At 71.2% G+C, this 57,671-nt stretch carries 43 protein-coding genes (2 of these 43 cut by a window edge); 18 read left to right on the top strand and 25 right to left on the bottom strand.

The genetic code is table 11. The annotated features are described in order from the left end of the window. From ACFY7C_RS07680 to ACFY7C_RS07690, 3 genes are all read left to right on the top strand, one after another. A protein-coding gene (locus ACFY7C_RS07680; RefSeq protein WP_389645233.1) for a DUF4349 domain-containing protein crosses the window boundary here: on the top strand, positions 1-147 show its 3' portion. The gene continues 912 nt to the left of window position 1, outside the view; 147 of the gene's 1,059 nt are visible here — the last part of the coding sequence; the start codon falls outside the window, past its left edge; its stop codon occupies positions 145-147. Positions 148-386: 239 nt separating this feature from the next. Beyond that, entirely contained in the window at positions 387-1,760 is a 1,374-nt protein-coding gene (locus tag ACFY7C_RS07685) for an FAD-dependent oxidoreductase (protein ID WP_389645236.1), read from the top strand. A 66-nt stretch (positions 1,761-1,826) separates the two neighbouring features. Then, complete coding sequence (locus tag ACFY7C_RS07690) at positions 1,827-2,270, top strand: hypothetical protein (RefSeq protein ID WP_389645239.1); 444 nt, start codon at positions 1,827-1,829, stop codon at positions 2,268-2,270. A gap of 57 nt (positions 2,271-2,327) precedes the next feature. Here ACFY7C_RS07690 and hemE read toward each other — a convergent pair whose 3' ends face one another. After that, complete coding sequence (hemE, locus tag ACFY7C_RS07695) at positions 2,328-3,404, bottom strand: uroporphyrinogen decarboxylase (protein WP_389645243.1); 1,077 nt, start codon at positions 3,402-3,404, stop codon at positions 2,328-2,330. Between the two features lie 91 nt (positions 3,405-3,495). Between hemE and ACFY7C_RS07700 the strand changes: the two genes are divergently transcribed. From ACFY7C_RS07700 to ACFY7C_RS07710, 3 genes are all read left to right on the top strand, one after another. After that, complete coding sequence (locus ACFY7C_RS07700; RefSeq protein WP_389645246.1) at positions 3,496-4,224, top strand: DUF3000 domain-containing protein; 729 nt, start codon at positions 3,496-3,498, stop codon at positions 4,222-4,224. A 260-nt stretch (positions 4,225-4,484) separates the two neighbouring features. Beyond that, positions 4,485-5,150 (top strand): response regulator transcription factor, encoded by a 666-nt coding sequence (locus tag ACFY7C_RS07705; protein ID WP_015037008.1) that lies wholly within the window; start codon positions 4,485-4,487, stop codon positions 5,148-5,150. A 167-nt stretch (positions 5,151-5,317) separates the two neighbouring features. Beyond that, positions 5,318-6,601 (top strand): ribonuclease D, encoded by a 1,284-nt coding sequence (locus ACFY7C_RS07710; protein ID WP_389645249.1) that lies wholly within the window; start codon positions 5,318-5,320, stop codon positions 6,599-6,601. Between the two features lie 27 nt (positions 6,602-6,628). Here the strand turns inward: ACFY7C_RS07710 and ACFY7C_RS07715 are convergent, their stop codons facing one another. Then, complete coding sequence (locus ACFY7C_RS07715; protein ID WP_389645252.1) at positions 6,629-7,810, bottom strand: alpha/beta fold hydrolase; 1,182 nt, start codon at positions 7,808-7,810, stop codon at positions 6,629-6,631. Positions 7,811-8,141: 331 nt separating this feature from the next. Here ACFY7C_RS07715 and ACFY7C_RS07720 point away from each other — a divergent pair, with 331 nt between their 5' ends. Further along, positions 8,142-9,368: a thiolase family protein gene (locus tag ACFY7C_RS07720; RefSeq protein WP_389645255.1), complete on the top strand. Its 1,227-nt coding sequence runs from the start codon at positions 8,142-8,144 to the stop codon at positions 9,366-9,368. After that, positions 9,365-11,503 carry a 3-hydroxyacyl-CoA dehydrogenase NAD-binding domain-containing protein gene (locus ACFY7C_RS07725; RefSeq protein WP_389645257.1) on the top strand — a complete coding sequence of 713 codons (2,139 nt, stop codon included), beginning with the start codon at positions 9,365-9,367 and terminating at the stop codon, positions 11,501-11,503. Before ACFY7C_RS07720 ends, ACFY7C_RS07725 begins: the two co-directional genes overlap by 4 nt. A 93-nt stretch (positions 11,504-11,596) precedes the next feature. Here ACFY7C_RS07725 and ACFY7C_RS07730 read toward each other — a convergent pair whose 3' ends face one another. The 6 genes from ACFY7C_RS07730 to ACFY7C_RS07755 form a co-directional block, all read right to left on the bottom strand. Continuing rightward, entirely contained in the window at positions 11,597-13,567 is a 1,971-nt protein-coding gene (locus tag ACFY7C_RS07730; protein WP_389645260.1) for a hypothetical protein, read from the bottom strand. After that, complete coding sequence (locus ACFY7C_RS07735; protein WP_389645263.1) at positions 13,564-15,660, bottom strand: glycosyltransferase family 4 protein; 2,097 nt, start codon at positions 15,658-15,660, stop codon at positions 13,564-13,566. The genes ACFY7C_RS07730 and ACFY7C_RS07735 overlap by 4 nt, the downstream gene beginning before the upstream one ends. Then, entirely contained in the window at positions 15,657-17,420 is a 1,764-nt protein-coding gene (locus ACFY7C_RS07740) for a stealth conserved region 3 domain-containing protein (RefSeq protein WP_389645266.1), read from the bottom strand. The genes ACFY7C_RS07735 and ACFY7C_RS07740 overlap by 4 nt, the downstream gene beginning before the upstream one ends. Next, the gene (locus ACFY7C_RS07745; protein WP_389645269.1) at positions 17,417-19,033 is read right to left on the bottom strand and encodes a sugar phosphotransferase; all 1,617 of its coding nucleotides are present in this window, start codon (positions 19,031-19,033) and stop codon (positions 17,417-17,419) included. The genes ACFY7C_RS07740 and ACFY7C_RS07745 overlap by 4 nt, the downstream gene beginning before the upstream one ends. A 15-nt stretch (positions 19,034-19,048) precedes the next feature. Next, positions 19,049-20,506, bottom strand: a complete 1,458-nt coding sequence (locus ACFY7C_RS07750) for a stealth family protein (RefSeq protein WP_389646066.1) — start codon at positions 20,504-20,506, stop codon at positions 19,049-19,051. A 358-nt stretch (positions 20,507-20,864) separates the two neighbouring features. Next, entirely contained in the window at positions 20,865-22,592 is a 1,728-nt protein-coding gene (locus ACFY7C_RS07755; RefSeq protein WP_389645272.1) for a hypothetical protein, read from the bottom strand. 284 nt (positions 22,593-22,876) lie between these two features. On the opposite strand from ACFY7C_RS07755, the gene ACFY7C_RS07760 reads away from it, so the two are divergent. The 3 genes from ACFY7C_RS07760 to ACFY7C_RS07770 all read left to right on the top strand — a co-directional run bounded on the left by ACFY7C_RS07760 (position 22,877) and on the right by ACFY7C_RS07770 (position 25,746). After that, the gene (locus ACFY7C_RS07760; protein ID WP_389645274.1) at positions 22,877-23,938 is read left to right on the top strand and encodes an LCP family protein; all 1,062 of its coding nucleotides are present in this window, start codon (positions 22,877-22,879) and stop codon (positions 23,936-23,938) included. 50 nt (positions 23,939-23,988) lie between these two features. Then, on the top strand, positions 23,989-24,360 hold the full coding sequence (locus ACFY7C_RS07765) for an NTP pyrophosphohydrolase (protein ID WP_389645277.1): 372 nt from the start codon (positions 23,989-23,991) through the stop codon (positions 24,358-24,360). Positions 24,361-24,426: 66 nt separating this feature from the next. Beyond that, positions 24,427-25,746 carry a phospholipase D-like domain-containing protein gene (locus ACFY7C_RS07770; protein WP_389645280.1) on the top strand — a complete coding sequence of 440 codons (1,320 nt, stop codon included), beginning with the start codon at positions 24,427-24,429 and terminating at the stop codon, positions 25,744-25,746. Here the strand turns inward: ACFY7C_RS07770 and ACFY7C_RS07775 are convergent, their stop codons facing one another. The 9 genes from ACFY7C_RS07775 to ngcE all read right to left on the bottom strand — a co-directional run bounded on the left by ACFY7C_RS07775 (position 25,747) and on the right by ngcE (position 37,789). Beyond that, on the bottom strand, positions 25,747-27,225 hold the full coding sequence (locus tag ACFY7C_RS07775; protein WP_389645283.1) for an amino acid permease: 1,479 nt from the start codon (positions 27,223-27,225) through the stop codon (positions 25,747-25,749). It abuts the gene before it with no gap. A gap of 156 nt (positions 27,226-27,381) precedes the next feature. Continuing rightward, complete coding sequence (dxs, locus tag ACFY7C_RS07780; protein ID WP_389645286.1) at positions 27,382-29,301, bottom strand: 1-deoxy-D-xylulose-5-phosphate synthase; 1,920 nt, start codon at positions 29,299-29,301, stop codon at positions 27,382-27,384. A 197-nt stretch (positions 29,302-29,498) separates the two neighbouring features. Then, on the bottom strand, positions 29,499-30,797 hold the full coding sequence (locus tag ACFY7C_RS07785; protein WP_389645289.1) for a sugar ABC transporter permease: 1,299 nt from the start codon (positions 30,795-30,797) through the stop codon (positions 29,499-29,501). Next, positions 30,794-31,627, bottom strand: a complete 834-nt coding sequence (locus ACFY7C_RS07790) for an ATP-binding cassette domain-containing protein (protein WP_389645292.1) — start codon at positions 31,625-31,627, stop codon at positions 30,794-30,796. The genes ACFY7C_RS07785 and ACFY7C_RS07790 overlap by 4 nt, the downstream gene beginning before the upstream one ends. A 149-nt stretch (positions 31,628-31,776) precedes the next feature. Beyond that, the gene (locus tag ACFY7C_RS07795) at positions 31,777-32,874 is read right to left on the bottom strand and encodes a substrate-binding domain-containing protein (protein WP_389645295.1); all 1,098 of its coding nucleotides are present in this window, start codon (positions 32,872-32,874) and stop codon (positions 31,777-31,779) included. 122 nt (positions 32,875-32,996) lie between these two features. Further along, a complete protein-coding gene (locus ACFY7C_RS07800) occupies positions 32,997-34,217 on the bottom strand; it encodes an ROK family protein (RefSeq protein WP_389645299.1) in 1,221 nt (406 codons plus the stop codon). A 167-nt stretch (positions 34,218-34,384) separates the two neighbouring features. Further along, positions 34,385-35,335, bottom strand: a complete 951-nt coding sequence (locus tag ACFY7C_RS07805; protein WP_389645302.1) for a carbohydrate ABC transporter permease — start codon at positions 35,333-35,335, stop codon at positions 34,385-34,387. Positions 35,336-35,351: 16 nt separating this feature from the next. Further along, positions 35,352-36,281: a carbohydrate ABC transporter permease gene (locus tag ACFY7C_RS07810; RefSeq protein ID WP_389645305.1), complete on the bottom strand. Its 930-nt coding sequence runs from the start codon at positions 36,279-36,281 to the stop codon at positions 35,352-35,354. Between the two features lie 68 nt (positions 36,282-36,349). Next, positions 36,350-37,789 carry an N-acetylglucosamine/diacetylchitobiose ABC transporter substrate-binding protein gene (gene ngcE / locus ACFY7C_RS07815; RefSeq protein ID WP_389645308.1) on the bottom strand — a complete coding sequence of 480 codons (1,440 nt, stop codon included), beginning with the start codon at positions 37,787-37,789 and terminating at the stop codon, positions 36,350-36,352. Between the two features lie 383 nt (positions 37,790-38,172). Between ngcE and ACFY7C_RS07820 the strand changes: the two genes are divergently transcribed. Beyond that, positions 38,173-42,015: a GH92 family glycosyl hydrolase gene (locus tag ACFY7C_RS07820; protein WP_389645311.1), complete on the top strand. Its 3,843-nt coding sequence runs from the start codon at positions 38,173-38,175 to the stop codon at positions 42,013-42,015. On the opposite strand, the gene ACFY7C_RS07825 is transcribed toward ACFY7C_RS07820, so the two are convergent. The 3 genes from ACFY7C_RS07825 to ACFY7C_RS07835 form a co-directional block, all read right to left on the bottom strand. Then, entirely contained in the window at positions 42,012-42,311 is a 300-nt protein-coding gene (locus ACFY7C_RS07825; RefSeq protein ID WP_389645314.1) for a hypothetical protein, read from the bottom strand. The two genes, ACFY7C_RS07820 and ACFY7C_RS07825, sit on opposite strands and share 4 nt — an antisense overlap. A gap of 101 nt (positions 42,312-42,412) precedes the next feature. Continuing rightward, a complete protein-coding gene (gene acnA, locus ACFY7C_RS07830; protein WP_389645317.1) occupies positions 42,413-45,145 on the bottom strand; it encodes an aconitate hydratase AcnA in 2,733 nt (910 codons plus the stop codon). 218 nt (positions 45,146-45,363) lie between these two features. Continuing rightward, the gene (locus ACFY7C_RS07835) at positions 45,364-46,245 is read right to left on the bottom strand and encodes an alpha/beta fold hydrolase (RefSeq protein ID WP_389645320.1); all 882 of its coding nucleotides are present in this window, start codon (positions 46,243-46,245) and stop codon (positions 45,364-45,366) included. Between the two features lie 72 nt (positions 46,246-46,317). Here ACFY7C_RS07835 and ACFY7C_RS07840 point away from each other — a divergent pair, with 72 nt between their 5' ends. Genes ACFY7C_RS07840 through ACFY7C_RS07850 form a run of 3 tightly spaced genes read left to right on the top strand, consistent with a single transcriptional unit; the run spans position 46,318 to position 48,929 of the window. Further along, positions 46,318-46,923, top strand: coding sequence for a sigma-70 family RNA polymerase sigma factor (locus ACFY7C_RS07840; protein ID WP_389645323.1), 606 nt, complete (start codon positions 46,318-46,320; stop codon positions 46,921-46,923). 57 nt (positions 46,924-46,980) lie between these two features. After that, a complete protein-coding gene (locus ACFY7C_RS07845; RefSeq protein ID WP_389645326.1) occupies positions 46,981-47,349 on the top strand; it encodes a VOC family protein in 369 nt (122 codons plus the stop codon). Between the two features lie 50 nt (positions 47,350-47,399). Further along, a complete protein-coding gene (locus tag ACFY7C_RS07850; protein ID WP_389645329.1) occupies positions 47,400-48,929 on the top strand; it encodes a helix-turn-helix domain-containing protein in 1,530 nt (509 codons plus the stop codon). Positions 48,930-49,004: 75 nt separating this feature from the next. Here ACFY7C_RS07850 and ACFY7C_RS07855 read toward each other — a convergent pair whose 3' ends face one another. The 4 genes from ACFY7C_RS07855 to ACFY7C_RS07870 form a co-directional block, all read right to left on the bottom strand. Beyond that, positions 49,005-49,820 carry a hypothetical protein gene (locus ACFY7C_RS07855; RefSeq protein ID WP_389645332.1) on the bottom strand — a complete coding sequence of 272 codons (816 nt, stop codon included), beginning with the start codon at positions 49,818-49,820 and terminating at the stop codon, positions 49,005-49,007. 90 nt (positions 49,821-49,910) lie between these two features. Continuing rightward, on the bottom strand, positions 49,911-51,461 hold the full coding sequence (locus ACFY7C_RS07860) for an MFS transporter (protein ID WP_389645335.1): 1,551 nt from the start codon (positions 51,459-51,461) through the stop codon (positions 49,911-49,913). A gap of 114 nt (positions 51,462-51,575) precedes the next feature. Further along, positions 51,576-51,974, bottom strand: a complete 399-nt coding sequence (locus ACFY7C_RS07865; RefSeq protein ID WP_389645338.1) for a RidA family protein — start codon at positions 51,972-51,974, stop codon at positions 51,576-51,578. Continuing rightward, a complete protein-coding gene (locus ACFY7C_RS07870) occupies positions 51,971-53,443 on the bottom strand; it encodes an acyl-CoA dehydrogenase family protein (protein ID WP_389645341.1) in 1,473 nt (490 codons plus the stop codon). Before ACFY7C_RS07870 ends, ACFY7C_RS07865 begins: the two co-directional genes overlap by 4 nt. Before the next feature lie 142 nt (positions 53,444-53,585). On the opposite strand from ACFY7C_RS07870, the gene ACFY7C_RS07875 reads away from it, so the two are divergent. The 3 genes from ACFY7C_RS07875 to ACFY7C_RS07885 are packed head-to-tail and all read left to right on the top strand — an operon-like array spanning position 53,586 to position 56,525. Next, positions 53,586-55,274, top strand: coding sequence for an AMP-binding protein (locus ACFY7C_RS07875; RefSeq protein ID WP_389645344.1), 1,689 nt, complete (start codon positions 53,586-53,588; stop codon positions 55,272-55,274). 4 nt (positions 55,275-55,278) lie between these two features. Next, positions 55,279-56,118: a PaaX family transcriptional regulator C-terminal domain-containing protein gene (locus tag ACFY7C_RS07880; protein WP_389645347.1), complete on the top strand. Its 840-nt coding sequence runs from the start codon at positions 55,279-55,281 to the stop codon at positions 56,116-56,118. Further along, the gene (locus ACFY7C_RS07885; RefSeq protein ID WP_389645350.1) at positions 56,115-56,525 is read left to right on the top strand and encodes a hypothetical protein; all 411 of its coding nucleotides are present in this window, start codon (positions 56,115-56,117) and stop codon (positions 56,523-56,525) included. Before ACFY7C_RS07880 ends, ACFY7C_RS07885 begins: the two co-directional genes overlap by 4 nt. A gap of 31 nt (positions 56,526-56,556) precedes the next feature. Here ACFY7C_RS07885 and ACFY7C_RS07890 read toward each other — a convergent pair whose 3' ends face one another. Beyond that, positions 56,557-57,671 carry the 3' end of an FAD-dependent monooxygenase gene (locus tag ACFY7C_RS07890; RefSeq protein ID WP_389645352.1) on the bottom strand. It continues 1,309 nt past the right edge of the window, so 1,115 of the gene's 2,424 nt are visible here — the last part of the coding sequence; its start codon lies off the right edge, out of view; the stop codon is at positions 56,557-56,559.

Here is a 57,671-nt window from a genome sequence, read left to right on the forward strand (position 1 = left end):
CCGGAGCGGGGGCCGGGCGGACCGGACCGAGTGCAGGTGCAGGGGCCGGATCCGGCGTCCGGGGCCGTCCCGGCCGTGCCGGCTCAGCGCCGCACCACCGCCACGGGCGTCCCGCTGCCCGAGCCGGACGGGGAGGAGACCTCGTAGCCGATTCCGACGTGCCCCCGGACACGCGCCGGGGGGACGCCCGACACTGCCGGTGCGACGGTCACTCCGAGGGCCCCGGCGGCGCCCCCGAGCACCTCGGCGAGTGAGCCGAAGGGGTACGCCGGAGGAACAGCCCCGAGCGCGCGCAGCCCCGTGAGGAACGAGCGGGGCGAGCACGTACGGGGCTGCGAGTCCGGCTCAAGCACCCCGGAGGGGAACCGAGCCACAAAATAGGGGGCATGAGCGAACGACTGGTGGTCATCGGTGGCGACGCGGCGGGCATGGCCGCCGCGTCGCAGGCACGCAGGCTCAAGGGGGCCGGGGAGCTGGAGATCGTCGCCTTCGAGCGGGGGCGCTTCAGCTCCTATTCGGCCTGCGGCATCCCGTACTGGGTCGGGGGTGACGTCGGATCCCTGGACGAGCTGATCGCCCGCAGCCCGGAGGAACACCGGGAGCGGGAGATCGATCTGCGGATGCGGACCGAGGTGACCGAGCTCGACGTGGACCGGCAGCGGGTTCGGAGCCGGGACCTGGAGTCGGGCGAGGAGTCCTGGACGGGCTACGACAAGCTGGTGATCGCGACGGGTGCCCGGCCGCTGCGTCCGCCGCTGCCGGGCATCGACGCGCCGGGCGTCCACGGGGTGCAGACCCTGGGCGACGGGCAGGCGCTGCTGGACTCGCTGGAGCGCGCGGAGGGCCGACGGGCGGTGGTGGTCGGGGCCGGGTACATCGGTGTCGAGATGGCGGAGGCGCTGCTCGGCCGCGGCTTCGAGGTGACGGTCCTGAACCGGGGCGAGCAGCCGATGGCGACGCTCGACCCGGACATGGGGCGCCTGGTGCACCGGGCGATGGACGGTCTGGGGATCACGACGGTCGGCTCCGCGGCGGTGACGAAGATCCTGACCGGCGAGGACGGCCGGGTGCGGGCGGTGGCCACGGACGACGCGGAGTACCCGGCGGACGTGGTGGTCCTCGGCATGGGCGTGGAGCCGGAGACCTCGCTGGCGCGGGCGGCGGGGCTGCCGCTCGGCGGCCACGGCGGCCTGCTGACCGATCTGTCGATGCGGGTGCGGGGGCACGAGGACATCTGGGCGGGCGGCGACTGCGTGGAGGTCCTGGACCTGGTGTCCGGGCGGGACCGGTACGTGCCGCTGGGCACGCACGCCAACAAGCACGGCCAGGTGATCGGCGCGAACGTGGGCGGTGGCTACGCGACCTTCCCCGGCGTGGTGGGCACGGCGGTGTCGAAGGTCTGCGACCTGGAGATCGCCAGGACCGGACTGCGGGAGAAGGACGCCCGCGCGGTGGGCCTGCGGTACGTGGCGGTGACGGTGGAGTCGACGAGCCGGGCGGGCTATTACCCGGGAGCCGCGCCGATGACGGTGAAGATGCTCGCGGAGCGCCGGACCGGGCGGCTGCTCGGGGTGCAGATCGTGGGCCGCGAGGGCGCGGGGAAGCGGGTGGACATCGCGGCGGTGGCGCTGACGGCGGGGATGACGGTGGAGACGATGGTCTCCCTCGACCTCGGCTACGCACCGCCCTTTTCACCGGTGTGGGACCCGGTCCTGGTGGCGGCACGCAAGGCGGTGGCAGCCGTTCGGGCGGCGGGCTGACCCGAGCGGCAGAATCGGTCACGGTGACGAATTGCGACCATGAAGTCGCCGTGCGTGACTCGTCACATGATCAGACACACCATGCGAGCGCTCTGCGCCGCCTCTCTCGTCATCGCCCCCCTCGCCCTGGCCGCGGCCCCGGCCCACGCCGCGACCTGCACCGTCAACGGCGTCTCCCGCACCGGTGCGGCCGTCACCGGCACGGCGGGACCGGACTACATCGTCTGTAGCGGGGTCGTTTCCGGGGACACGGTCAACGGCCTCGGCGGGGACGACTACATCCACATCGAGGGCCAGGTCGCCGGCACCGTCCTGGGCGGCGACGGCCGCGACTACATCTCGGCCCCCGACGGGGTGGCCGGCGGGATGACCAGCACCGGCCGGGTCCTCGGCGAGGCCGGCAACGACTACATCCGCACCGGCCCGAACGCCGGCGTCGTCAACGGCGGAACCGGCTTCGACTACTGCCGGGTCACCTCCGGCAACCCGCCCGTCAGCTGCGAGTTCTGACCCTCGCCCACCGTGCGCCGCCCGACCGGGCGGCGCACGGTGGCGTACGGGGCCGGGTCAGCGGGCCGTCCGCGTGTGGACGTACTCCACCAGGCGGGTCAGCGCGTCCGGGTCGGTCGTCGGCAGCACCCCGTGACCGAGGTTGAAGACGTGGCCCTCCAGATCCTTCGCGGCGGCCAGGACCTCGTCCGTCTTGGCCTCCACGGCCTCCCGCGAGGAGAACAGCACGGCCGGGTCGAGGTTGCCCTGGAGCGCCTTGCCGGGGCCGACCCGGCGGGCGGCCTCGTCGAGCGGGACGCGCCAGTCGACGCCGACCACGTCCGCGCCCGCCTCGCCCATGAGGCCGAGCAGCTCGCCCGTACCGACGCCGAAGTGGATGCGCGGGACGCCGTACGAGGCGACCGCGTCGAACACCTTGGCCGAGGCGGGCATGACCGAGCGGCGGTAGTCGGCGGGGGCCAGGGCGCCCACCCAGGAGTCGAAGAGCTGGACCGCGGAGACGCCGGCCTCGATCTGCACCTTGAGGAAGGCGGAGGTGATCTCGGCGAGGCGGTCGAGAAGGTCGGCCCACAGCTGCGGGTCGCCGTACATCAGCGCCTTGGTGTGCTCGTGGTTGCGGGACGGACCGCCTTCGACGAGGTAGCTCGCGAGGGTGAACGGCGCGCCGGCGAATCCGATCAGCGGGGTGGCGCCCAGCTCGCCGGTGAGCATGCCGATGGCCTCGGTGACGTAGGTGACGTCCTCGGGGGTGAGGTCGCGCAGCCGGGCGAGGTCGGCGCGGGTGCGGATGGGCTCGGCGACGACGGGGCCGACGCCGGGCTTGATGTCGAGGTCGACGCCGATGGCCTTGAGCGGGACGACGATGTCGCTGAAGAAGATCGCCGCGTCGACCTTGTGGCGGCGCACGGGCTGCAGGGTGATCTCGGTGACCAGCTCGGGCCGCATGCACGACTCGAGCATGGGGATGCCCTCGCGCACCTTCAGGTACTCGGGCAGGGACCGCCCGGCCTGTCGCATGAACCAGACGGGCGTGTGGGGCACGGCCTCGCGCCGGCACGCCTTCAGGAACGCGGAGTCGTAGGTCTGCGGCTGGTGCTTCGTCTGCTGGCCCTCAGGGCGATCGATGGCGCTCACGCCCAGAATCTTCGCATGTGGCGAGAAGCCGCTCGCCCGGCCCGGGTGTCCCTCCCTGCGCACGGGCCCCGTTCCGCCTACTCTTCCCGGCATGGCTGCGGCTCAGGGACATTTTTCCGATCATTCCGACGGCATTCGAGGGACGGGGAAGACGGCGGGCGACAGGGTGGACCCCACGGAGACGAACCCGGTACCTCCCGCCTTCCGGCGGGCGGTCGAGGGGCTGCGCGCGGTCCGGCTGCGGCCGGAGATCGAGGTCGACCCGACCCGGCCGCCGCAGCGGCTCGCCCCGTACGCGTACGCCCTGGAGGCGGCGGTCGTGGAGGGCGAGGAGGACCTGGCGGACGGGCGGCTCGTGCTGCTGCACGACCCGGCCGGGCACGACGCCTGGAAGGGCACCTTCCGGCTGGTGACGCTGATCCGGGCGGAGCTGGAGCCGGAGATGGCCGCGGATCCGCTGCTGCCGGAGGTCTGCTGGTCCTGGCTGACCGGCGCCATGGAGGCGCGCGGTCTGGCGTACGGGGAGGCGAGCGGCACCGTCACGATGGCGAGCTCGCACTACTTCGGGGGGCTCGCGGAGCGGCGCCCGGCGACGCAGATCGAGATCCGGGCCTCGTGGACGCCGCAGGAGGGCCTGGCCGGGGTGCCGGACAGCGGGACGCACCTGGCGGCCTGGTGCGATCTGCTGTGCCAGGTGGCGGGGCTGCCGCCGTCGCCGGCCGAGCCGGGGGCCGGTCCGGCCACGGGGCCGGGTGCGGGGACGACGTCGGGGGCGGGTGTCGTACCGCTGCCCCAGCGGCGGGGACCGCAGCAGCCGTAGCGTGCGGACGGTGAGCGGGCGGGCGTCGACGGGCGTGGCGAACGTCGTTTTTCGGACACTTTCGGGTGCGGCGAGCATGAGGCTCGTACGATGATCGATCACGCGTCCGAATTGCACCAATTGTTACTCACCAAATCGTGATCTTTCCCTAAAGGCGGGCGGCCAGGCTGCCGAAGGAGTCATTGACCCCTTCAAAGCACGGGTTCGCCCCCGGCTTCTTCCCCGAGCCGGCTCCGTCCCGCACCTTCCCAGGAGGCCTGGTGTCCGTTCTCCTCGAGCAGCCCGCAAGCCTGGTCGCCTACCGCCCGAACAAGCCGACGGCCATGGTCGTCGTGGCCGACCCGCGCGTCCGCTCCACCGTCACCCGCCACCTGTGGGCGCTCGGCGTGCGCGACGTCATCGAGGCGTCGTCCATCGCGGAGGCCCGTCCCCGCGTCGGCAACCCGCGCGACATCTGCGTGGCCGACGTCCACCTGCCCGACGGCAGCGGCCTGACGCTGCTGTCCGAGACCCGCGCCGCGGGCTGGCCCAACGGTCTGGCCCTCTCCGCCGCCGACGACATCGGCGCCGTGCGCAACGCCCTCGCCGGCGGCGTCAAGGGATACGTCGTCACCGGCACCCGCACCAACATCGGGCACCCCACCCGCCCCGGCGCCGCCCCCATCGGCGCCGCGGCCGCCCGCCTCGGCCACCGCCGCCCCCCGGGTGCCCCGAGCCACCCGGGCGGCTACCGCGAGCTCTCCGGCCGTGAGGTCGAGGTGCTGCGGCTGGTCGCCGAGGGCCAGTCCAACAAGGCCATCGGCGTCTCCATGGGCCTGTCGGCGCTCACCGTGAAGAGCCACCTCGCCCGCATCGCCCGCAAGCTGGGCACCGGTGACCGGGCCGGCATGGTCGCGGTGGCCCTGCGCACCGGCATCATCCACTGATCGGCCCGGCCCCACGAGGGGTCTGAGAACCCGCAGGCGCCTGTCGACGGAACGTTCCCTCTGGTCCGACCGACCGACCACCACGGCTGTTCAGGCCGTTCCGGTCGATCCGGTTGATCCGGCTGTTCCGTCGATGGGCGCTTGCCATTCACAGATACCCTTGACAGGTGACCGACGCCCAAGACACCGCGAGTGACACCGCACTGCGAACCACCGGGGGCGCCCCCTCGGACGACGACGTCCCTGCGCATGGGCTGCCGATCCCGCTGCTCGAACCCCGTGAGGGCGTTCCGCCCGTCGTCGAGACCGAGGACGCCCTGGCCGAGGTGATCGCCGCCTTCGCCGCCGGCCGCGGTCCCGTCGCCGTCGACGCCGAGCGCGCCTCCGGCTACCGCTACGGGCAGCGCGCCTATCTCGTCCAGCTCCGCCGCGAGGGCGCGGGCACCGCGCTCATCGACCCGGTGGGCTGTCCGGATCTGTCCGGCCTCGGCGAGGCGCTGGCCGGGTCCGAGTGGATCCTGCACGCCGCGACGCAGGACCTGCCCTGTCTGCGTGACATAGGCATGGTGCCGACGCGGCTCTTCGACACCGAGCTCGCCGGACGTCTGGCCGGCTTCCCCCGGGTCGGTCTCGGCGCGATGGTCGAGTCGGTCCTCGGCTACGCCCTGGAGAAGGGCCACTCCGCCGTCGACTGGTCGACCCGCCCGCTGCCCGAGCCCTGGCTGCGCTATGCCGCGCTCGACGTGGAGCTCCTGGTGGACCTGCGCGACGAGCTGGAGAAGGAGCTGGACCGTCAGGGCAAGCTGGAGTGGGCGCTCCAGGAGTTCGACGCCATCGCCTCGGCTCCGCCTCCGCCGCCGCGCAAGGACCCCTGGCGGCGTACGTCGGGGATGCACAAGGTGCGCAGGCGCCGCCAGATGGCGGTCGTACGGGAGCTGTGGACGGCCCGTGACCGGGTGGCCCAGCGGCGTGACGTCTCCCCCGGCAAGGTGCTGAGCGACGCGGCGATCGTGGAGGCGGCTCTCGCGCTGCCGCCGAACGCGGGCGCGCTGTCGGCGCTGCCCGGCTTCGGGCAGCGGATGGGCCGGCGCCAGCTGGAGCAGTGGCAGGCCGCCGTGGACCGGGCGAAGGCCCTGCCGGACGCCGAGCTGCCCCAGCCCGGCCAGCCCGTGGCGGGCCCCCCGCCCCCGCGCGCCTGGGCCGACAAGGACCCCGCGGCCGCGGCCCGCCTCGCCGCGGCCCGCACCGCGGTCTCGGCCCTCGCGGAGGAGCTGAACCTCCCCCAGGAGAACCTGATCACCCCCGACACGGTCCGCCGCGTCTGCTGGGAGCCCCCGGCCCCGGCCGACCCGGAGACGCTCGCCGAGGCCCTGCGGGGCTTCGGAGCACGACCCTGGCAGGTGGAGCTGGTGACCCCGCTGCTGGTCGAGGCGCTGGCGGCGAAGGCCTGACGGCCGCCCCTGTGACGTACGGGGTCCTCACTCCTCCAGGAGGGTGAGGGCCCCGTCCTCGTCCCGCGCGTAGCTGCCGGTCTCCGCGCCCTCCACCTTGCCGTGCTTGAGCCAGTGCTCGGACATGGTGTGCAGCAGTTTGGCCTTGCGCTCCCAGACGATCTGGTGGCCGGCGCAGGAGATCCGGAACATCAGCTTCTTCTTGCCGGGGATGTTCCGGTAGAGCTCGGGCGTGGAGAAGTACACCAGGCCGAGGTCCGGTGAGGTGTTGATGATCGAGTCGTGCTCCCCGTAGACGATGCAGACGGGCACCTTGTCGCCGAGGACGCCGTGGAGCTTGACCGTGGTCTTGTTCCAGCCCCACCAGTAGGAGTTGCGGATGCGGTTGAGTCCCTCCGGCTGTCCCGGCGTCGGGCCGCCCCAGGTGGCCCCGATCGTGTCGACCGCCATCATCGCCTTCCAGATCTCCTCGACCATGCCGTCCTCGCGCTGGTCCGGGCACCTGAGGTCGTTCTGCCAGGACCGTTCGAGGCCGCCCTTGGTGCCGACGGTCATCGGGTAGCCGAAGGCGCCCTCCGGCGTGGTCACCGGCAGGGACACGGGTGCGCCGAAGTCGGTCCCCGCCTTGCTGTCCCGGCCGTTCGGCGGGAAGATCGGTGCCGACAGGAAGAGGCTGCGCACCTTGCCGTGGCGCTGGATGGCATAGGGGCCGAGCTGCTGCGCGGCCGCGGACCAGCCGATGAGGTCGATCTTCGTCGCGCCGGTGCGGGCGAGGACGAAGTCGACGACCTTGTCGACCTCGTCCCAGTCGCTCTGGGAGTTGTTCAGCTGTGCCGCGTACTCCACCGGGCCGGTGTACGGCGTGGCGTTCGGGTTCGGGCTGAGCAGTGCCCGCTGGGCGGGGGCCGGGCTGACGTTCTGGTGCTTCTCCATCTTCGGCCGGGTGGAGAGGCCGGAGCCCTGCAGCTCCATCACGTAGACGTCGTAGCCGGCCTTGGCCAGCTCGGCGGCCCAGCTGTACTTCTTGTACGGCAGGTCGAAGGCGGCCACGGCCGGGACGCTCCGGCCGTGCAGCATGAGGACGGGTCTGCGGGGGCTGCTGGGGTTGGTGGCCACGTGCTCCCGGACGAAGAGCTTGGCCGGCTTTCCGACGTTGGCGGGGATGGTGGAGATGTGGTCCACGTAGAGGTCGTTCACGGTGGGTGGCATGGCGGGTTCCGTTCCCTCGGGCGGCCCGGGGCGGTGTCGCCCGGGCGTGGACAGGGTCCGCTCGGGCGGGCGGTGGACGGGGGCGACATGACCGTCGCGACCGGGCGACCGACCCGATCGGGTAGCGAGGGCGCTCCGATCGGCCGGGCGCGCGGGAGGGGCGCGCACCCGCTGGGGCATGGTCGACGGGTGTGACCTTCGCCGCTTGGGGCGGGGGGACTGGGCAGTCTGGTTACCCGCAAGTAGCATGGGGTCAGCAAGCGCGCGCTTAGCCGCGTGCCGGGCAGCGCGCCCGCAGCAGTGCCATCCCGCACCCTGGAGGAGAGCCATCGTGCCTCGTACCGTCAGGGACGTCGTCTTCGTCGACGGCGTCCGTACCCCGTTCGGCAAGGCGGGCCCGAAGGGCATCTACCACGAGACCCGCGCCGACGACCTCGTCGTGAAGGCCATCCGGGAGCTGCTGCGCCGCAACCCCGGTCTCGACCCGAAGAAGATCGACGAGGTCGCCATCGCCGCGACCACGCAGATCGGTGACCAGGGCCTGACCCTCGGCCGTACCGCCGGTATCCTCGCCGGGCTGCCGCAGTCGGTGCCGGGCTACTCCATCGACCGTATGTGCGCCGGTGCGCTGACCGCCGTGACCTCGGTCGCCGGTTCCATCGCCTTCGGTGCGTACGACGCCGTCATCGCCGGTGGTGTCGAGCACATGGGCCGCCACCCCATGGGCGAGGGCGTCGACCCGAACCCGCGCTTCGTCAGCGAGAAGCTGGTCGACGAGTCCGCCCTGTTCATGGGCATGACCGCCGAGAACCTGCACGACCGCTACCCGAGCATCACCAAGCAGCGCGCCGACGAGTACGCCGTGCGCTCGCAGGAGAAGGCCGCCAAGGCGTACGCCGACGGCAAGATCCAGCAGGACCTGGTGCCGATCTCGGTCCGCCGCACCTCCCCCGAGGGCGGGGAGACCGGCTGGGGCCTGGTCACCGCCGACGAGCCGATGCGCCCGGGCACCACCCTGGAGTCGCTGGCGGGCCTGAAGACGCCGTTCCGCGTCCACGGCAACGTCACCGCGGGCAACGCGGCCGGCCTGAACGACGGCGCCACCGCCTCGATCATCGCCTCCGAGGACTTCGCCCGCGAGAACAACCTCCCGGTGAAGATGCGCCTCGTCTCGTACGCCTTCGCCGGCGTCGAGCCCGAGGTCATGGGCTACGGCCCGATCCCGGCCACCGAGAAGGCCCTCGCCAAGGCCGGCCTGTCGATCGAGGACATCAACCTCTTCGAGATCAACGAGGCCTTCGCCGTCCAGGTCCTCGCCTTCCTGGAGCACTACGGCATCGCCGACGACGACGCCCGCGTCAACCAGTACGGCGGCGCCATCGCGTACGGCCACCCGCTCGCCTCCTCCGGCGTCCGTCTGATGACGCAGCTGGCCCGCCAGTTCGAGGAGCAGCCGGAGGTCCGCTACGGCCTCACCACCATGTGCGTCGGCTTCGGCATGGGCGCCACGGTCATCTGGGAGAACCCGAACCACAAGGACGCCGGAGGCAGCAAGTGAGCACCACCGCAGAGCTTCTGAAGGGCGCCGCCGAGCTCTTCCCGGACGAGGTCGTCACGTCCGCCCACGTACGGCACTTCGAACTCCCCGCGGGTGCGGGCCGGTTCGCGCTGATCACGCTGGACAACGGCTTCGACCACACCAAGCCGACCACCTTCGGCCCGCAGTCCCTCGCCAACCTGAACACGGCGATCGACCAGGTCGAGGCCGAGGCCGCGAACGGTGAGATCGTCGGCGTCGGCATCACCGGCAAGCCGTTCATCTTCGCCGTCGGCGCGGACCTCAAGGGCGTCGAGCTGCTGAAGCAGCACTCCGACGCGCTGGCCATCGGCAAGGGCGGCCACGACGTCTTCAAGCGTCTGTCCGGTCTGGCCGTGCCCACCTTCGCGTACTACAACGGCGCGGCGATGGGCGGCGGTGTCGAGGTCGGTCTGCACTGCACCTACCGCACCGTCTCCAAGGCCCTGCCGGCCTTCTCGCTGCCCGAGGTCTTCCTCGGTCTGGTGCCCGGCTGGGGCGGCTGCACGATCCTGCCGAACCTGATCGGCGCGGAGAAGGCCGTCCAGGTCATCATCGAGAACTCGCTGAACCAGAACCGCCAGCTCAAGGGCAAGCAGGTCTTCGAGCTCGGCATCGCCGACGCGATCTTCGAGGGCGCCGACTTCCTGGAGCAGTCGCTCATCTGGACCGCGTCCGTCCTCAAGGGCGACGTCACCGTCGAGCGTCCGGAGATCGACCGCGGTGAGGGCTGGGACCAGGCCGTCGCCAAGGGCCGCCTCGTCGCCGACTCCAAGGTGCACGGCGCCGCCCCGGCCGCCTACCGCGCCCTCGACATCATCGAGGCCGCCAAGGACGGCGACCTGCAGAAGGGCTTCGACGCCGAGGACCAGGCCCTCGCGGACCTGATCATGGGCGGCGAGCTGCGCGCCGGCATCTACGCCTTCAACCTGGTGCAGAAGCGCGCCAAGCGCCCGGCCGGCGCGCCGGACAAGTCGCTGGCCCGCCCGGTCACCAAGGTCGGTGTCGTCGGCGCCGGTCTGATGGCCTCCCAGCTGGCCCTGCTGTTCCTGCGCCGCCTCGAGGTGCCGGTCGTCCTGACCGACATCGACCAGGAGCGCGTCGACAAGGGCGTGGGCTACGTCCACGGCGAGATCGACAAGCTGCTCGGCAAGGGCCGCATCAACCAGGACAAGGCCAACCGCCTCAAGGGCCTGGTCTCCGGTGTGCTGGACAAGGCCGCGGGCTTCGCGGACGCGGACTTCATCATCGAGGCCGTGTTCGAGGAGATGAGCGTCAAGCAGAAGGTGTTCGCGGAGGTCGAGGCGGTCGCCCCGGCGCACGCGATCCTCGCCACCAACACCTCCTCGCTGTCGGTCTCCGAGATGGCCTCGAAGCTGCAGCACCCGGAGCGCGTGGTCGGCTTCCACTTCTTCAACCCGGTCGCGATCCTCCCGCTCCTGGAGATCGTCCGCGGCGAGAAGACGGACGACGCCTCGCTCGCCACCGCCTTCGGCGTGGCGAAGAAGCTGAAGAAGACCGCGGTCCTGACGAAGGACGCCCCGGCGTTCGTCGTGAACCGCATCCTGACCCGCTTCATGGGCGAGATCCAGAACATCATCGACGAGGGCACCCCGGTGGCCACGGCGGAGAAGGCGGTCGAGCCGCTGGGTCTGCCGATGTCCCCGCTGGTCCTCCTGGAGCTCGTCGGCCCGGCGATCGGTCTGCACGTCTCCGAGACCCTGAACCGCGCCTTCCCGGAGCGCTTCACCGTCTCCCCCAACCTGAAGGCCGTCGTCGAGGCCGGCAAGCGCGGCTTCTACGTCTACTCCGCCGAGAACGGCTTCAAGCCGGAGCTGGACCCCGAGGTCGCCGCGCTCCTCAAGCAGGGCGACACCGTCCTGACGGAGGAGCAGGCCCGCGACCGCGTCCTGGACGCGGTCGCGCAGGAGATCGGCCTGATGCTGGAGGAGGGTGTCGTCGCCGAGGCGCAGGACATCGACCTCTGCCTGATCACGGGCGCGGGCTGGCCCTTCCACCTGGGCGGCATCACGCCGTACCTGGACCGTGAGGGCGTCTCCGAGCGCGTCAACGGCAAGCGGTTCCTGGCGCAGGGCGTGGCGAGCGTCCCCGCGTAACACCGCAGGCAGCGCGCGAAAGCGTGGACGGGCCGTACGGATTCCCTCCGTACGGCCCGTCCGTCTGTCCGCGTCCCGGTGGGTGCCTCCCGGTCAGAACACCCGGACCGGGCCCAGGGGGCCGCCGGGGCCGGGGGACAACTGCCGGTGGACGTGCAGCCGGCCGTCCGTGCCGATGGTGGTGATCACCAGCGAGCCGTTCGCGTCGAGCGCCATGGCGGGCGCGTGCGTGAGCATCTCGCCGCGCTCGCGCCAGTGCGCCCCGGAGGCGTCCTTGTCGGGGACGGGCATGGAGACGACCAGCCGGCCGCGCGAACCCCGGTGGGCCAGGTACGCCTCACGGGCGCCGCGCTCCGGGGCCCACAGCGCGGCGATGGCGCCGGTGCCGCCGTGGCCGCCGACACCGGCTCCGGAGCCGGGCCAGCGTCCGTTGTCGTGCTGGCGGTAGGCCATGACCTGTCCGGTGGCCGCCTCGCGGAAGTACAGGCAGGTGCGACCGCCGCCGGAGTCGACCGCGGTGATGCCGCCGGTGGCGACCTTGCCGGTGGTGAGCGTGTCGTCGCGGACGAACGGCGCGCCGATGTCGCTCTGGTGGAAGCGGTGGACGGAGCCCTTGCCGGGCACGTACAGCTCGATCGCGCCGAGCTCGTTGCGCAGAGCGGTGCCGGCGTCCTGGACGAAGGAGCCGCCGAGGTCCTCCCAGGGGCCCCAGGCACCGTACTCGGTCTGGCGGCGCATGCTGACGCCCTGACCGAAGTTGCGGACGAAGACGTGGAGTCGGCCGGTGCCGTCGACGGCGGCGGACGGGACGCCCATCTCGCGCTGGTGGCGCCGGTCGGTGTGGTGCCAGTCCGGGTTCTCCAGGCTCTCCCAGTCGTAGAACCCGTTGCCCTCCGGGTCCTGCATCGTGTGCACGAGGTCGACGCTGACGTCTCCGCCCGGCACGTTCTGCCGGCGCAGGGCCACGACGTGGGCGGGGCCGCCCGGCTCCCCGGCCACCGCCAGGGTCGGGGAGATCCAGCCCTCGCCGACGAGGAAGGGGCCGCGCCAGTCGCCGGTGCCGGGTCCCGTCTCCGACCAGAAGGCCAGCCGGCCGGCGAGCACGCCGAAGGCGTTGAGCCGGCCGCCGGGGCCCAGCCGCAGCCAGTTCGCGTCGGGCGAGTAGCGGTAGGCGGCGCTGCACATGTGGGTGCTGCGGTACGGGTTGGTGCCGAGCTGGCGGTCGCCGCACTGCTCGCAGGTGCCCTGCGGACACTCGGTGGCGTCGAGTCCCGCGTACGTCGCCAGGTACTCGGCCTTCTCGGTGAGGGCGCTCGCGTCCAGGTTGTATCCCCAGAAGCGGTTGGAGTAGGCGCGGAAGTGCTCCACGACCGGGATCACCTGGGCGCCGGCCCGGTAGCGTTCGAGCGCGGCGAGCGCGAACTGGGTCGTGGCGGTGTGATCGAGGTGGTCCGACATGACGAACCCCTGCTTGCCGCCGTCGTGTTCGGGGTCGGGATCCATGGTGCGGACGGTGGTCGGCCTGGCGTACCCGAGCAGTGTCGTGAGGCCGCCGATGACCTGGTCTCGCGAGATGTGCTGCACTTCGGCGAGGGCGGAGCCACGGACCGGGAGGGTGGGCTGGGTGGCCGTCCGGCCGGCCCACAGATCGGTGATCCGACCGCGCGTTCCCTCCGGGGTGACGGCGCTCATGTGCAGCTGGCAGAAGAACATCTGCACCCGGGCGTCGGCCGCCAGGACGAAGCGTTCGACGGCGAAACCGGGCACGAGTTCGACGACGTCGCGGTTCCACGGGCCGTTGCGGTCACCGGTCGTCATCCGTGCGTAGGCGGAGCGCAGGCCGCAGCCGCGGGCGGTGCTGTAGCCGGTGAAGTCCGGCACCAGGGAGGTGCGCCGCGGGTTGTCGGTGTCGGCGTTGATGCCGTCGCCCTCGCCCGCGGTGAGGACGACGGTGGTGATCCGGTCGCCGTCCTGGAGGGCGCGCACCAGGTCGGGATTCATGAAGTACAGGTCGTCGTCCTGGTGGGCGACGATGTGCAGGATCGAGCGTGCGTCGTGGTTCATCGGTCCACCACGTTCATGGCCATGGCTCCAGACACTGAGCAGTAGGGACGGACCCGTACGGGTCGGGTGGGGTGTACGACGACGAAGCGGGACGCCTCGTCGGCTACCGGAACGGCCGGGTAGGCGTAGGCGCCCTTGACGTCCGGGAAGTCCTCGAAGAGGTGGCAGACGCGGACCTTGCGCCGGTCACCGGGAGCCGGTTGCAACCACCAGTCCCAGTCCTCCCAGCGGTCCAGCCGGTCGTCCACGACCTGCCGCAGCGGGACCTCGGCGTGGAAGGTCCGCTCGTCGAGGGCGTGGGCGGGGACCGAGACCTCGGTGCGGTGGTGGCCTCGGCGCACCAGGACGAAGCGGGCTCCGGGCCGGACGGGCCGCTCGGCGCAGAAGACACCGCTGACGGTGATCGAGTCGTCGGTGATCGCGACGTTGGTGCACTCGGCGTGCTCGGTGCGCAGGATGGTGCGCAGCATGAGCTTGCCGTTCGGCTGGGCGTAGGGCAGGTTCCAGATGACCGGTGCGCCCGCGGGGGACGCGAGGAGCCGTTCCCGTGCGGTGATCAGCGCCCGGGTGTCGCGGATGCCCGCCTTCATGTGCACGGTCTCGCCCTTGGCCGAGACCATCGTGACGCGCCAGCGGCCGTCTCCGAGCACGTCGAGGGCGGAGGGGGTGACGGCGGCCGTGTAGCGGGTCGCGCCGGACGGCAGTGTCCGGCGCGTGGTGCGCAGGGGCATGTCGGGCAGCCGGCGGGCGGCGCCGGGGTTCTGCCGCAGCTGGAAGGTCCAGCGGTGCTTGCCGTCCTCGGGGCCGTCGGCGGTGAACCGCAGCCAGCCGGAGTCGTCGGCGATGGTGTGCACCAGGGTGGTCTTGATGGTGGTGGGCGGTGCGCCGCCGCCCGGGCCGCGCCGCAGGGTCTTGCGGGACGGCTTGCGGTACCTGGGCTCGGCGGCGGCCCTGCGCTCCGCGGCCGCTTCGAAGAGCTCGACGTAGCGGTCGGCGATGACGGATGGGTCGTAGCGGGCGGAGTTGAGCAGGGCGGCCGCCCCCATGGCGCCGCGCAGCGCGTCGTCGCCCATCAGCCGGCGCAGGCCGGCGGCGATGGCGTCGGCGTCGCCGTTGGGGACGAGGAGGCCGTCCTCGCCGTCGCGCAGGATCTCTCGCGGGCCGACGGGGCAGTCCGTCGAGACCACGGGCAGGCCGCAGCGCATGGCCTCCACCAGTGTCATGCCGAAGGACTCGGCGCTCGACGTCACCGCCGCGATGGAGCCCTTGGCCCACTCCGACTCGATCGGCGAGAAGCCGCCCATCAGGAGGGTCTGCCCGGTCAGCCCGAGTTCGGTGACGAGGGCACGGAGCTTGGCGGCCTCGGCGCCGTCACCGTAGATCCGCAGCTGCCAGTCGGGGAACTCCTCGGCGACCTGGCCGAAGGCGCGGATCAACAGGTCGTAGCGCTTGACGTGGTGCATCCGGCCGGCGCTGACGACGACCTTGCGGCTGCCGTCGGACGGGGTGACGACGGGCTGGGGCACGCTGTTGGGAATGCCCGTCACGGGGACGCCGTCGATCGGTGTGTTCTCCATGAAGGACCGGGCGTCGGCGTCGGTGACGGTGGTGATGGCGTCGAGGCGCGGGTAGACCCGGGCCATCTCCTCGCGTACGGCGGGAGGGATGGCCAGGTGGGTCATGTGCTCCTGGGCCACGCGCAGCGCGGAGTCGCGGGTGAAGCGGGCGACGAAGAGGTTCAGGCTCGGCCGGGTGCCGACGACGACGTCGGCGTCCGTCTTCTTCAGGTGGTTGATGATGCGTTCGTCGGAGAGCCGGCTGTACTGCGCGTAGAACTCCTCCTGGCGGGGGACGACGGTGCTCGGCTCGTCGAGACCGTCCGCGCCGCGGTCGGCGCCGCTGCCGGCCCGCAGGTCGACCAGGGCCCGCACGGTGACCTGCGGGGAGATCTCGAACTTGGTGCTGCCGGCGCGGCGGAAGACGGAGACGATCTCGACCTCGTGCCGGGCGGACAGCGCCTCGGCCAGGTTGATCACGGTCCGGTTGGTGCCACCGATGCCGTAGATGTTGTTGATCAGGAAGGAGACCTTCATCGTTCCTGGGGCTCCTTCAGCTCGAAGGCACTGGGGATCGGGTAGTAGGCACGGAGGAAGCGGGCGAGCATGGCCGCCTGACGCACGACGTCCTGTCCGTCGGAGAGGGTGTCGTTGATGCAGAAGGCCTGCCGGTCGCGGCGGGCGAGCAGGATGCCGAAGCGCCGCTCGATCTCCCGCTTGGCGAGGTCGAGGTAGGCGAAGCGGATGTCGGAGGGCACGGCGCGTCCCGTGAAGTACGCGTAGTAGTGGTAGAGCGACGACGGAATGGAGATGTCGGTGGCGCTGCGGAACCGGCTGAGGGTGGTGGCCCGGTGCTGTTCGGCGAAGGCCTGCTCGATCTCGAAGAGCACGCTGCGGCGCAGCGGGTAGGGCGCGTGGCGCATCTTCTGCACGATGGACGAGCCGAAGCTCGCCTCCAGGATCCTGCGGTTGTTCTTGCCGGCGGCGTCCACCGGCCGGTCGCCGAGGGACAGGTCCCACTGGGGCACCTGCGAGGGTGACAGGAAGATCCGCGTCATCCCGTTGGACAGGAAGAAGTCCTGGGGTGTGACGGGGCTGCCGAGGAACATGTCGTCGTTGAAGTAAAGGAACTGCTCCGACAGGCCGTCGATGTGGTGCAGCCGGCTCTCGATGGCGTGCGAGTTGAAGGTGGGCAGCGCCTGCGGGTCGTCGAAGATCTCCGCGTGGTCGACCACCCGGATGCGCGGGTGGTTGGGGTCGAGCCAGTGCGGCCGCTGACGGTCGGTGACCAGGTAGATCCGGCGCACCCAGGGCGCGTGCTGCTCCAGGGAGCGCAGGGAGTAGCGCAGTTCGTCGCGGCTGATGTAGCGGGCGGCGTTGGCCGATTCCTCGTGGTAGCCGGTGTCACCGTAGCGTCTGCGCCGCTCCTGCCATGCCGGGTCGTTGCCGTCCACCCAGGTGTAGACGGCGTCCACGGGGAAGCGGACGTCCTCGGGCAGGGGCACGGCGCAGGGCGCGATGGTGCGGACGGTGCGGGTGCGGCGGCCGTGCAGTGCGGCGAAGCCGGTGAGCCTGCTGATGGGTACGTGGACGCGGGGGGCGTCCGCGGCCACGTCCTCGGTGACCCGGTTGGGGCGGGGTGCGACAAGGCGCCCCGCCTCGGGCAGCCAGAACTCGATGTCACAGCCGTATTCGAGGCCGAGCGACAGGGTGCCGCCCGGGTCGCGCCAGACCATGCCGACGCGAAGGACGGAGGCCTCGGCAGTCACCCGCAGGGCGCGACGGGTCCCGACCAGGGCGGGACGGCCGTACTCCTGACCGCCGTGCCACCGGGCGACGTACACGGGGGTCTGCGTCCCCGCTCTGCCGAGGGCGTCGCGGACGCGGGCGCGGTCGGCGAGGGACACGGCGAGACAGGCACGGAACTCGGAGCCGCCGCGCACCGCGAAGTGGTCGATGCCGGCGGCGTCGAGCGCCGAGGCGACCAGTTCGAGGTTGCCCTCCCGCAGTCCGAGCGGGGACGGGGTGGGGCGGACGAGCGCGATGAGGGCGCCGCGGTCGACGAGCGTGGCGAGCCGCTCCCCGCCGGCGAACAGGTCGGGCCAGCGGCGCCGGGCGCGCATCGCGCGCAGCGCGCGGGTGAGTCCGACGCCGAGCTGGAGCCGGCGCAGGAGTCGCTTGACGAGCGTGCGCAGGCGCATCGGCACGCGCCGGGCGATGGTGCGGCGCAGCCCGGTGGGCAGCAGGGCGCGGTAGACGCCGACCGCGGAGGACGCCTCGGGGTTCAGCGCGGTCATCCGGTGGCGTTTCCTTCCTCGTCCGCCAGGTGCTCGAAGGGGCTCTCCACCGGGAAGTAGCGCCGCAGGAAGGCGAGGACGGCGGCCGTACCGCCGCGGCCGCGCGCATCGGGGCTGTCGAGGCCGAAGAGCTGGAACTGCTGGACGTCCCTGCGCACGAGCAGCCGTTCGAGCCAGCGCTGCACGCCGGGCATGGCGGCGTGCAGGGCGATGGTGGTCTCGCCGGAGGGTTCCGCCAGGCCGGCGCAGTGCGCGGAGTGGTGGACGAGGCCGTCGAGCGGATGGGTGCCGGTCAGCTGGGGCAGCGCCTGGGTGTCGACGACGAAGTCGGTCCACTCGTAGCCCTCGGCCAGGGCGCCGAGCACCTGGCGGGTGTACGGCTGGGGGCCGCTGCCGTAGCCATGGGCCACGGCCCGCGTGGTGAAGGAGAACGCGGTGGCGGTCCAGGGCGCGGTGGCCTCCTCGGCCGTCCAGGGGCCACGCCGGGGGCGGGTGCCGCCCGCGGGCGTGAAGAAATCGAACGGGCGCACCGGGCGAGCGAGGACCGCTCCGGGCCGGAACAGCAGGAAGTGCTGGGCGACGTCGGGCAGTTCGTGGAGGTGCGCCTCGGCCTCGCGGCCGGCGGAGTGGACCGTCAGCCAGTCGCTGCGCCGGACCCACTGGGGGACGGGCGCGAGGGCGACGAGATGCACGATCTCGATCCACGGGGCGTACTGGTGGACGGAGCGCAGGGTGGCACGCAGGAGTTCCTCGGCCCAGGGGCCGGTGTGCTGCCACAGGACGACGGCGTCGACGGGGAAGGTGACCTCCTCGACCCGGACGATGTCGAAGGGCTCGGGGATCCTGGTCCGCTCCGCGGACGCGACGAGCTCGGCGTATCCGGTGAGCCGGTGGTGGTCCGCCCCGATCGTGGGGCCGTCCACCGGCACGACCCGCTGCACGCGGTTGGGGCGGGGACCGACGAGTCGCGGGGTGGCCAGGTCGGTGTTCAGGTTCCAGAACTCGATCTCGACGCCCTGGTTCTCACCGATCCACAGGGAGTGAGTCGGCTCGGTGCGCAGCCACGTCACCCGGATCACGCGGGCCTTGGCGAAGTGCTTCCAGGCCTTGAGATGGCTGCCGGGGATCTGGGCGCCGGAGCTGTCCGCGGGGGACACCGAGCTGAGGTATCCGGTCTGCTCCTCGAGCAGGGCACGCAGCACCCGCCGTACGGCCGGCTTGTGCTCCTTGGGTACGGCGAGGGCGGTGCGGCGGTCGTCCAAGGGGGGCACGGCGAACCAGGGAACGCCGGCCATGTCGAGGGCGCCGGTCACCAGGTCGTGGTCGAGGCGGCGGGCGCGGTCGGCGGTGAGCCGTGCGTGGACGTGGGCGACGCGCCCGTCGGGGGCCACGGTCCGGCCCTCGGGCCGGTGGGTGAAGCCGGCGTCCCGCACCTGCTGGAGGCTGCGCCGGTGCAGCCGTGACTCGCGTTCGGCCAGTGTGCGGGCCAGCCTGGTCTTGACCTTGCGGCGGACCGTGGGCGGCACCCGGCTGGCGGCGACGGCGCGCAGCGGCTGGGGAACGACCTTGTGGTAGACGCTGGCGGCGGAGCTCATCGACCCCGGTTCAGACATGACGACGGTTCCTGTTCACCGCTCGAAGGGACTGGGGGTCGGGAAGTAGGCGTTGAGGAAGCCGTCGAGCAGTTCCTGCTGTGCCTCCAGGTCCTCCGGGGTGGAGAAGGCGTCGTTGAGGCAGAACGAGTCCTGGTTGCGGCCGTCGAGGAGCCGCTGCAGCCGGTCCGCGAGGTCGGGCACGGCGAGCTGGAGGTAGGTGAAGGGCATCGAACCCGGCTGGGCGCGTCCGGTCAGGGCGGCGTAGTAGAGCGCGAAGGAGGACGTGGGCGACAGGTCGGTCATCGCCCGGAAGCGGCTGGCCGAGGTCCTGGCCCACGCCTGGGGGAAGTCGGCCTCCGCCTCGTACATGGCGCTGCGCCGCAGGGCGTAGGGGATGTGCTCCATCGGCTGGGTGATCACCCGGCCGAAGCGGGCCAGGAGCAGCGCGCGGTTGTTCTTGCAGGCGGCGTCGACGGGGGTGTCGGTTTCGACGACCGGGCCCTGCGGGATGCGGTTCCTGGACGGGAAGTAGCGGGCGGTGCCGGTGGGGGTGAAGAAGGCGTGCGGTGCCACGGGCCGCCCGATGAACATGTCGTCGTTGAAGTACAGGAAGTGCTCGGCGAGGCCGTCGATGTGGTGCAGCTGGCTCTCGATGGAGTGCGAGTTGAACGTCGGCAGATCGGACGGGTTCGCGAAGATCTCGCGGTGGCTGACCACGCGGATGCCGGGCACGTCCTCGCGCAGCCAGGCGGGGACCTGGTCGTCGGTGACGATGTAGATCGTCCGGATCCAGGGTGCGAAGAGGTGGAGCGATCTGACGGAGTAGCGCAGTTCGTCGCGGCTGATGAAGCGGGCGTCGCTGGCGGACTCCGCGTGGTAGATCTCGCCCTTGGCGGTGGCCTTGCGCTGCTTCCACGCCGGGTCCTGGCCGTCGACCCAGGTGTAGACGGCGTCGACGGGGAAGGAGATGTCCTCGACCGAGGGGACGAGGAACTCGGGACGGGTCATGAGGGCGGGCGCGTCGACGACGGGGGTGTGGTCGGAGACGAAGCGGCTGAACAGCCGGGCCGCTCCTCCGACGTTGACGCCGTCGGCGGCGACGGACCAGGTGACGCGGTTGGCGCGGGGCGCGACCAGGCGGTCGCCCTGGCGGCTCCAGAACTCGATCGTGCCGCCGTACTCGTGGCCGAGGACCAGGTGCCTGCCCGGGTCGGTCTGGAGCCAGCTCAGCCGGACGGCCACCGCCGTGCGGACGTCGCGCCAGGCCCTGGGGTCCTTGCTGGGGACGGGGCGGGCAGGGGTGGTGGGGTCCGGGCCGTACACGGTGAGGTGGCCCGGATACATCGTCAGGTAGCGGAAGAGGCCGCCGAGCACGCGCTCCCGGTCGTCCTCCGCGACCGCGACGACGGTGCCGTGGTCGGTGGTGCCGCGAACGGCGAAGTAGGGGACGCCGACGTGTTCCAGGAGTTCCGCCACGGCCTCCCGGTTCATCTCCCGGGCGGCGAGCGGACGCACCCGGGGGTTGACGTACGCCTCGTCGCCGGTGTCGCCGACGGGGACCCTGGGGGACGGCACCCGTGCGGCGCCGCCCGCGTCCGCGGTCGTCCCGCTCTCCGTATACGCCTCTGCCACCTGCCCGGGCACGGTCATGAGCCCCTCCCCTCCCTACTGCTGTGTCCTGCGCCTCGCGAGCGCCTCCGGACGTACGGAAGCACCGCGGGAAATGGATGTGGATAAATCGATAAATGCGGGGCGTCATTGCCCCGCCGCATGGAGCTGCCGCGCGAGCTCCGGCCGGCCGCGGCCTCCCCTGCCACGCCGGTGTGTGTTCCCTTCCCCCCTCGTTCCGTCAGACGGTCACCCATCCGCCGAGGAGCAGCCCCGGCACCGTGGTGTCCTGGCGTGCCACCCGCAGGCGACCGTCCGGATCGAGCGAGGCGACGACGAGCCTGCCGAAGGCGTCGACGGCTGCGGCCGGTTCGCGGACCCCCTGTCCGCCCGTCCGCTCCCACCACACGTCGACGGGCTCGTGGTCCGTCGCGAAGGCGGCGACCGCCGTGTCCCCGTCGGGAGCGCGCTGCAGCAGCACCGTGCAGTCGTATCCGTCGATCGCCTGGCGGGCGAGAGTCGCTCCCGCTCCCCCGACGCCGCCGATCCGGGTGGTGACGCCGTCGGTGCGCAGGGCCCACAGGGCTCCGTCGCGGACGTCGGAGCCGTACACCGTCACCCGGCCGGGGCCGGTCGGCTGTGCGATCAGGGACGATCCGGGGATCGGCAGCAGGGGCAGCGGGTGCGGGCTGCGGACCAGGTCCTCCTCGGCGTCGTCCGGGGCACGGTGCCAGCGGATCACGCCGCCTTCCGACGGCGCGAAGACCTCCGGCCGGCCCTGCTCGTCGAGCACGGCCGCGAGTCCGTCGGTCACACCCGCGCCCGCTCGGTCGACCCACGGCCCCCACGAGCCGTTCCTGCCCTGCGTCCGGGAGCTGACGCCCCGCCCGAAGTTGCGGGCGAAGACGTGCGGACTCCCCTCCGCGTCCACGACGACGCACGGGACCCCGACCTCGCGGCTCTTGACCGGGTGATCGCCGTTGGGGCTGCCGAGGGACCGCCACTGGCCCACCGGACGGCCGGTCTGGTACTGCACCGCGTGCATGACCTCGACCCTGGCTCCGCCGGCCTTGGCCGGGGTACGACGAAGGGACACCAGGTGGACCCAGCCCTCCGGGCTCTGGGCCACCGACAGGACGGGCAGCAGCGACGGGGCGTCCGGCAGCTTCTCCGCGGTCCAGCCGGGCCCGCCGGGCTCGGTCTCGGTCCAGCGCGCGACGCCTCCGCCGACGGCGGCGTACGCGGTGAGCCGCCCGTCCGCGCCGCGGGTCAGCCAGATCCGGCGGCCGGGGTAGCGCACCACCGCGCCGGCGGGCGCGGCGGGAACGTCACAGGGCCCGCCCGCACGGAAGCACTCCACGACGAGGCCCGTCACGTCCGGGGCGTCCGCCCGCAGCCGTACGGCTTCGAGCACGGCCTGGGCGACGGCGGCGTGCTCGGGGTGGTCGACGTGCGTGGCGGTCTCGCCGTCCCAGGCGACGTGGCCCGGGTCGGGGTCGGTGGTGCGCAGCACCGTCGCCGGGAAACGTTCGAGCAGGGCGACGGTCCGGCCGGTGAGTTCGGCGGCGCCGTCGGAGCGCCGGGGCTCGTCGCCGTCAACGAAGCAGATCTCGACGTGGGGTGCCGAGGAGAGGGTGTGGATGTCCAGGACGGTACCGTCGGGGAGCCGCTCCCCGCGCCGGTGCCAGGTGTCCCCCCGCCCCAGCGCTTCGAGCAGAAGGGCGGCGGCGTCGGGGCCGCCGGATGCGAGGCTGACCACGGTCAGCGCCCGGCCGGGATCGGCCAGGGCCTCCTGGACATCGGCTCGGGTGACGGTCAGCGCGTCGGCGGGATGGGCGACGACGTGCAGGACCCGCCGCCGGTCGGAGGCATCGGCGCGAGCGACCCGCCCGGCATCGGCCTGACGGGCGACATGCCGCCGCCCGCGGTCCGCAGCCCGCCGCTCACCCTTGGTACGCCCCCGGCTCACCGAACCGCTCCTCGCTTCTCACTTCACAGCCCCCTCACATTACACACACTTTAATGTCTCCTTCCGTTGAGGAAGGAACAACTTCCGTGAGATAGGCAACCGCCGGGCCGCGAAACGCGTCAGGGTTTCGCGGCCCCCTTCGCGGCCGGTGGACCGGCTCCGCCGGCGGTCGAAAATCTGTCTATAGTGCGGGGTCAGCCACTTGTTGTCCGTGGACCGGCACCCCCCACCCGAGTCCCCACCAGCCGCCCGTCACGGGCCTTTGAGCAGAGGACTCGCGCCGCATGAGCGACCCGACCACGACCGGACGCACGCCTCGGGGCCGACGCCGCGGACGGCGGCTGGGCAGGAGGATCGCGCTGACGCTGCTCGTGCTCGTCCTGGCCGCAGGCGGCACCGCGTACTGGATGTACGCGAACCTCGACGGCAACATCAGGGCCGCCGTCGACCTCGACAAGGAGCTCGGCGACAACCGCCCGCCGAAGACGCCGACCTCCGGCCAGAACCTGCTGGTGCTCGGGTCCGACTCGCGCGCCGGGGCCAACGGGGCGCTGGACGGTGCGGCGGTGAGCGGGGCGCGGTCCGACACGGCGCTGGTGGTGCACATACCCGAGGGCCGTTCGAAGGCCGTGGCGGTGAGCATTCCGCGTGACACCCTGGTGACCCGGCCGGAGTGCGGCCGCGAGGGCGGCGGGACGGCCCCGTCCGCCGAGCGCGTGATGTTCAACTCCATCTACTCGCAGTACGGTCCGGCGTGCGTGGTGAAGACCGTCGAGAAGATGTCGGGCGTCCGCCTCGACCACTACGTGGAGATCGACTTCGCCGGGTTCAAGGACCTGGTCGACGCCATCGGCGGGGTGACCGTCGACATCGACGAGCCCATCAAGGACCGCAACTCCGGTCTCGACCTGGCCGCCGGCCCCCAGCGCCTCGACGGCACGCAGTCCCTCGCCTTCGTCCGGACCCGTTACGGGGTCGGCGACGGCAGCGACCTCGGCCGCATCGGCAACCAGCAGAAGTTCCTCACCGCCCTGCTGACCGAGGTCAAGAAGCAGGATCTGCTGGGCAGTCCCGCCAAGACGTACGAGATCGCCGACTCGATGACGAAGTCCCTCACCACCGACTCGGAGCTCGCCTCCCTGACCGCGCTCAGCGACTACGCCCGCAGCCTCAACGGCGTCGACCCGGCCAACATGGAGACGATCATGCTCCCGGTTGCCTACGACAAGCGGGACCGGAACCGGGTCGTCGCCTACGAGCCCCACGCCTCCCGGCTGTGGAAGGCGATCCGCGAGGACCTGCACATCCCGGACGAGGTGCGGAAGTCACCCGCCACCGGCGGGTGAGGGACCGGCGGCTGACGGTCCGCCACGCCGGGAGCTGAGATCCTGGGGGCATGACTCTGCCTCTGCTCGTCGTCGACGGCGCCAATGTCGTGGGCTCGGTCCCCGACGGCTGGTGGAAGGACCGGCGCGGGGCCGCCGAGCGGCTGCGGGACCGGCTCGCCGAGCGGGGCGGGCCGCAGGACGGGCCGCTTCCCGGGCCTTTTGAGATCGTCCTCGTCGTGGAGGGCAGGGCCCGTGGCGTGGCGTCCGTCCCCGGAGTTCGGGTCGAGGAGGCCCCCGGCAGCGGGGACGACCTGATCACGGAGCTGGCCCGGAGCGCGGCGGGCCGGCCGTGCCTGGTGGTGACGGCCGACCGGGAGCTGAGGCGGCGGGTGGAGGAGGCCGGCGCGCTGACCACGGGGCCCCGCGCCGTTTTCCCGTAGCGCCCATGATCATCTGTGGATAGGATCCTTCGCTTCGCCCCTTTCCACCCGATGACGGGAACACCCATGCGCATACGCGCCCTCAGACGGCTCGCCGTCGCCTCCGCCCTCCTCGTCGCCGGCTCCCTCCTCGGGACGCCCCCGGCCCTCGCCGAGGACCCCGTCCCGGTCACGGTCCGCGCCAAGGCGGTCTTCAACGACCCGGCGACCAGCCCGAACGCCGTGCGCGACGAGCTGGTGGCACTCATCCGGAACACGGAAGCCGGCGGGCTGATCCGCGGCTCCGTCTACACCTTCACCGACGGCGTGGTCAGTGACGCGCTGGCCGCGGCCCACCGGGACAGGGGCGTACGCGTCCAGGTCCTCTTCGACCACGAGGCCGTGGCCGACACGACGCTGGTGAACGGGGTGTCGAAGCCGACCGGCAGCGAGTACTCCACGCTGGGGCAGCGGCTCGGCCGCGTCGTGCGGTACGGCGAGAGCGTCGACGCCGACACCGCCGGTTCCTTCGTGCTCGCCTGCCCGGAGAAGCGCGGCTGCATCGGCAACCGGGCGCTGAAGCAGGCCGACGGCAGCGTCGAACACGCCATCAACCACAACAAGTTCGTCCTGTTCTCGAAGGTCGGATCCACCCCGAACGTGGTCTTCCAGTCCTCCGCGAACCTCACGGCCAACCATCGCGCGGAGTTCTTCAACAACGCGGTGACCGTCCCGCACACGGGGCTCTACGAGGAGTACGGCCGCTACTGGAAGGACCAGCTCACCCACGGCACCAGCGGCGCCGGGCTTGCCGACTACTACCGCACCACGGACGTGGGGGCGTACAAGACCTACTTCTTCCCCCGCATCGAGTCCGACCGGGACACCGAGGACGACTCCCCCGTGGACCCGCGGCAGGACCCGGACACCGACACCGTCGTGTCCCTGCTGAAGAACGTCTCCTGCCCCGCGTCGCCCGTGACGGAGATCCGGGTCGCGATGTACGCCTTCACCCGTACCCCGGTCGCCGAGCGGCTGGCCGCTCTCCAGGCCGCCGGCTGCCGGGTGCACGTGGTGGTGAACGGGGACAAGGGCAACGTCGGATCAGGGGTGCGCGCCGCGCTCACCTCGGCGGGCCTGACGACCCTGCGGCAGTGCACGCGCTCCGCGGGCGTCTCGTACGGCGTCCACTCCAAGTACCTGCTGATCGACGGTTCCTACCTGGGTGCCGCGCGCAAGCTGGTCTTCACCGGCAGCCACAACTACACGTATCCGAACCTGCGTTCGCAGGACGAGACGCTGCTGAAGATCGACCAGTCCGAGATCTTCGAGGCCTACCGGCAGAACTTCGACACGACCCTGCTGGGCAGCGCCTCCTGCCAGGGGGCGCTGCCCACCGCGTCCTGATCAGTACTTCGCGTCCTGCCCCATCCGGCCGAGGCGGCTGTGGCCGCGCCCGTACAGGAAGTAGACGACGATGCCGATCGCCATCCAGACCCCGAAGCGGAACCAGGTCTCGCCCGGCAGGTTGAGCATCAGCCAGAGCGAGGCGGCGATGGAGAGGATCGGCAGCGCCGGCACCCACGGGGTGCGGAAGGCGCGGTGCAGGTCGGGCCGGGTGCGGCGCAGGATGATCACGCCGGCGGCCACCATGACGAAGGCGAAGAGGGTGCCGATGTTCACCAGGGTGGCGAGCTCGTCGATGCTGGTGAAGCCGGCGACGATCGCGATGACCACGCCGAGCAGGATGGTCGGCCGGTAGGGCGTCTTGAACTTCGGGTGGGTCACCGAGAAGAAGCGCGGCAGCAGTCCGTCGCGGCTCATCGCGAAGAAGACGCGGGTCTGGCCGAGCAGCAGGATCAGACAGACCGTGGTGAGGCCGACGGCGGCTCCGAAGCTGATGACGCCCGCGTAGAACGGGTGGCCGACGGATTTGAAGGCGTCGGCGAGCGGGGCGCTGGTGGACAGCTCCGTGTAGTGCTGCATGCCCGTGACGACGAGCGCGACGGCCACATACAGCACGGTGCAGATGAAGAGCGAGCCGAGGATGCCGCGCGGCATGTCGCGCTGCGGGAGCTTGGTCTCCTCGGCGGCGGTGGCGACGACGTCGAAGCCGATGAAGGCGAAGAAGACGACCGAGGCGGCGGTGAAGATGCCCATCACGCCGAAGTTGGTGGGCTCGTAGCCGAAGATCAGCTGGACCATCGGCGAGTCCCAGCCGGAGCCGCCGCCCTCCGGGGTGACGGCCGGCGGGACGAAGGGCTTGTAGTTGTCGCCGACGACGAAGAACAGGCCCGCGATGATCACGATCATGACCACGGTCACCTTGATGGCGACGACGAGGGCGGTGATCCGGGCGGACAGCTTCATGCCGACGACGAGGATCGCGGTCAGCACCAGGACCAGCACGAAGGCCAGGATGTCGAACGATCCGCCTGGCGCGTCCGGGCCTTCCATCCAGGCTGGTAGCTGCCAGCCCGCGTTGTCCATGAGGGAGCGCACGTATCCGGACCAGCCGACGGCGACGACGGCGGTGCCGAGCGCGAACTCCAGGACGAGGTCCCAGCCGATGATCCAGGCCGGCAGCTCGCCGATGGAGGCGTACGCGAAGGTGTACGCCGAACCGGCGACCGGCACCGTCGAGGCGAACTCCGCGTAACACAGGGCCGCGAGCGCGCAGACGATGCCGGCGGCGACGAAGGCGAGGGCGGTGGCCGGCCCCGCGTTCTCCTTGGCGACCTTGCCGGTGAGGACGAAGATGCCGGTGCCGATGATGACGCCGACGCCGAAGACGGTCAGGTCCCATGCGGACAGGGATTTCTTGAGCGCGTGCTCCGGTTCCTCCGTGTCACGGATCGACTGTTCGACCGTTTTCGTCCGGAACATCCCGGAATTCGCGCGTGGCTGCTGGTCCGTACTCACCGTCGCACCTCCTGGCACTGGGCTGCCCGTCCTCAGCACAGAATGCACGGATAAGGGCCGGTCGGCACCCGTAAGGGTGGTCCGACCGGCCCAAAGGTGACGCGGTGTGACCGAGAAGGGTCAGTCGCGGGCGGGCTCCACGGCCTGCGCGCTGCTCTCGAAACGGCCGTCGAGGCGGGAGACCAGACCGGTGACCTGGCGCGCGATGTCCGGGGCGGTCAGGCCGATCTCCGCAAGGACCTCGCCGCGGGAGGCGTGGTCGAGGAAGCGCGGCGGAATGCCGAAGTCACGCAGCGGCACGTCCACGCCCGCGTCGCGCAGCGCCTGCGCGACGGCCGAGCCGACTCCGCCGACGCGGCTGTTGTCCTCGACGGTGACGACCACCCGGTGCTGGTCGGCCAGCGGGGCGAGGGCCTCGTCGACCGGCTTGACCCAGCGGGGGTCCACCACGGTGGTGGAGATGCCCTGCTTGTCGAGCAGGTCGGCGATCTCCAGGCACATGGGCGCGAGGGCGCCCACGGAGACCAGGAGCACGTCGGGCGTGTCGGTGCCGGCCTCGCGCAGCACGTCCATGCCGCCGACCCGGCCCACGGCGGGGACGGCCGGGCCGACCGCGCCCTTGGAGAAGCGGACCACGGTGGGGGCGTCGGTGACCTCGACGGCCTCGCGCAGCTGGGCGCGGACCTGGTCGGCGTCGCGCGGGGCGGCGAGCCGCAGACCGGGCACGACCTGGAGGATCGACATGTCCCACATGCCGTTGTGGGAGGCGCCGTCGGTACCGGTGACACCGGCCCGGTCCAGGACGAAGGTGACGCCGCACTTGTGCAGGGCCACGTCCATCAGGACCTGGTCGAAGGCCCGGTTGAGGAAGGTCGCGTAGACCGCGAAGACCGGGTGCAGGCCGCCGGTGGCGAGGCCCGCCGCGGAGACCGCGGCGTGCTGCTCGGCGATGCCGACGTCGAACACCCGCTCGGGGAAGGCCTTGGCGAACCGGTCGAGGCCGACCGGCTGGAGCATCGCGGCGGTGATGGCGACGATGTCCTCGCGCTCCTTGCCGAGCGCGACCATCTCGTCGGCGAAGACGCCGGTCCAGTCGGCCCCGGACGAGGAGATCGGCAGACCGGTGTCGGGGTGGATCTTGCCGACGGCGTGGAAGCGGTCGGCCTCGTCCTGGAGGGCCGGCTGGTAGCCGCGGCCCTTCTCGGTGAGGCAGTGCACGATGACCGGACCGCCGAAGCGCTTGGCGCGGGTGAGCGCGGACTCCAGGGCCTCGATGTCGTGGCCGTCGATCGGACCGACGTACTTCAGGCCGAGGTCCTCGAACATGCCCTGCGGGGCGATGAAGTCCTTCAGGCCCTTCTTGGCGCCGTGCAGGGTCTCGTAGAGCGGCTTCCCGACGACGGGAGTGCGCTCCAGGATGTCCTTGCCGCGGGCGAGGAAGCGCTCGTAGCCGTCGGTGGTGCGCAGGGTCGCCAGGTGGTTGGCGAGGCCGCCGATGGTGGGGGCGTAGGAGCGCTCGTTGTCGTTGACGACGATGACGAGCGGGCGGTCCTTGGCGGCGGCGATGTTGTTCAGCGCCTCCCAGGCCATGCCGCCGGTGAGGGCCCCGTCGCCGATGACGGCGACGACGTGGTCGTCCTTGCGGAGGATCTCGTTGGCCTTGGCGAGTCCGTCGGCCCAGCCGAGGACGGTCGAGGCGTGCGAGTTCTCGATGACGTCGTGCTCGGACTCGGCCTGCGAGGGATAGCCGGACAGGCCGCCCTTCATCTTGAGCTTGGAGAAGTCCTGGCGGCCGGTGAGCAGCTTGTGCACATAGCTCTGGTGGCCGGTGTCCCACAGGACCTTGTCCTTGGGGGAGTCGAAGACGCGGTGCAGGGCGATGGTCAGCTCGACCACGCCGAGGTTGGGACCGAGGTGCCCGCCGGTCTTGGAGACGGCGTCCACGAGGAACGACCTGATCTCTTCGGCCAGCTGGTCCAGCTGTTCCGAGGAGAGCCGGTCCAGATCTCGCGGTCCCCTGATACGGGTCAGCAGAGCCACCCGTGCCTCCTTGCGTTTGAACTGGTCGAGCTTGCCGATTTGTCGAGTCTAATGTTCCGTCTTGGATCGTGGGCATCGGGCCGTGGCTTGCGCGCCATTCCCCCGGCCGACACGCCGATACCCCCGACAGGGGGTCACTGGTGCGGACGCGCGAGCGCCCGGCGCCGGTTCTCGGCGCCGGGCGACTGTGGTGAGCGTTACGCGCGACCCGCGGTCTTCTGCGTACGGCGGGAGACCGAGTCGATCACGACGGCGGCGAGCAGCACCGCGCCGGTGATCATGTTCTGGATGGCGTTGGACATGCCGATCATGTTCAGACCCTGCTGGATCGACTGGATCACGATCATGCCCAGGAGCGCGGACCAGACCTTGCCGCGGCCGCCGAAGAGGCTGGTGCCGCCGATCACGGCCGCGGCGATCACCAGCATCAGCGTGTTGCCGCCGCCCAGGCTCTTGGTGGCGCCGCCGGAGAGGCTGGCGATGAACAGGCCGCCGAAGGCCGCCAGGGTGCCGGAGATCGCGAAGACGGCGATCCGGACCCCGTCGACGTTGATGCCGGCGCGGCGGGCCGCCTCGGCGTTGCCGCCGACCGCGAAGACCTTGCGGCCGAAGAGGGTGCGGCGGGCGACGAAGTCGGCGGTCACCAGGACGGCCAGGAAGAGCACCAGGGCGAGCGGCAGGCCGCGGGCGCCGGCGGGCTCGTTCATGACGTACGCGACGAGGAGGACCAGGACCGCGACGACGGTGGTGCGCAGCGCGATCTCGGAGACCGGGCGGGCCGGGAGCAGCGCGGCCTTGCGGCGGCTGCTGTCGCGCAGCAGCGAGAAGAGGTACGCGGCGATCGCGACGAGCGCGAGGCCGTAGGCGGCGATCTTGTCGGCGAAGAAGTAGTTGGTGAGGTTCTCCACCACGCTGCCGGACGGCGTGTTGATGGAGCCCTCGCCGCCCATCAGCCACTCCTGGAAGCCCATCCAGCCGAGGAAGCCGGCGAGGGTGACCACGAACGCGGGGACGCCGATCTTGGCGAAGAAGAAGCCGTGCAGCGCGCCGATCACGGTGCCGGTGAGCACCGCGAGCACGATGGACAGCCACTCGTTCATCCCGTTGCTCACCTGGAGCCCGGCCCAGACGGCGGCGCCGACACCGGCGACGGAGCCCATGGAGAGGTCGATCTCGCCGAGGACGAGCACGAAGACGATGCCGACGGCCATGATGCCGAGGCCGGAGGCGTAGACGGCGACGTTGGCGACCGAGCTCGCGGACAGGAAGTTGCTGTTCTGGAGCTGGAAGACGACCGCGATGACGATCAGGCCGAGGATCACGGGCAGCGAGCCGAGCTCGCCGCCGCGGATCTTGCGGGTGAACTCGGTCCAGTAGCCCTTGAGGCCCTCCTCGCGGACGAGGAGGCGGGGGTCGACGGCCGGTACGGGCGCCGCGGACTCCAGGGCGGCCCTGTCCGGGGCGTCCTGGGGGGTGGTCTTGGCGAGGTCGCTCACTGGGCGTCCTCCTTCGCGGCGGTGTTCTCTGCGGACTCGGCGGACTCGGCGGTCTCGGCCTTACGGGCCTGGCGGCGGGTCACGGCGTTGTCCGTGGCGCCCGTGATGGCGGCGATGATCGTCTCGTGGGTGGTGTCCTTCACGTCGAAGACACCGTTGTTGCGGCCGAGGCGGAGCACGGCGACCTTGTCGGCGACCGCGCGGACGTCGGCCATGTTGTGGCTGATGAGGATGACGCCGTGGCCGCGCTCGCGCAGCCGCTCCACGAGGTCGAGCACCTGTGCGGTCTGCTCGACGCCGAGGGCGGCGGTGGGCTCGTCCAGGATGACGATCTTCGGGTCGCCGATCAGGGCGCGGGCGATGGCCACGACCTGGCGCTGACCGCCGGAGAGGGCGGCGACGGGGATGCGGACGGACGGGATCCGGATGGACAGGGTGTCCAGCAGCTCCCGGGCGCGCTTCTCCATGGCGATCTCGTCCAGGACGGTGCCGGAGCTGAGCTCGCTGCCGAGGAAGAGGTTGGCGACGACGTCGAGGTTGTCGCAGAGCGCCAGGTCCTGGTAGACGGTCGCGACCCCGAGGTTCTGGGAGTCGTGGGGCTTGGTGATCTGGACGGGACGGCCGTCCCATTCGATGGTGCCCTCGTCGATCGGGTGGACTCCCGAGATCGTCTTGACGAGGGTCGACTTGCCGGCGCCGTTGTCGCCCACCAGGGCGACGACCTCTCCGGCGTGGATCTCCAGATCGACATCGGTGAGCACCTGGACGGCGCCGAACCGCTTGGAGACCCCGCGCAACGCCAGCACGGGCGTAGCGGACACGTGAATCATCTCCTTCGCCGCCTGACCGGCGGGGATGTGGTGCGAGAAGTGCTGCGAGGTACGTCGGGTACCGCGAGGGGAGTCCGGCGCCCCGCCCCCGCTATGCGGGGCGTGGACGGGGCGGGGTGCGCCGGACCGGTTCCGTGGGGCGGGGCGGCTTACTTGATGCCCGCCGCCTCGCAGGCCGCCTTGTACTCGGCGGTGCAGATGTCGGCCGCCTTGTAGACGTTGTCCGCGATGATCGTGGAGGCGATGTTCTCCTTGGTCACGATCTGCGCGTCGTAGAGCTTGGCCGGGATGTCCTTGAACTCGCCGGTCAGGCTGGTGACCTTGGTGGTGACCAGGTCGTCGATCTTCTCGCCCTTGAGGAGCTTGACCGCGATCTCGGCGGTGGTCTCGGCCTCGGGCTTGATCTGCTTGTAGATGGTGAAGGCCTGGTCGCCCTTCAGGATGCGCTGCAGGCCCGCGAGTTCGGCGTCCTGGCCGCCGACCGGGACCTTGACGCCCTGCTTGTTGAGGGCGGTGATGATGCCGCCGGCCATGCCGTCGTTGGCGGAGTACACGCCCTGGAAGCCGTTCTTGCCCAGGGAGTCGATGGCGGCACCCATCTTCTTGTTGGCCTCGTCCGGGGACCAGTCCGGGATGTCCTGCTCGTAGACGACCTTCTTCACGCCGCCGTCGAGGACGCTGTGGGCGCCCTTCTTGAACAGCGGGGCGTTGGGGTCGGTCGGCGAGCCGTTGATCATGACGACGTTGGCGTCCTTGGCCTTGTCGCCGAGCGCCTTCACGAGGGCCTCGCCCTGGAGGCGGCCGATCTTCTCGTTGTCGTAGGAGACGTAGGCGGAGATCGGGCCCTCGGCCAGTCGGTCGTACGCGACGACCTTGACGCCCTTCTTCTCCGCCTGCTGCACCCAGGACTTGGTGGCCTTGTAGTCGACCGAGTCCAGGATGATGACCTTGACGCCCTGGGTGACGAGCGCGTCGAACTGCTTCTTCTGCGTCTCGGTGTCCTGCGCGGCGTTGTTGTACTTGACCTCGCAGTCCGAGCAGAGGGCCTTGATCTTCGCCTCGATGATCGGGCGGTCGAAGGTCTCGTAACGGGTGGTCTTGTTCTCCGGCAGCAGCAGACCGATGGTCTTGCCGTCACCACCCGCGTCGCCGGAGCCGTTGTCGCCGGCCTGGCCACAGGCGGCGAGGGAGAGGGCCATGGAAACCGCGGCCGTGCCTATGACGACGCGACGCGTCACTGCGTTCATGTGGGGTTGCCTCCCTGACGAGGCCGCGACATTGCGGCCGAGGTGGCTGGAAGTCAACTCGGCCGCAGGGTCGACGTCAAGGAGTAAATCCTTAACGAGATGACAACGGTGCCATCCGTTATCTAAGTGAAGGCAGGCGTCCTCGCTCCGGAGGCACCGGCCAGGGTCTTGGCAGACCCGTGCAACAGCGACGAATCGCCCATCTCGCTCAGGACGAGGGCGAGCGCGCCGAGCACCTCCGCGCGGCCGCCCAGGGCCCCGGGGGCAAGGGACAGCTGCCGGGCGGCGCTGGGGATGGCGTAGCGCGACACGGAGTCCCTGATGGGCGCCAGGACCAGCTCTCCCGCCTCGGCGAGATCGCCGCCGAGGACCACCCGGCTCGGGTTCAGAAGATTGCAGAGGTTGGCGACACCGCTGCCGATGTGCCGGCCGACGTCGGCGATCACCCGACGGCAGCCCGGGTCGCCCTCGCGGGCCAGCTGGACGACCCGTTCCATGGTCAGATCGGGGCCGTGGCTGGACTGCAGCAGCGGCAGTACGTAACGGGCGGCCGTGAAGGTCTCCAGGCAGCCCCGGTTGCCGCAGCGGCAGACCGGTCCCGACTCGTCGAGGGTGATGTGGCCGATCTCGCCGGCCGTGCCGCCCGGGCCCCGGTAGACCCGGCCGTCGATCACCAGCCCGGCGCCGACACCGCTGGCCACCTTGATGTACGCGAGGTCCTTCACGCCCCGGCCGCTGCCCCAGACCAGCTCGCCGAGGGCGCCGAGGTTGGCGTCGTTGTCCACGTGCACCGGGACGCCGAGGCGGCCGGAGAGCTCGTCGGCGGGGTTGATCCCGCTCCAGCCCGGCAGGATCGACGTGGAGCCCAGGGTGCCCGAGGAGACGTCGATCGGGCCGGGCACGCCGAGACCGACCCCGACGACCTTGTCCCGGCCGATGCCGGTGGCCGCGATCAAGCGGCTGACCAGCTGTTCCGCCCGGTCGAAGCCCTCCGCGGCGGAGGCGTCCACGTCCAGCGGCTCGGCCTCCTCGGCGAGCACCTGGTGCGCCAGGTTGCCCACCGCGACCCGCAGGTGCGTATGGCCGAAGTCGACACCGATGACGATGCCGGCGTCACCGCTGAGCGAGACGCTGCGGGCCCGGCGGCCCCCCGCGGAGGTCGGGGTGACCTCGACGGTGCCGCCGTCCTTCAGTTCCCGCACGATGTTGGAGACCGTGGCGGCGGACAGGCCCGTCGCCCGGGCGATCTCCGCCTGGGTGAGCGATCCGGCCATCCGTACCGCCCGGACGACCCGCTCCAGATTGGCCCGGTGCAGCGAGGACTGCGACCCCGGAGTCTCCATTGACTCTCTCCACCCTACGACGTGTACAAGTTATGAACTCCAAGCTCCTTCGTGGGGCTTGTCGTCGTCAAGTCCTCGACGGTAGTGGAATTCGGAACGAAAAGGTCCGGCCCCGGAGAGCGACTCTCCGGGGCCGGACCTGTCGGACCGTACGGCGGTGCGGACCGTTACTTGAGCGTGGCCGAAGTGAGACCTGCCTGGACCTGCCGCTGGAAGGACAGGTAGACCACCAGCATCGGCACCATGGCGATGGTCACGCCGGCGAAGAGCACCGGCAGGTCCGTCGCGTACCCCTGCTGCTGTTCGAGCTGGATCAGGCCCTGGGTGAGCACGTACCGCTCCGGGTCGTCACCGCTCTGCGGCTGCATGAGCACGGTCGGCAGGATGAACTGGTTCCACTGCCCCAGCGTGTTGAAGATGCCGACGCTCAGCAGGCCCGGCTTGGCCATCGGCAGCATGACCTGGAAGAAGGCCCGGGTGTGCGAGGCCCCGTCCAGGATCGCGGCCTCGAAGACCGCCGTCGGCAGCGTCCTGAAGAAGGAGTGCATGAAGAAGACGGTGAACGGCATCGAGTACGCGACGTACACCAGGATCAGGCCCTGGTAGGTGTTGAGCATCCCGAGCATCTTCACCATGAAGAAGAGCGGGACGAGCGCGAGGAAGACCGGGAACATCGCGCCGGCGACGAAGAAGTAGTAGATCAGCCGGTTGCCCCAGAACTCGTAGCGCGCCAGCACGTACGCCGCCATGGAGCCGAACAGCATGGTCAGCGGCACCGAGAACACCAGGACGATCACGGTGTTGACGAAGTAGTCGCCGATGCCCTTGTCCCAGGCCCGGGCGAAGACGTCGAGGGACCAGTTCGACGGCCAGCCGAAGGCCGACCCGGCGATCTGGGAGTCGGTCTTGAAGGAGCTGAGCACCAGCCACAGCAGCGGCAGCACGATCAGCAGGGCCCACACGGCGAGGAAGCCGTGGGAGAAGACGTTCAGGACGACGCCCTCGCGGGCCGGGCCGGGGGCGGGGATGCTGCCCTTGCGGCCGGCCCGCTGCCGGGGCACCGAGCCGGCGGCCTCGGCGGCCGGGCTCGCGTCGGACTTCTGGATGGGTGCAGTCATCGTTACGTTCTCCCGCTCAGAACTCGAGGCGCTCGCGGCGGGTGGCGCGCAGCGTGACCACGGACACGATCAGGGTGAGGAGCAGCATGACCACGCCCATGGCGCAGGCGTAGCCGCTCTTGCCGAAGTAGAGGAAGTTGCGCATCATGACCGTCGACATGACCTCGCTGTGGTGGTCGGGGCCACCGCCGTAGTCGCCCGAGGTCATGGTCGAGACGAGGACGAACATGTCCATCGCCACGATGCCGAGGTACACCCAGGCGGTCTGCACGGAGTCCCACAGCAGCGGCAGGGTGATGCGGAAGAAGGACTGGGCGCGGCCGGCGCCGTCGATCAGCGCGGCCTCGTAGATGTCCCTGGGGATGGACTGCATGGCGGCGGAGAACAGCACCAGGTAGAAGCCGACGCCGTGCCAGACGACGACCGCCATGAGGGCCCACAGGACGAAGCTGGGCTCGTTGAGCCACTCGATGGGGCGGTCGGACTCGATGAGGCCGAGCTTCAGCAGGATGCCGTTGAGCATGCCGCCGGTGTCGCTGCGGTACACGGCGCCGAAGAGCACCGCGAGGATCGCGAGCGAGAGCACCTGCGGGAAGAAGTAGACGACCTTGTAGAACTTGGAGCCGGCGACGCCGGACACGCCGCCGGCCCTGCCGCCGCCGCCCGCGTTCACCATGAAGGCGAGGAAGAGCGCGAGCAGAATGGTGATCACCGGAATGAACACCAGGAACAGGATGTTGTGCCAGACCGCTCCGAGGAAGACGTCGTCCTCGAGGAGTGCGACGTAATTGTCGAGACCGACGAACGAGAAGGTCTGCGACTGCCCCTTCCAGTCGGTCAGCGAGTAGCCGAACGTCTGGATGTACGGCCAGATGACGAAGACCAGATAGAGGGCCACGGGTATGAAGAGGAATCCCGTGACGAACGTGTACTGCCCTTTGCGCATGGCGTTCCTGTCCCTGATGTTCCCGGCGACGAGAGTTCCCGGCGTGATGCGCGGGATGGGTCCGCGAATCAGTCGCGGCGGTTCTTCTTGGACGCCGGGTCCTTGGCGGCCTTGTCGACGGCGGCCTGGGCCCGCTTGAGCCATTCCGCGGGCTGGATGCGCTTGGCCATCAGCTCGTTCGACGCGTTCTGGATCTCGGTGTCCATCTCGCTGTACCACTCGGTGTACAGGTAGCGGAACGTGTTCGGGCCCGCCTTCTTGGACGCCTCGACGGTGGACTGGGTGCCGGGACGGAGCTTGACGCTCGGGTCCACGCCGTCGGCGAGGATGGTGAGCGAGTTGGCCTCCTTGGCGAAGAGCGTCGACCACTCCTTGGAGAGCATCATCCGCATGAACTCCTTGGCCTCGGCGAGGTTCTTGGCCTTGGACGGGATGATGAAGGGCTCGCCGGAGCCGGCGCGGATCGCCTCGTACGGCATCTTGCTGCCGGGCAGCAGCGGCATCGGCATGAACTTCATGTCGAAGTCGGCCGGGGTCTGCTTGATCTGCTCGTTCTCCAGCCAGGAACCGCAGGTGATGAAGGCGGCCTTGTACTGGTTCCAGCGGGTCTGGGACTCGGTGTGCTCCAGGCCGTTGGTGCCGGGCATGAGGTAGCCCTTCTCGACCACCTCGTAGATCGCCTCGACGGCCTGCTTGGCGGCGTCGGAGCCGACGAAGGCCTTGGGGTCGAGGTTGTCGATCGCCTTCATGGCCTCCAGACCGCCGGTCTTGGCGATCAGGTCCATGATGGCGACGTTGATGTAGTACGGGTACTTGCCCTGGTGGGCGAGGCCGCCGATGCCCTGGGCGGTGGCCTCCTTGCAGATGGCGAGGAACTCGTCCCAGGTCTTCGGCTCCGTCCAGCCCTTCTCCTTGAAGAGCTTGCCGGAGTACCACAGGCCCCACACCGTGTAGATGTAGTTGAGGGCGACGACCTTGCCCTCCTGCAGGCCCGGGTCGAGGGTGCCGGGGATGAGGGTGTCGCGGACCTTCTTGTTCGGGTCGTCGACCGACGGCGCGTCGAGGACCTCGGCGAGGTCGAGCAGCTGGTCGTTCTTGTACAGGACGTCGATCTTGATCTTCTGGGCGCCGGAGTCGTCGACGATGTCCGGCGGGTTGCCGGCGTTGAAGCGCGGCTGGAGCTTGCCGGTGATCTCCTGGGTGCCGGTGTGGGTGGCGGTGATGCCCCACTTCTTGTTGAAGCTGGCCTCCCACGCCTTGGCGTACTCGTCGCCGTATCCGCCCTTGAAGACGACGACGTCGATCTTGCCGCCCTTGGCCACGCCGAACGGATTGTCCTTGGTCTTCTCGCCCTTGGGCTTGTCGTTGTCCGTGCTGTCGCCACCGCTGGAGGCGCACGCGGACAGGAAACTCATGGTGGGCACCGAGATCAGACCGAGTGCGGCGGAACGCTTGATCAGATCGCGACGGCCGAGACCGTCGTTCTTCGGGGCGGAGGTGGATCCCATGCTCAAGTCCTCGCCTTCATTCAGGACTCAGGCGGTGTACCGGTCGCCCGTACTTCACTCGCCTCAGGCGAAGGGCCCCGCCACCGCGGTCAATTGCAGCTGGGTCGTGCAGGCGTCGGGCCGTCGCGTGCAGTAATACGACGGGTCGGACGCCGACAGGTATAGTCCACTTCCCTTCGCGGGAGCAAGATCGAAACCAGCTTTCCCCGGCAGTCTTCTCCGAGTTGAGACCTGCGGGATATCCGAGCCGTTTCTGCCCCGTTTCCTCCCTCCCTCTTTCGTCAACACCCTTGACACCCCCTGGCCGTTGCCCTTCTCCTGGGTTCTCGCGCCATCGGAGTGACAACGTTGTCTAGAACGAGCGGCAGGAGCGACGACACGGCATGCGGTCCCATTTCAGAGCGGTCTCGCTGGCGGCCTCGGCGGCCTTGGTCCTGAGCCTCACCCCCGCGGTGGCACAGGCGCTTCCGGGTCAACCGGACAACTCCGGACGGGAGTTCACGACCTCCTTCGAAGCGGACGAAACGCCACCGACCTGGCGGAACACCATCGAGGTCGGCCCCGACGGAAAGAAGCGGACATCCGGTGTCGACGGCGGCTACGTCACCGGCATCCCCGGCAATGTCACCGACCGGGTGGTGGCCGTGCGCGCCAGCGGCGAGCACGCGGGCGCCGGTGAGGTGAAGGAGAACCTGGTCGACCTCCAGGCGGGCACCAAGTGGCTGGTCTTCGAGCCCACCGCCTGGCTGGAGTTCGACCTCGACGCGCCGGTGAAGCTGGCGACCTACGCGCTGACCTCGGCCAACGACGCCGCCGAGCGCGACCCTCGCGACTGGACCCTCAAGGGCTCGGCCGACGGCAAGGAGTGGACGGTCCTCGACACCCGGGCGGGCGAGAGCTTCGCCAAGCGCTTCGAGACGAGGACGTACGACATCCCGGGCGCCTCGGGCGGCGGCGCGAACGCCTACGCCCACTACCGCCTGGAGATCACGAAGAACGCGGGCGCGGGCCTGACCCAGCTCGCCGACGTTCAGTTCTCGAACGGGGACACCTCCCAGCCCGTCCCCGAGGAGATGCGCAGCCACACCGACCGGGGCCCCAGCGGCTCCCCCACCGCCAAGGCCGGCGCGGGCTTCACCGGGAAGCGGGCGCTGCGCTACGCCGGAACCCACAAGGGCGAGGGCCGGGCGTACTCGTACAACAAGGTCTTCGACGTCGACACCCGGATCGTGCGGAACACCGAGCTGTCCTACACGATCTTCCCCTCGATGCCGGCGTCCGAGACGGACCTGAACTACCCGGCCACGAACGTCTCCGTCGACCTGGCCTTCACCGACGGCACCTATCTGAGCGAGCTGGGCGCCCGCGACGCCCACGGCGGGCTGCTCGGCCCGCAGGGGCAGGGGGCCGCCAAGCGCCTCTACGTCAACCAGTGGAACCGGGTCACCGCCCGCATCGGCGAGGTGGCGAACGGAAAGACCGTGGACCGGATCCTCGTGGCGTACGACTCCCCCAGGGGACCGGCGAAGTTCCAGGGCTGGATCGACGACCTCACGATCGCGCCCAAGGCGCCCCGGGAGCCGTACGAGCGGCTCTCCGACTACGCGTCGACGGTCCGCGGCACGAACTCCTCCGGTTCCTTCTCGCGCGGCAACACCTTCCCCGCCACCGCCGTCCCGCACGGCTTCAACTTCTGGACGCCGGTGACCAACGCGGCCACCCAGAGCTGGATCTACGAGTACGCGCGCGGCAACAACGCGGACAACCTGCCCACCCTCCAGGCGCTGTCCGCGAGCCACCAGCCGAGCCCCTGGATGGGCGACCGGCAGACCTTCCAGGTGATGCCCTCGGCCGCCGCCGGCACCCCGCCGGCCGACCGGTCGGCCCGCGCCCTGCCCTTCCGCCACGCGAACGAGACGGCGAAGCCGCACTACTACGGCGTCACGTTCGAGAACGGTCTGAAGGCCGAGATCGCCCCGGCCGACCACGCGGCCGCGATGCGCTTCACCTATCCCGGGGACGACGCGAGCGTCGTCTTCGACAATGTCAACGACCAGGGCGGACTCACCCTCGACCCGGGGACCCGCTCCTTCAGCGGCTGGTCGGACGTGAAGAGCGGTCTGTCCACCGGCGCGGGCCGGATGTTCGTGTACGGCGTCTTCGACGCGCCGGTCACGGCGTCGGCCGCCCAAGGCGTGAAGGGACACCTCCGCTTCGACGCGGGCGAGGACCGCACGGTCGGGCTGCGGATCGCCACCTCCCTCATCTCGGTCGAGCAGGCGAAGGCCAACCTCGCCGACGAGATCCCCGAGGGCACCGGCTTCGACACCGTGCGGGAGCGGGCGCAGGACGCCTGGGACGAGGTGCTCGGCCGGGTCACCGTCGAGGGCGCGACCCACGACCAGCTCGTGACCCTCTACTCCAGCCTCTACCGGCTCTACCTCTACCCCAACTCCGGCTTCGAGAAGGTCGGTTCGACGTACAAGTACGCCAGCCCCTTCTCCGCACCGGTCGGGCCCGACACCCCGACCCGTACCGGCGCGAGGATCGTGGACGGCAAGGCGTACGTCAACAACGGCTTCTGGGACACCTACCGGACGACCTGGCCGGCCTATTCCTTCCTCACCCCGAAGAAGGCGGGCGAGCTGGTCGACGGCTTCGTGCAGCAGTACAAGGACGGCGGCTGGATCTCCCGCTGGTCCTCCCCCGGCTACGCGGACCTGATGACCGGCACCTCCTCGGACGTGGCCTTCGCCGACGCGTACGTCAAGGGCGTCGACTTCGACGCGGAGGCGGCGTACGAGGCGGCGCTGAAGAACGCGACGGTCGTGCCGCCGAGCCGGGGCGTGGGCCGCAAGGGCATGGACACCTCCCCCTTCACCGGCTACGCCTCGACCGCGACGCACGAGGGTCTGTCCTGGTCGCTGGAGGGCTACCTCAACGACTACGGCATCGCGAGGATGGCGCAGGCGCTCCACGAGAGGACTGGGAAGCAGCGGTACAAGGAGGAGTCGGCGTACTTCCTCAACCGGGCCCGGAACTACGTCACGCTGTTCGACGCGAAGGCGGGCGCGGGCGCAGGTCCGGTCGCCGGCTTCTTCCAGGGCCGGGACGCCAAGGGTGCCTGGCGGGTGCCCTCGGAGTCGTACGACCCGCGGATCTGGGGCCACGACTACACGGAGACCAACGGCTGGGGCTATGCCTTCACCGCCCCGCAGGACTCCCGCGGCCTGGCCAACCTGTACGGCGGGCGCACGGGCCTCGCGCGGAAGCTGGACGCCTACTTCTCCACGCCGGAGACGGCGAGCCCCGACCTCGCCGGCTCGTACGGCAGCGTCATCCACGAGATGACGGAGGCGCGGGACGTGCGGATGGGCATGTACGGGCACTCCAACCAGGTCGCCCACCACGTGCCGTACATGTACGACGCGGCCGGGCAGCCGTGGCGGACGGCCGAGAAGGTCCGCGAGGTGCTCTCCCGGCTCTACACCGGCAGTGAGATCGGCCAGGGCTACCACGGCGACGAGGACAACGGCGAGCAGTCGGCCTGGTTCCTCTTCTCGGCGCTCGGCTTCTACCCGCTGGTGATGGGCAGCGGGGAGTACGCGATCGGCTCGCCGCTCTTCACGAAGGCGACCGTGCGGATGGACAACGGCCGCACCCTGGTGGTCGAGGCCCCGCGGAACAGCGCCCGCAACATCTACGTGCAGGGCGTGAAGCTGAACGGCAAGCGGTGGAACTCGACGGCGCTGCCGCACGAGCTGCTCGCGAAGGGCGGCACGCTGAAGTTCGACATGGGTCCGAAGCCGTCGGCGTGGGGCACGGGTGCCTCGGCGGCCCCGGTCTCGGTCACCGAGGACGACCGGGTGCCGGCACCGCGCGCGGACCTGGTCGGGGGCGCGGGCGCGGGTCCGCTGTTCGACGACACCTCGGCCACGGCCGGGCCGCTGGCCGGCGCCGTGGAGCTGCCGGTGGCGAAGCCGGTCCGCGCGGTCCAGTACACGCTGACCTCGTCCGTACGGGACACGGCGCCGACCGGCTGGGTCCTCCAGGGCTCGGCGGACGGCACCACGTGGCAGGACCTGGACCGGCGGACGGGCGAGTCGTTCGCCTGGGACCGGCAGACCCGGGCCTTCTCGGTCGCCGCGCCGGGTTCGTACGCGAAGTACCGCCTGGTGGCGGTCGGCGCGGGCGCGACGCTGGCGGAGGTGGAGCTGCTCGGCTAACGGTCCCGCTCGTCGTCGTACTCCCGGTCGTGCGTGGGCGCGGCGGGGAGTTCGCGTTCCAGGGCCTCGCGGTAGCGGACGCAGCCGCGCAGGAACCGGGGCCAGGGCGGGACGGCGACCTCGGGCGCGATCGGTTCGGGGAGCAGGCCCCAGAGCTGGGGGTGGTGCCAGCACAGGTCGTGTCCGGTGCTGTCGCGGTGGGCGCGGATCCCGGCCCGCAGCCGCTTCGCCTCCGCGAGGAGCGCGTCGCGGTCGAGCCCGTCGAGGTCGTGGTCCGGATCGTGGTCGACGTCCATGGCGCGCAGGATAGGTGCCCCGGAACGACGGAATCGGCCGCCACCCCGAGCGGGGTGGCGGCCGATTCGGCGTGCGTCGTGGTGACTAGCCGCGACTGCGCTCAGCCACGGATGAGGTTGCGCAGCACGTACTGCATGATGCCGCCGTTGCGGTAGTAGTCCGCCTCACCGGGGGTGTCGATGCGGACGACCGCGTCGAACTCGACACCGGTGTCGGTGGTCACCTTGACCGTGCTCGGCGTGGTGCCCTCGTTCAGCTCGGTGATGCCGGTGATGGAGAAGGTCTCCTCACCGGTCAGGCCGAGGGAGTCGGCCGACTGGCCGGCCGGGAACTGGAGCGGGAGGACGCCCATGCCGATGAGGTTCGAGCGGTGGATGCGCTCGTACGACTCGGTGATGACGGCCTTGACGCCGAGGAGGGCCGTGCCCTTGGCCGCCCAGTCGCGGGACGAGCCGGAGCCGTACTCCTTGCCGCCCAGGATGACCAGCGGGGTGCCGGCGGCCTGGTAGTTCTGCGAGGCGTCGTAGATGAAGGAGACCGGGCCGCCCTCCTGCGTGAAGTCGCGGGTGTAGCCGCCCTCGGTGCCCGGCGCGATCTGGTTGCGCAGGCGGATGTTGGCGAAGGTGCCGCGGATCATGACCTCGTGGTTGCCTCGGCGCGAGCCGTAGGAGTTGAAGTCACGACGCTCCACACCGTGCTCGGTGAGGTACTTGCCGGCCGGGGTGTCGGCCTTGATGGCACCGGCCGGGGAGATGTGGTCGGTGGTGACCGAGTCGCCGAGCTTCGCGAGCACGCGGGCGCCCGTGATGTCGGTGACCGGGGAGGTCTCCATCGTCATGCCCTCGAAGTACGGGGGCTTGCGGACGTAGGTGGACTGCGGGTCCCACTCGAAGGTGTTGCCGGTCGGGATCGACAGCGCCTGCCACTGGGCGTCGCCCGCGAAGACGTCGCTGTAGGACTTGGAGAACATGTCCTCGCCGATGGCGTTGGCGACGACGTCGTTGACCTCGGCCTCGGAGGGCCAGATGTCGGCCAGGTAGACCGGCTTGCCGTCCTGGTCGGTGCCGAGGGCGTCCTTGGTGATGTCCACCTTCATGGAGCCCGCGATGGCGTACGCGACGACCAGCGGCGGGGAGGCCAGGTAGTTCATCTTGACGTCGGGGTTGATGCGGCCCTCGAAGTTCCGGTTGCCGGAGAGGACCGAGGTGACCGCGAGGTCGTGCTCGTTGACGGCCTTGGAGACCTCCTCCGGCAGCGGGCCGGAGTTGCCGATGCAGGTGGTGCAGCCGTAGCCGACGAGGTTGAAGCCGACCTTGTCGAGGTACGGGGTCAGGCCCGCCTTGTCGAAGTAGTCGGTGACGACCTTCGAGCCCGGGGCGAGGGTGGTCTTGACCCACGGCTTGCGGGTCAGGCCCTTCTCCACGGCCTTCTTCGCGACGAGCGCGGCGGCGACCATGACGTACGGGTTCGAGGTGTTGGTGCAGGAGGTGATCGCGGCGACGGTGACGGCGCCGTGGTCGATCTCGTAGGTCGAGCCGTCGGGGGCGGTCACCTGGACCGGCTTCGACGGGGCGCCGTTGGGGTGGTTGGCCGGGGCGTCGGAGGCCGGGAAGGACTCCTTGCCCGCCTCGTCCACGTCGTCCACGTAGTTGCGGACGTCCTGGGCGAACTGCGCGGCGGCGTTGGCGAGGACGATGCGGTCCTGCGGGCGCTTCGGGCCGGCGATCGACGGGACGACGGTGGAGAGGTCGAGCTCCAGCTTCTCGGAGAAGTCGGGCTCGGCGGCCGGGTCGAGCCAGAGGCCCTGCTCCTTGGCGTACGCCTCGACGAGCGCGACCTGCTGCTCGGAGCGGCCGGTGAGCTTGAGGTAGTTCAGGGTCTCGCCGTCGATCGGGAAGATCGCGGCGGTGGAGCCGAACTCCGGCGACATGTTGCCGATGGTGGCGCGGTTGGCGAGCGAGGTGGCGGCGACGCCCTCACCGTAGAACTCGACGAACTTGCCGACGACGCCGTGCTTGCGCAGCATCTCGGTGATCGTGAGGACGAGGTCGGTGGCGGTGGTGCCGGTGGGCAGCTCGCCGGTCAGCTTGAAGCCGACGACGCGCGGGATCAGCATGGAGACCGGCTGGCCGAGCATGGCGGCCTCGGCCTCGATGCCGCCGACGCCCCAGCCGAGCACGCCGAGGCCGTTGACCATGGTGGTGTGCGAGTCGGTGCCGACGAGGGTGTCGGGGTACGCCTGGCCGTTGCGGACCATGACGGTGCGGGCCAGGTGCTCGATGTTCACCTGGTGGACGATGCCGGTGCCCGGGGGGACGACCTTGAAGTCGTCGAAGGCGGTCTGGCCCCAGCGCAGGAACTGGTAGCGCTCCTTGTTGCGGCCGTACTCCAGCTCGACGTTCTGCGCGAACGCGTCGTTGGTGCCGAACTTGTCCGCGATGACGGAGTGGTCGATGACCATCTCGGCCGGGGAGAGCGGGTTGATCTTCGCCGGGTCGCCGCCGAGCGCCGCGACGGCCTCGCGCATGGTGGCGAGGTCGACGACACAGGGGACACCGGTGAAGTCCTGCATGATCACGCGCGCCGGCGTGAACTGGATCTCCTGGCTGGGCTGGGCCTGGGAGTCCCAGTTGCCGAGGGCCCGGATGTGGTCGGCGGTGATGTTCGCGCCGTCCTCGGTGCGGAGCAGGTTCTCCAGCAGAACCTTAAGGCTGTAGGGGAGCCGGGCCGAGCCCTCCACCTTGTCCAGGCGGAAGATCTCGTACGACTCGTCGCCCACGCGCAGCGTGCTGCGGGCGTCGAAGCTGTTCGCCGACACGACAGTCTCCTTCATATATGTGCGCGTTCCACCACATCCTGCCGCCACGTACACGTCGTCGATCCGCTAAGGTAAGGCTAAGTTAGGTAACCCTTACCGGTGGCGGCAGCGGTGCGCCTCGGCAGATATCTCGATGTCGAGATAACTCTAGTACATCACCGGCGGTCGGTCATGCCCCGCCATGCGCGACGCCGGTCACGATCGGGCGGCGGTGTGGGCGCGACGGGGCCTCGTCAGGACTGCGCCGGGGCCGCTCCCGCACCGAGGAACGCGGTCATGGCGGCGGTGAAGAGCTCAGGGTCGTCGAGCCACGGGTAGTGCCCGGCTCCGGGCAGCACGGTGAAGGCGGCGTCCGGGAAGAGGCCGGCGAACTCGGCCACCGCGCCCGGCGGGCTGTTCGGATCGAGCTCGCCGGCGAGCAGCAGGACCGGGACGCCGTCGAGGGCGGCGAGGGCCGCGCGGGTGGCGGCCGGCGTGAAGGCCCCCTCGGTGCCGAAGCGGGCGAGCGCCTCGGGGGTGCCGGGGCGGCCGGCGGCGTGGTGGCGCCGGGCGGCCTCGTCCCAGCGGCCGTAACGGAAGGGGGCGACGGCCTCCCAGTCCGCCCCCGTGCCGGCGTTGATCGCCTCGAGGGCCGCGAAGGCCTCCGGGAACCACGGCTCACGCGCGCGCAGCCGCGCGAGGGCCATGCGGTCCGCGGCCGTGATGTCGATGCCGACGGCGCGGGTGCCGGGGGTGACGAGGGCGAGGCGCGCCACGCGGTGCGGGTGGCGGGCGGCGTACTGGGTGGCGATGTTGGCGCCGGCGGAGTGCCCGAGGAGGTCGATCCGTTCGAGGCCGAGGTGGACGCGCAGGGCCTCGACGTCGTCGACGAGCCGGTCGCAGCGGTAGGTGGCGGGATCCCGGGGCGTCGCGGAGCGGCCGGTGCCGCGCAGGTCGGGGATGACCAGGGTGCGGTGTGCGGTCAGGCCGCCGAGGTCGCCGAGGTACGCGGAGTCGGCGGGGCCGCCGGGGACGCAGAGCAGCGGGGCGCCGGAGCCGGTGGCGCGGTGGGCGAGGCGGGTGCCGTCGGCGCCGGCGAAGGAGTCGATCGCGGCCATGGCGTCCAGAGAATCCATCGAGTCCATTGAGTTCATAACCTGGTTCTACAACCTGGTTATGACTCCTGTCCAGGAGGGTATAACTGAGTGGTGACGGATGCGGGCGAGACGGAGATGACCGAGGAGCAGGTCGAGCGGCTGTTCGCCGGGATGAACGAGGTCATCCGGGCGGGCGAGGAGATGCGCGCTCTGCGGGCCGAGATGATCCAGGCCTTCGCCGGCCTCGGCTGGACCCAGGAGCGGCTGGCCCGGCTCGCCGGGATGAGCCAGCCCGCCGTCTCCAAGCAGGTGGCCAAGGCCAGGACGGACGGGGCGGCGGGCGGAACGGGCGCGCCGGTGGACCTGTCGCTCGACCAGCTCGACCCGCCCTGGCTCGAAGGCCGGCTGTGGGGCCTGGCCGAAGAGGTCTCGGAGGCCCTGGGCGACACCGCCCACTGCTCCCGCCTGGTGAGCGCGCTGGCCCGCGGCCGGAAGCGGTTCACCCCGCGGAACGTGGACGCGCTGCGGCGGCTGGTGGAGGAGGACCTGAGGGAGCACGGCGCCGAGGCGCGCTTCAGGGCGTTCCGAGACTTCTACGACCGGATCGCCCGCGCCCTCGACGTCCCGACCGCGACGGACGGAACCCCTGCCGGACCGGCGGCCAGGCGCCGGGCGCTCGCCTGTCAGCTGCAACGGGTCCGGTTGCGGGAGGACTGATCCTCGTACGGCCGCGGAGCGATTGCCGCGAAGGGCGCGCAAGCCGACAATCGAGCCATGTTCAGCGGCGCGCATGTGATCCTCTACACCCAGGACGCGGAGGCGGACCGCGCCTTCCTCAGGGACGTGGTCGGCTTCGACCACGTCGACGCGGGCCGCGGCTGGCTCATCTTCAAGCTGCCACCGGCCGAGATCGCGGTGCACCCCACCGACGGGGAGCCGAAGAACGAGGTCTATCTGATGTGCGACGACGTCGCCGAGTCCCTGAAACGGCTGGAGGACCGGGGTGCCGAGGTCTCACGCCCCATCAGCGACCAGGGCTGGGGCCTGGTCTGCGCGGTGCGCCTGCCGAGCGGGACCGAACTGCCGCTCTACGAACCGCGCCACCCGGTCGCCCACGATCCGTCATCCCGCCCGTCACTCTGATGGCCTACCCCCTGGCGAGCCACATCTCATATCTGAGATAACGTGACGCCATGGCAGACGACTACCTCGTACGCATCGGCAAGCTCATCCGTGACGCCCGTCAGCACCGGGGCTGGACCCAGACCCAGCTGGCGGACGCGCTCGGCACCAGCCAGAGCGCCGTCAACCGGATCGAACGCGGTAACCAGAACATCAGCCTTGAGATGATCGCCCGCATCGGCGAGGCGCTGGACAGCGAGATCGTCTCTCTGGGTTACGCCGGCCCCATGCATCTGCGGGTCGTCGGCCGCCGCCGTCTCTCCGGCTCCATCGACGTCAAGACGAGCAAGAACGCCTGTGTCGCGCTGCTGTGCGCCTCGCTCCTCAACAAGGGCCGTACGGTGCTGCGCCGGGTCGCCCGCATCGAGGAGGTCTTCCGCCTCCTGGAGGTGCTCAACTCGATCGGCGTCCGCACCCGTTGGGTCAACGAGGGCGTCGACCTGGAGATCGTGCCGCCGGCCGAGCTGGACATGGAGGCCATCGACGCCGAGGCGGCCATCCGGACCCGCTCCATCATCATGTTCCTCGGCCCGCTGCTGCACCGCCTGGACCGCTTCAAGCTGCCGTACGCCGGCGGCTGCGACCTGGGCACCCGCACGATCGAGCCGCACATGATCGCGCTGCGCCGCTTCGGCCTCGACATCACCGCCACCGAGGGCCTCTACCACGCCCAGGTCGAGTCGTCCGTCGTCCCCGACCGCCCGATCGTCCTGACCGAGCGCGGCGACACGGTGACCGAGAACGCCCTGCTCGCGGCCGCCCGCCACGACGGCGTCACCGTCATCCGCAACGCCTCCTCCAACTACATGGTCCAGGACCTGTGCTTCTTCCTGGAGGCGCTGGGCGTACGGGTCGAGGGCATCGGCACCACCACGCTCACCGTGCACGGCATCCCGGACATCGACGTCGACGTCGACTACTCCCCCTCCGAGGACCCGGTCGAGGCGATGAGCCTGCTGGCCGCGGCGGTGGTCACGGAATCCGAACTGACCATCCGCCGGGTCCCGATCGAGTTCATGGAGATCGAGCTCGCGGTCCTGGAGGAGATGGGCCTCGACCACGACCGCTCCCCCGAATACCCGGCGGACAACGGCCGCACCCGCCTGGTCGACCTCACGGTCCGCCCCTCCAAGCTGGAGGCGCCGATCGACAAGATCCACCCGATGCCGTTCCCGGGCCTCAACATCGACAACGTCCCCTTCTTCGCGGCCATCGCGGCCACGGCCCAGGGCAAGACCCTGATCCACGACTGGGTCTACGACAACCGCGCCATCTACCTCACCGACCTCAACCGCCTCGGCGGCCGCCTCCAGCTCCTCGACCCCCACCGCGTCCTGGTCGAGGGCCCCACCCGCTGGCGCGCCGCCGAAATGATGTGCCCCCCGGCCCTCCGCCCCGCCGTGGTCGTCCTCCTCGCGATGATGGCCGCCGAGGGCACGTCGGTGCTGCGCAACGTGTACGTCATCAACCGGGGGTACGAGGACCTGGCGGAGCGACTGAACTCGGTGGGGGCGCAGATCGAGATCTTCCGGGACATCTGACCGGGCCCGTGATGTGAGGCCCCGTCACCCTGCCGGAGAGGCAGGGTGACGGGGCCCCGGTGTGCGGCGAGGTCGTCAGGAGCGCTGCCAGGTCACCGGGACCTTGACTTCGACGCCGCCGTTGCCGCCGTCGCCGCCGAAGCGGAGGGTGCCGCCGAGGGCGGCGACGGTGTCGCTCCAGCAGTTGATGTCGGTCAGGCGGATCTCCGGCATCTTGAGGGCGGAGCCGTCCACGACCGGGCGGAAGGGCTTGATGGCGGTCGCGTCCAGCTGGAGCTTGACGGGGAGGGCGGTGGTCCAGGCGCCGCCGGCCTGGGCGAAGCGGGTGGTGATCTCGTCGTCGGTCCGGACGCCCGTCTCCGGGTCCGTCCTCGGGGCGAAGGTCAGCTCGACCAGGGTCGCCTTGTTGCCGGTCGGGAGGGTTCCGGCGGGGACCATCGCGACGAAGGTGCCGGTGATCGGCTTCGAGTCCGCGGACCAGCACGGATGGGCGGTGTCCGGGATCCGGCCCGTGCTGGGGGTGGGGGTGGGGGTGGGGGTCGGCTCGCCCCCGCCCGTGGTCTCGCCACCGCCGTCGACGCCGCCGCTCGTCGTCCCGACGCTGCTCTCGCCCGTCGTCGTCCCCTCGCTGACCCCGACGCTCCCCCCGCCCGTGGTCTCGCCACCGCCGTCGACACCGCCGCTCGTCGTCTCGCCGGCGGTCTCCCCCGAGGTCGTCCCCACCGAGACGCCCACGGTGTCGCCGTCGACCGGTTCGACCGCCGCCGCCGCGCCGAGGCCCTCGGCGAGGCCGGTGCCGGAGGCCAGGAACACGGCGGTGGCGGCGACCGCCGTCGCCGCCACCGTCAGGGATATCGGACGGACCCACTGCTGTCTCGGCTGCTGTCTCAAGGGTGCCTGCTCTCGCTCGTCGTTCGGGCTTCCGTCGAACACTGTCTCGAACAGGAGGTGTTCAAACGGATACGAGCGGTGATCTGGGCCTCAGGCACCCGGCATCATCCCGCCGCCCTTCAGGCGCTCGATGTCGGAGGGGCGGACCTTGATGACGAAGAGGGCGATGAGCGCGCTCACGGCCGCGAAGACGGCGGCCGTGACGAAGCCCGCGGCGACGCCGGAGGTCAGGACCTGGTCGGCGTAGGGCGGAGGCAGCTCGCCGGTCCTCGCGAACTGGGCCTTCTCCAGCGGGCCCGCCTGGGAGAGGAAGGCGGGCACCTGCTTCTCCGCCTCGTTGCGGCTGTACGTGCCGAAGACGGTGACCAGGATGGACAGGCCCAGCGAACCGCCCACCTGCTGCGTGGCGTTGAGCAGGCCGGAGGCGGCGCCCGACTCCCGCTGCGGGACGTTCGACAGCGCCATGATGGTCAGCGAGACGAACATGAAGCCCATGCCGAAGCCGAACACGAGGATCGGTCCGAGGACGCTGCCCGCGTACGTGGAATGCACATCGGTCAGGGTCAGCCAGGCCAGACCGAGGGCGGCGAGCACCGACCCCGACACCATGAAGGGCTTCGGCCCGAACTTGGGCAGCAGAGCGGAAGTGAGGCCGGCGGCGACCGCGATGATCGCGCTGACCGGCAGGAACGCGAAGCCGGTGGCCAAGGGGCTGAAGGCGAGGACCTGCTGCACGAAGAGCGTCAGGAAGAAGAACATGCCGAAGATCGCCGCGGCCAGGCACAGCATGATGGCGTAGGTGCCCGAGCGGTTGCGGTCGGCGAACATGTGCAGGGGTGTGATGGGCTGCTGGGAGCGGTGTTCGATCGCGATGAACCCCGCCAGCAGCACGACCGCCGCCGCGAACGAGCCGATCGTGTAGGGGTCGCGCCAGCCTTCCTGCGAGGCCCGGATGAACCCGTACACCAGCGCCACCATGCCCAGCGTCGACGTGAGCGCGCCGGCGAGGTCGAAGTGGCCGGGGTGCCGCTCGGACTCCCGGACGTGCCGGGGGGTGAGGAAGGCGATCAGCACGGCGATGGGCACGTTGACGAAGAAGATCCAGCGCCAGTCGAGCCATTCGACGAGCATGCCGCCGGCGACCAGGCCGATCGCGCCGCCGCCCGCCGAGACCCCCGCGAACACGCCGAAGGCGCGGTTGCGTTCGGGCCCTTCCTCGAAGGTGCTGGTGATGAGGGACAGCGCGGTCGGTGACGCGATGGCGCCTCCGACGCCCTGGAGGGCTCGCGCGGCGAGGAGTTGCCACTCGGCCTGCGCCAACCCGCAGAAGAGGGAGGCGAGTCCGAAGAGCAGGACGCCGAAGACGAACACCCGCCGGCGGCCGAGGATGTCACCGAAGCGGCCGCCCAGGAGCAGCAGGCCTCCGAAGGTCAGCGTGTAGGCGTTGACGACCCAGGACAGACCGGTGGTCGAGAAGCCGAGCGAGCGCTGGATGTCCGGAAGCGCGATGTTCACGATGGTGATGTCGAGGACGACCATCAGCTGGCAGGAGGCGATGACGAACAGGGCGATGCCCTTGCCGTCGCCGCCTCGCTTGGGGGCCGTTGACTTCTGGGGGCTCGTCGGCCTGGATGTACTCATGGCGCATCGCGCCCTCACCTGTGGGAACCGTGGGCCGGTCAGTCCACCTTTCGACCGTAGACCCGGTCCCCACAGGTGACCAGTCGATCTTCACGGCGCTCAGCCGAGGCCGTTTCAGTCGACGACGGCGAAGCCGTCCAGCTCCACCAGGGCCTGTTCGTCCCACAGCCGTACGACACCGACGACGGCCATCGCCGGATAGTCCCGGCCCGCCGAACGGCGCCAGATGCGGCCGAGTTGGGGCGCGTGGCGGCGGTAGTCGGCGACGTCCGTGGCGTAGACGGTGACCCGCGCGAGGTCGGCGGGCGAGCCGCCGGCGTGGCGCAGCGCGGTGAGGAGGTTGGCGAGGGCCGTCTCGAACTGCTCGGGCAGGGTCTCCCCCACCACCTTCCCGTCCCGGTCGAGGCTGGTCTGGCCGGCGAGGAAGACGAGCCGGCTGCCGGTGGCGGTGACGGCGTGGCTGAAGCCGGTGGGCGGGGACAGCTCGGCGGGATTGTGCCGGTGCAGGCTCATGTCGCGGCTCCTGACGTGACGCCCGAGGTGGCTCCTGACGCGGGTGGGGGCGGGGGTGGGGGCGGGGACGGAGATGGGGCTGGGGCTGGGGATGCGGTTGAGGCCGGGGACGAGGGGGCGGAGCGCGGTGTGTGCGCCGCCCTGTAGAGCTCCTTCGCGATGATCGTGCGCTGCACCTCCGTCGCCCCCTCGTAGATGCGGGGTGCCCGCACCTCCCGGTAGAGGTGTTCCAGCAGGTGGCCGCGCTGCAGGGCGCGGGCACCGTGCAGCTGGACGGCGGCGTCGACGACGTACTGCGCGGTCTCGGTCGCGAACAGTTTCGCCATGGCGGCCCGGCGCGGTACGTCCGGGTCGCCGCGGTCGTACGCCTCCGCCGCCGCGTAGACGAGGAGCCGCGCCGCCTCGGTGCGGGTGGCCATCTCGGCGACCTGGTGGGCGACGGCCTGGAGGTCGGCGAGGACGCCGCCGAAGGCGGGCCGCGCGGCGGTGTGGGCGAGGGTGGCGTCGAGGGCGGCCTGCGCCATGCCGACGGCGAAGGCGCCGACGCTGGGCCGGAAGAGGTTGAGGGTGTTCATGGCGACCCGGAAGCCCTGCCCCGGCTCACCGAGCACGTCACCCGGCCCGACCGGCACCCCGTCGAAGACGAGGCTTCCGAGGGCGTGCGGGGCGAGCATGTCGAGGGCCGCTCCGGACAGCCCCGGGCGGCCCGCGGGGACGAGGAAGGCGGTGACGCCCCGGGCACCGGACCGGCCCGCGCCGGCGCCACCCGCCAGGCCGCCACCGCCCACTCCCGCGCCACCCGCCAGGTCGCCACCGCCCACTCCCGCGCCGCCCGCCAGGTCGCCACCGCCCCCGGCGGCGGCCCCCTCCCGGGCCTCGGTCCCGGCCGGCCGGCCGTCGGCCCTCGCCGATGCCGACCCGCCCTCGCCCTCCGCCGCCGCGCCCCTCTCGCCCGTCTCGCCCCTCTCGCCCGTCCGGGCGAACACGGTCATCACGTCCGCCTCGGGCGCGTTCGAGATCCAGCGCTTCTCGCCGTACAGGCGCCACCCGCCCGTCGCCGGGTCCGGAACGGCCTCGAGGGACAGCGCGGCGGCGTCGGAGCCCGCGCCCGGTTCGGAGAGGGCGAAGGCGGCGACGGCGCGGCCCGCGACGACCTCGGGGAGCCAGCGGGCGCGCTGGTCGTCGGTGCCGAAGGCGGCGATCGGGTGGGCGCCGAGGCCCTGGAGGGCGAGGGCCGTCTCGGCCTCCGTACAGGCGTGGGCGAGGGATTCGCGCATCAGGCACAGGTCGAGCGCGCCGGACTCGAAGAGGCGGGCCAGCAGGCCGTGCTCGCCGAGGGCGGCGACCAGGGGGCGGTTGACGCGGCCCGGCGGGCCCTTGTCGGCGAGCGGGCGCAGCTGGTCGGCGGCGAGCTCTCGCAGCCGTGCGCACCAGGCGATCTGTTCCGGATCGAGCGAGAATGCGGCCATGTGCGGTGGCCCTCTCTGGCGCCCCGCAGGCGCCGACGGCGGCTTCTATCGCGAACCGTTGACTGTCGTCACCATCACGATACGCTCGTTTGGCGACGGTCGACCCCACCCCGACGATCCCACCCGACAGGGGGACGGACGTATGGAGCTGACGCCCTCGGCCCACCTGGACACCTTCGCTCGCGATCATCTGCCGCCCGCGGAGCAGTGGCCCCGACTCCTCTTCGACCTGCCCTCCCTCGCCTATCCCGACCGGCTCAACTGCGGGGCCGAGCTGCTCGACCGCACGGTGGAACGGTTCGGCGCGGACCGCCCGGTGTTCCGTGACGGCGAGGGCGGTGTCTGGACGTACGGGGAGCTGCGCGAGCGGGTCGACCGGATCGCCCATGTCCTCGACGCCGACCTCGGCGTCCGCCCCGGCAACCGGGTGCTGCTGCGCGGCCCCACCACGCCCTGGCTCGCGGCCTGCTGGCTCGCCGTGATGAAGGCGGGCGCGGTCGCCGTCACCGTCCTCGCCCAGCAGCGGGCGCGGGAGCTGGCCGTGATGTGCGAGATGGCACGCGTCAGCCACGCCCTGTGCGACGTGCGCGCCGTCGACGAGCTGGTGAAGGCCGAGGTGCCCGGTCTGCGCGTCACCCCGTACGGCGGCGACGGGCCCGACGACCTGCTCAGCCTGGCCGCCGGCAGGCCGGAGCGGTACGAGGCGGTCCCGACCGCCGCCGACGACGTGGCGCTGATCGCCTTCACCTCCGGCACCACCGGGCGTCCCAAGGGCTGCATGCACTTCCACCGGGACGTGCTCGCCGTCGCCGACACCTTCTCCGCGCACGTCCTGCGTCCGGAGCCGGACGACGTGTTCGCCGGCTCCCCGCCGCTCGGCTTCACCTTCGGCCTGGGCGGGCTCGTCGTCTTCCCCCTGCGGGCCGGGGCGTCCGCGGTCCTCCTCGAACAGTCGGGACCCCAGCAGCTGCTCGCCGCGATCGAACGGCACCGGGTGTCGGTGCTCTTCACCGCGCCGACCGCCTACCGGGTGATGCTGGAGGAGCTCGACTCCCCCAAGCACGACGGCCGGCCCGGGCACGGCCCCGACCTGGGCTCGCTGCGCCGCTGTGTCTCGGCGGGCGAGCACCTTCCCGAGGCGACCTGGGAGGCCTGGCACAAGCGCACCGGACAGAAACTGATCAACGGCATCGGGGCGACCGAGCTGCTGCACATCTTCATCTCCGCCGCCGACGGCGAGATCCGGCCGGGGACCACGGGGCTGCCGGTGCCCGGCTGGCAGGCCCGGGTCGTCGGCCGCGACGGAGCGGGGCTCGTCGAGGTCCCGGACGGCGAGGAGGGCCTGCTCGCGGTCCGCGGCCCGGTCGGCTGCCGCTATCTCGCCGATCCGCGCCAGTCGGAGTACGTGCACGACGGATGGAACCTCACCGGGGACACGTACGTCCGCGAACCCGACGGCTACTTCCGCTATGTCGCCCGCGCCGACGACATGATCGTCTCGGCCGGCTACAACATCGCCGGTCCCCAGGTGGAGGAGGCACTGCTCGCCCATCCCGACGTCGTGGAGGCGGCGGTGGTCGGCCGGCCCGACGAGCTGCGCGGCCAGATCGTGGTGGCCTACGCGGTGGTACGGGACGGGGTGCCGCGCGACGCGGGCACGGCGACGGCGCTGCGGTCCTTCGTCCGGGCCCGGCTCGCCCCGTACAAGGCGCCCCGCGAGATCGTCTTCCTGGACGCGCTGCCCCGTACGGCGACGGGGAAGCTCCAGCGGTTCCGGCTGCGGGACGCCGAGGCCGGACCTCCCCCCGCGGGGCCCGGCGCCCTAAAGTGATCACGTGGCCGAGCAGCACACCCCTCGTTCCCTGATCGTCTCCCTGTACGGCGCGTACGGGCGGGCGCCGGACGGCGCGCCGCTTCCGGTCGCGGAGCTGATCCGGCTCCTCGGCGTGTTCGGCGTGGACGCGCCCTCGGTGCGCTCGTCCGTGTCCCGGCTGAAGCGCCGCGGCCTGCTGCTGCCCCGGCGCACGGCGGACGGCGCGGCCGGGTACGCGCTCTCCGACGACGCGCGGATGCTGCTCGACGACGGCGACCGCCGGATCTACGCCCGTACGGAGCCGGCCCTGTCGGACGGCTGGGTGCTCGCCGTCTTCTCCGTCCCCGAGGCCGAGCGGCACAAGCGCCATCTGCTGCGCTCGCGGCTGGCCCGGCTCGGCTTCGGCACGGCCGCGCCGGGCGTGTGGATCGCCCCGGCCCGCCTCCACGAGGAGACCCGCCACACCCTGGAGCGCCTGGACCTGGCCGCGTACGTGGACCTGTTCCGCGGCGACCACCTGGGCTTCGCGCCCACGGCGGACGCGGTGGCCCGGTGGTGGGACCTGCCGTCGATCGCCAAGCTGCACGAGGAGTTCCTGGACGCCCACGAGCCGGTGCTGCGCACCTGGTCGGCCGGCCCCGGCACGCCCGAGGAGGCCTACCGCGCCTATCTGCTCGCCCTCGACTCCTGGCGCCGGCTCCCGTACGCGGACCCGGTCCTGCCGCTCGAGCTCCTGCCGGAGAACTGGCCGGGCACGCGCTCGGCGGCGGTCTTCGCGGCGCTGCACGAGCTGCTGCACGCGCGGGGGGCGGAGTTCGTCCAGCCGCCGTACGGGGCGGGTGGCGGCCCCCTCACCTCGTGAGCGCCCCCACGACCTCCCGGTGGCAGCGGCTGTCCTGGTGGGCGACGCTGCCGGTGAGCCTCGGCGTCGCGTACGGCGCGAGCGCGCTGACCGCCCGGGCCCGTGCCTTCTGCGACGCGGCCTGGGAGCCGTCGCACCGGCTGGTCCACGTCGTCGAGCTGGTCCTGTTGGCGGGCGGCGCAGCGACTGCGGCGCTGCTGGCCGCGGTGGCCGCCCGCCGGGTGACCGCCGGAGCCTCGCGTCCGGTCCGGGCTTCCGCCCAACTGGCCTCGGTGCTCGCGGTGTCGGTGCTGCTCGCCTGGTGGTACGTGAGCGCGCGGGCGACCCCGGGCGGCTATCCGGGCGACTCCGGGCTCTGTCCGGCGAGCAATGTGCCGCCGTGGTGGCCGGTCTGGCTGCCGTCCTGACGCTCGGTACCCGGGATCGTGCCCCTCGCCCTCAGCCGTCCTTCCGGCCGGTCGGGGGGCGGCGGCTGCCGGCCCGGTAAGGGGCGGGCCAGGGGGCGGCGGGGCCCGTGTAGCCCTGTTCGGCGGCGGCGTGCAGGGTCCAGTGGGGGTCGTAGAGGTGGGGGCGTGCCAGGGCGCAGAGGTCGGCGCGGCCGGCGAGGAGCAGGGAGTTGACGTCGTCCCAGGAGGAGATGGCGCCCACCGCGATCACGGGCACGCCGAGGGCCGCGCGGATGCGGTCGGCGTACGGGGTCTGGTAGGAGCGGCCGTACTCGGGGCGCTCGTCGGGCACGACCTGCCCGGTGGAGACGTCGAGGGCGTCCGCGCCGTGGTCGGCGAAGGCGCGGGCGATCTCGACGGCGTCGTCGGCGGTGGTGCCGCCCTCGGCCCAGTCGGTGGCGGAGATGCGGACCGTCATGGGCCGGTCGGCCGGCCACACCTCCCGTACCGCGTCGAAGACTTCGAGGGGATAGCGCAGCCGACCGGCGAGATCGCCGCCGTAGGCGTCGGTGCGGTGGTTGGTCAGCGGGGAGAGGAAGCCGGAGAGCAGATAGCCGTGGGCGCAGTGGAGTTCCAGCAGGTCGAAGCCGGCCCGGGCGGCCCGTCGCGCCGCGGCGGTGAACTGCTCGCGTACGGCGGTGAGTCCGGCCCGGTCGAGGGCGTGCGGGGTCTGGTTGACGCCGGGGCGGTAGGGCAGCGGTGAGGCGGCGACGAGCGGCCAGTTGCCGGTCGGCAGGGGCTCGTCGATGCCCTCCCACATGAGGCGGGTGGAGCCCTTGCGCCCGGAGTGGCCGAGCTGGACGCCGAGGGCGGTGCCGGGGGCCTGCGCGTGGACGAAGTCGGTGATCCGCGTCCATGCCGCCGCCTGGGCGTCGTTCCACAGGCCGGTGCAGCCGGGCGTGATCCGGCCCTGTTCGCTGACGCAGACCATCTCGGTCATGACCAGGCCGGCGCCGCCGAGGGCCCGGGCGCCGAGGTGGACCAGGTGGAAGTCGCCGGGGACGCCGTCCTCGGCGACGTACATGTCCATGGGGGAGACGACGACCCGGTTGCGCAGGGTGAGGCCGCCGAGCCGGATGGGCGTGAACATCGGCGGGGTGCCGGGCG

Origin of the sequence: Streptomyces sp. NPDC012769 (assembly GCF_042901205.1) — a bacterium.
GTDB lineage: Bacteria > Actinomycetota > Actinomycetes > Streptomycetales > Streptomycetaceae > Streptomyces.

Coding starts and splice junctions, on each gene's coding strand:
- ACFY7C_RS07685 (WP_389645236.1), top strand. CDS start 387: ATGAGCGAACGACTGGTGGTCATCGGTGGCGACGCGGCGGGCATGGCC.
- ACFY7C_RS07690 (WP_389645239.1), top strand. CDS start 1,827: ATGATCAGACACACCATGCGAGCGCTCTGCGCCGCCTCTCTCGTCATC.
- ACFY7C_RS07700 (WP_389645246.1), top strand. CDS start 3,496: ATGGCTGCGGCTCAGGGACATTTTTCCGATCATTCCGACGGCATTCGA.
- ACFY7C_RS07715 (WP_389645252.1), bottom strand. CDS start 7,810: ATGCCACCCACCGTGAACGACCTCTACGTGGACCACATCTCCACCATC.
- ACFY7C_RS07730 (WP_389645260.1), bottom strand. CDS start 13,567: ATGAACCACGACGCACGCTCGATCCTGCACATCGTCGCCCACCAGGAC.
- ACFY7C_RS07735 (WP_389645263.1), bottom strand. CDS start 15,660: ATGAAGGTCTCCTTCCTGATCAACAACATCTACGGCATCGGTGGCACC.
- ACFY7C_RS07740 (WP_389645266.1), bottom strand. CDS start 17,420: ATGACCGCGCTGAACCCCGAGGCGTCCTCCGCGGTCGGCGTCTACCGC.
- ACFY7C_RS07745 (WP_389645269.1), bottom strand. CDS start 19,033: ATGTCTGAACCGGGGTCGATGAGCTCCGCCGCCAGCGTCTACCACAAG.
- ACFY7C_RS07750 (WP_389646066.1), bottom strand. CDS start 20,506: ATGAACCGGGAGGCCGTGGCGGAACTCCTGGAACACGTCGGCGTCCCC.
- ACFY7C_RS07760 (WP_389645274.1), top strand. CDS start 22,877: ATGAGCGACCCGACCACGACCGGACGCACGCCTCGGGGCCGACGCCGC.
- ACFY7C_RS07765 (WP_389645277.1), top strand. CDS start 23,989: ATGACTCTGCCTCTGCTCGTCGTCGACGGCGCCAATGTCGTGGGCTCG.
- ACFY7C_RS07770 (WP_389645280.1), top strand. CDS start 24,427: ATGCGCATACGCGCCCTCAGACGGCTCGCCGTCGCCTCCGCCCTCCTC.
- ACFY7C_RS07775 (WP_389645283.1), bottom strand. CDS start 27,225: ATGTTCCGGACGAAAACGGTCGAACAGTCGATCCGTGACACGGAGGAA.
- ACFY7C_RS07790 (WP_389645292.1), bottom strand. CDS start 31,627: ATGATTCACGTGTCCGCTACGCCCGTGCTGGCGTTGCGCGGGGTCTCC.
- ACFY7C_RS07795 (WP_389645295.1), bottom strand. CDS start 32,874: ATGAACGCAGTGACGCGTCGCGTCGTCATAGGCACGGCCGCGGTTTCC.
- ACFY7C_RS07800 (WP_389645299.1), bottom strand. CDS start 34,217: ATGGAGACTCCGGGGTCGCAGTCCTCGCTGCACCGGGCCAATCTGGAG.
- ACFY7C_RS07805 (WP_389645302.1), bottom strand. CDS start 35,335: ATGACTGCACCCATCCAGAAGTCCGACGCGAGCCCGGCCGCCGAGGCC.
- ACFY7C_RS07810 (WP_389645305.1), bottom strand. CDS start 36,281: ATGCGCAAAGGGCAGTACACGTTCGTCACGGGATTCCTCTTCATACCC.
- ngcE (WP_389645308.1), bottom strand. CDS start 37,789: ATGGGATCCACCTCCGCCCCGAAGAACGACGGTCTCGGCCGTCGCGAT.
- ACFY7C_RS07820 (WP_389645311.1), top strand. CDS start 38,173: ATGCGGTCCCATTTCAGAGCGGTCTCGCTGGCGGCCTCGGCGGCCTTG.
- ACFY7C_RS07825 (WP_389645314.1), bottom strand. CDS start 42,311: ATGGACGTCGACCACGATCCGGACCACGACCTCGACGGGCTCGACCGC.
- acnA (WP_389645317.1), bottom strand. CDS start 45,145: ATGAAGGAGACTGTCGTGTCGGCGAACAGCTTCGACGCCCGCAGCACG.
- ACFY7C_RS07835 (WP_389645320.1), bottom strand. CDS start 46,245: ATGGATTCTCTGGACGCCATGGCCGCGATCGACTCCTTCGCCGGCGCC.
- ACFY7C_RS07845 (WP_389645326.1), top strand. CDS start 46,981: ATGTTCAGCGGCGCGCATGTGATCCTCTACACCCAGGACGCGGAGGCG.
- ACFY7C_RS07850 (WP_389645329.1), top strand. CDS start 47,400: ATGGCAGACGACTACCTCGTACGCATCGGCAAGCTCATCCGTGACGCC.
- ACFY7C_RS07860 (WP_389645335.1), bottom strand. CDS start 51,461: ATGAGTACATCCAGGCCGACGAGCCCCCAGAAGTCAACGGCCCCCAAG.
- ACFY7C_RS07865 (WP_389645338.1), bottom strand. CDS start 51,974: ATGAGCCTGCACCGGCACAATCCCGCCGAGCTGTCCCCGCCCACCGGC.
- ACFY7C_RS07870 (WP_389645341.1), bottom strand. CDS start 53,443: ATGGCCGCATTCTCGCTCGATCCGGAACAGATCGCCTGGTGCGCACGG.
- ACFY7C_RS07875 (WP_389645344.1), top strand. CDS start 53,586: ATGGAGCTGACGCCCTCGGCCCACCTGGACACCTTCGCTCGCGATCAT.